The following is a 57,671-nucleotide window of genomic DNA, read 5'->3' on the forward strand; positions in this document are numbered from 1 at the left end:
TGTTGTATTTTATCTATTAAAGACGGTCCTTTCTCTTCTTGTTTCTCATTATCTTGTGAAGAAAAGCTTTGGTTGTTATTCATCAATAGTCCCCTTTCAAGTATATAAATTTAGTATGAACGGAGGCTCTAGTCTTCATTCTTAAATAACCGGACCTATAACGAGAAAAAATAAAGGTGTTTTCTAAAAATATTACTTTTAGAAAACACCTTCTAAATTATTATTTGATATTAGATTTCCATAATAATCGGTAAGATCATAGGTCTTCTTTTTGTCGCTTCATATAAATGTGAATTTAAAGATTCACGAATATCTTGCTTCAGACTTGACCAATCAAAGTTACTTGAATTAACATTTTTTTCTACAGCTTCTCTTACAATACCAACTGCATTTTCAATTAATTTTTCAGACTCTCTTACATATACAAAGCCTCTTGTAATAATTTCTGGACCAGAAACAATTGACTTCGTCGCTTTATCCAGTGTAACTACAACAATTAGTATTCCATCTTGTGAAAGAAGACGACGATCTCGAAGAACAATGTTTCCAACATCTCCAATACCAATCCCATCTATCAGTATATTTCCTGCAGTAACTTTACTTGAAATCCTCGCTTTTCCATTTGATATCTCAGCCACGTCGCCATTTTCAGCGATAATAATATTTTCATCTGGAATACCACTTTCTTTTGCTAATTTACTATGAGCAATTAACATACGATATTCACCATGAATTGGCATGATAAATTTTGGTTTTAATAAATTCATCATCATTTTTAATTCATCTTGACTCCCATGACCTGGAACGTAAACAGTACGCTTTCCACCAATCACATTTACTCCAGCGCGGTACAATAAATCTATGGCTTTTGAAAGCGAAAGCTCACCACCTCGAACTGGGGAAGCTGCTATCATCACTGCGTCTTTTTCTTTTATAGTAATTTGTTTATGATTTCGTTTAGCCATTCTTTCTAATGCTGAGATTGGCTCTCCTTTAGCTCCTGCTGTCAATATAACGATTTGGCTATCATCATATTGGTTTGCCTCAGCTATCGGAATAACAATGTCATCTTCTACGATAATATTGCCAGTCTGGATACACAATTCGTATATTTGTTTCATTTCATTTCCAACAATGGCAACTTTTCTTTTGCTTTTACTCGCAGCATTCACAGTATGTTGAATCGTATTAATATTAGTTGCAAATGAGGCAATGATTACTTTTCCTTCAATCGCTTGAAAAACATCAATCATTTCCTTTTCAACCAAAAACTCTGAAGCTGTATAGCCTGGCTTTTCTGCGCCAGTACTATCTGATAATAATAAAAGAACGCCTTCTTCACCAATTCTGGCCATTTTTCCGATATCTGCCGCGTATAACTTAGAAGCTGCTTGATCAAATTTAAAATCTCCAGTATAGACAATGCATCCTTCCTCTGTATGCAAGCAAACACCAAGTGAACCAGGAATACTATGATTTGTTTTAAAGAAAGATATCATAACATCTTGGAAATGCAATTCACTTTCATTTGTTACTTCTACAAAATCAACTTTTCCTTTATACTTGTTTTCTTTTAATCTTAATTTAATTAATTCTATACTTAATTGTGTCCCATAAATAGGAACATTCACGTAATTTAAAATATACGGTAATGCACCTATATGATCTTCATGGCCATGACTAATAAAAATCCCCTGAATTTTTTCTTTGTTCTCTAATAAATATGTTACATCAGGAATTACTACATCTATTCCTAGCATCTCATCTTCTGGAAACATCAAACCTGCATCCAAAACAAAAATTTGATTATAAACTTCTATTGCATACATGTTTTTTCCGAGTTCTCCTTGTCCACCAAGAGAGACAACTTTAATATTACTAATCTGTTTATTTTTCACGTGTTTTCCTCCTAATATAAAACCGCTCCGTACAATCGAAATTATGTCTATTATACAGTATGTAAAATTTATATATCAACCATTTAATAATGTGAACAAATTTACTAATTATGAAATTCTTAAAATTCATGCATAGTTTATCATAAAAAAACATGTTCAACTTTTTTCAGTATATCTCGTTATATTTACGAAATACTCACGAAAAACTACTGAAACAGATTCTTTTATTAATATAAAATATTACAATAATTTTTTCCCATTCTGCTCTATCTTCCACACTAGCTGTGCAAACTTTGTAGCCTATTAAAAAAGCGTGAAAATAAGTTGAATTTTGTTACAGGATGCTCGCTTTCCGTGAGCGAGAGATAAGTATCCCCAGCACATACATAGTACCTGTGGAATGAATTTTAACTATCTCACTACAGTCCTTAGCTACGCTTCAATCCACTGCCTTTTTATCTCACTAATTTTATACACCTTATGTATGATGAATCACCAATCTTCTAGAAAACAGCCTGAACAAAATACGAAAAAAAGTAGATCGTCAAAAGTAATACTCTTGACGATCTACCTTAATTGACTGTGTTCATTTTCAATTGTTGATTACAACTTCAATCCGTCTGCTTTTCCACATGAGTCTCAAGGATTTCCGCCTATTCATCTCTATTAAAATCAAAATTGAATCTTACTTATGAATAATACTGCTTAATACTTCTCTCTCTTCTGATGTTAAAGGTACCAAAGGTAAACGAACAGACCCTACATCAATTCCTTTCATCTGCAATGCTGTTTTTACTGGAGCTGGGCTTGGTGCCATAAACATTGCATTCATGATTGGAACTACTTTTTGGTGCAGATGAGCTGCTTTCGTTAAATCCCCCATATAAAAGGCCTCTATCATCTCTTGCATCTCATTACCAATGATATGGGAAGCTACTGAAACTACTCCTGTAGCTCCAATAGATAGCATCGGAAGGGTTAAATAATCATCACCACTATAAAGCATAAAATCATCAGCTGTACGAGATATAATTTCTGTTGCAGAAGCAAAATCACTTGTTGCTTCTTTAATGGCTACAATATTTGGAATCTCTGATAGCTTCACTACTGTATCAGGGTGGATTTTAACAACAGATCTTCCTGGAATATTGTATAGCATGACTGGTAATGTCGTACTTTCAGCAATTGCTTTAAAATGCTCATATAAACCAGCTTGATTAGGCTTATTATAATAAGGTGCCACCGCTAAAATGGCATCTACTCCTATTTTCTCTGCTTTTTTTGTTAATTCGATTGACCCATACGTATTGTTACTTCCAGTTCCCGCTATGATAGGAATACGCTTGTCAGCCACTTTTACAACATGTTGAAAAAGCGCTAATTTTTCTTCAGTTGAAAGAGTTGGAGATTCCCCAGTTGTACCAGATACAACAATAGAATCTGTTCCATTTTCAATTAAATAGTTGACTAACTTTGTTATTTTTACAAAATCAATATTCCCTTTATGGTCAAATGGCGTTACCATTGCCGTTGAAACTTTTCCGAAAGAAATCATACTTTCACTCCTAATTTTTGTTGTTGAGAGTGTTTTCTCTTATAAATGGGCTTCATCATATTCAACATGAAGTTCAAATGCATCATGTAATGCATTTACTGCTTCTGCTAAATGTTCCTCTCTTACTAATACCCAGATAGTCGTATGACTATCTGCAGCTTGCAAAATGCTAATACCTTTTTCGGATAATGCTGTTACGATTTTTGCAGTAACGCCTGGTACACCAGCAATTCCTGCACCAACAACTGAAACTTTTGCACAATTTCTAACAATCATTGGTTCATAACCGATATTTTCAAGAACAGAAATCGCTCGATCTGTCATTTCCTCATTTACCGTATAAACAACACCATTTGGCGAAATGTTGATAAAATCAACACTTATGGATGCATTCGCCATTGCTTGAAATACGTCTGTTTGCAAATTATATTGATCTTTTTTTGCATTTACACGAATTTGTGAAATTTTATTTAAATGAGCAATCCCTGTTACTAAACGGTCGCTTATATCACTACCTCGCGATTCTCGATGTACTGAGGTAACAAGTGTACCCAATCCATCACTATATGTTGAGCGAATTCGAATAGGTACTTTGGCTGCCATAGCTATTTCAACAGCACGAGGATGAATCACCTTAGCTCCTTGATAGGCCATATTACAAACTTCATTGTAGGTAACAACTGATAGTGCCCTTGCATTTTCGGCAATACGAGGGTCAGCTGTCATAATACCTTCTACATCTGTAAAGATATCAACCCATTGTGCTTGCAGGGCAGCTCCAATAGCAGCAGCTGACGTATCACTACCACCTCTTCCTATCGTTGTGATATCTCCATTTCTCGTAACACCTTGGAAACCTGCAACGACTACAACGTCATAATCCTCAAGCTCTTTTACAATTCTATCACATTTCATGTCGATAATTTTTGCATTTGTATGATCATTATTCGTACGGAAACCAGCTTGAGCACCTGTATATGCAGTTGCATTAATTCCATGTTGAAGGAGCATATTTGCAAAAACGACAGAAGATATTGTTTCACCCACAGATAGCAATAAATCCTGCTCTCTTTTTGAAATTTTACTCTTAGAACCATCTACTAAAGATAATAAAGTATCTGTTGCATAAGGATCACCTTTTCTACCCATTGCTGATACAACAACTACTACTTTATAGCCATCCTTAACTGCTTTTTCAATATGTTTTCTAGCATGTGCACGGCTTTCTTCATCCTTTACTGATGTACCGCCAAACTTCTGTACGATTATATCCATTGTTACACCTCAAATGAACTCAGCCTTTCATGGAAAAGAAAGGCTGAGTCTAATAATTATAGATATAGTTATTTTAATGAAACTAATTCTAGTTTTATAAGACTTTCAGCAATTTGAACAGAATTCCAAGCTGCTCCTTTTAAAAGATTATCAGAAACCACCCACATATGGAAGCCTTTATCCTCATCTAAATCTTTTCTAATTCTTCCAACAAATACGTCATTTTTCCCTACGCAAGCTGCTGGCATTGGATATAGCTGTTCTTCTGGTTGATCTTGTAAAACTACACCTGGTGCATCCGCTAATAATGCTTTAATATCTGAAACTGAAACACCTGATTTATCTACTTCAATATAAAGTGATTCAGAATGACCTGTTTGAACAGGGATTCTAACACATGTAGCAGCTACAGGCAATTCAGGTAGATGCATAATTTTCTTCGTTTCATTAATCATTTTCATTTCTTCATAGGTAAAACCATTATCTTGGAACTTGTCAATTTGCGGAATCGCATTAAAAGCAATTTGATAATGTTTCTCGTCAGATTTTACTGGTAAAATTTGCGGATTTATTTCTTCAGCATTTAAAATTTGTTGAGTTTGCTGTTCTAATTCTTCAATCGCAGCTGCGCCCGAACCTGAAACTGCTTGATAAGTTGACACTAAAACTTTGTTTAAGCCATAAGCTTGACGAAGTGGCTCTAGAGCAACGACCATTTGAATTGTAGAACAGTTAGGGTTAGCAATAATACCATTATGTTTTTTCAGGTCTTCTTCATTAACTTCTGGTACTACTAATGGAACATTTTCATCCATTCTAAATGCACTTGTATTATCTACAACAATTGCTCCGCGCTTAGCGGCTTCAGGTGCTAATTGTAAAGAAACACTTCCTCCTGCACTGAATAAAGCGATATCAACTCCCTCAAAAGATTCTGGTTTTGCCTCTTGAACTGTATATTCTGAACCCTTAAATTCAATTTTACTTCCAGCAGAGCGTGAAGAAGATAAAAGAGTTAATTGCTTTATTGGAAAATTTCTTTTCTCTAATGTTTTCAACATTTGTTGTCCAACTGCTCCAGTTGCTCCTACTACTGCTACATGTAATCCTTTAATCTCTTTCACCAATCCATACCCCATTTCTATCCTTTTAGCAATCATTTTTATTTAATATAAGTAGAAATAAAATTGATTCCTGCTTATATAACTACTTTGAATATACACTATATACGTTTGATTTTAACATATTAAAACATAAAAGAAAGAAAAGAATTTTCTTTCTTTTATTTCTTACATCATGCTATTCTTTATATATTATTAGGATTGACGGAATTTTTCAATAATTACCGGCTGGATTTGTTCACGATTAAGTGCCGCCTCAATTGTTTCTTTTATTAAAGACATTTGTGCAACCATAGATTTGGGTTTATTTTGAGGATCATCTTGCCCATATGGAATAAAATATATATCTTTTGCTGCCATTAACTTCATTAAATTAACTCCATTTAATCCTAATGCATCATTAGTAGATATACCTAATACCACTGGACGATAATTTCTTAATGTTGCTTTAGCCGCCATTAATACAGGTGAATCCGTTAAGGCATTGGCAAACTTACTCATAGAATTACCTGTTAAAGGAGCAATTACCATACAGTCTAGTGGCATCTTAGGACCTAACGGTTCTGCCTTCACAATACTATCAACAATAGGGTGACCCGTAATAGAAACAAAGCGTTCTACCCACTCTTCGCCCTTACCAAATCGAGTATTCGTATTCGTTACAGTATGAGTTACTATAGGAATAACTTCTGCTCCTTCATTCACGAGTTTTTCAATCTCGGGAAAAACAATATCATAAGTACAATGAGATCCTGTTACACCAAATCCAATTCTTTTTCCTTGTAAACTCATTTGTCTTTCCCCTTTCGTATCTTGTAATCCTCTTGCAGTAATTGAGAAAGTACATTCGCTAGTATTTTTCCCGCTGTTTTTGGTGCAACAATCCCAGGTAAACCAGGAGCTAACAATGCTTTTATTCCCCTTTTTTCAGCATATCGAAAATCCGTACCACCCGGTTTTGATGCTAGATCAATAATTAACGTGTGAGCTGGCATACCCGCAATCACCTTTGCTGTTATAATTTGAATAGGAATCGTATTAATACAAATATCAGCATCATTTACTGCATCTGTTAAATACTCTAAATAAAATGGCTCTAGTCCCATTTCTGTTATTCTTGCAATATGTTCACTTTTTCTAGCTCCAACTTTCACTTTTGCACCTAAAGATTGAAACGCGCGAGCGACACTCATTCCTGTTCTTCCAAGCCCTAAAACAACAACACGACTACCATGTATCGTGAAATCTGTATGTTGTATGGCCATCATGATTGTTCCTTCAACTGTTGGTATACTGTTATAGATTGCAACATCATTTCTTTCAAATAATTGAACTAATTTACGGTTTGTCTTTTTCGTGATCGAATCTAAATATTTATTACTAATCCCTGAATATATAACGCAATGAGGCATAGTTTTAGATAAAACCTCGCTTGTCAAAACAACCGTCTCATTCGAAAAAATCGTTTCGATTTTTCCTTCTGAATTCGTACCAGGTACAGGTAAAATAATGGCATCAATTTCTGAAAAATCTATTTCATCTAATTTTTCCTTTACCGCACCAGAAAAAGCATGATCAAGCTGTTCAAAACCAATTAATGATATTTTGGCATCTTGCTCAATTAAATTTTTTATGACCTCAAGCTGTCTAGCATCCCCGCCAATTACAGCAATTTGCATACCTGTAAGCACAACCTATCACCTACTTTGAAAGCAATTTTAATCGTAACATTTCAATACTTAAAGTTTTCATAATCAAATCAAGCTTTATAGGAAGTATCCTCTATCTTAATAAGAAGATAATGTCCTTAATGAGAGTTGCTCACTCAATCTACAAAGCTTTTCAGACATAAAAACATAATTCATTTTTTCTATCTCATATTATGAATCGTTTGGGTAATAGGTGAATGCCAATTAAGAAAAGCGTTTGTCCTTTAATTTCATTATAAAAATCATCTATAAAGAATGTGTCCATTTGTGACTTCATCCAATGGAATAGATACATAGCTCTATATCCTCATTTGCGGATGTTGAAAATTATCTTAACCCGATACAATAAAAAAACGTCCCTTAATGAGACGTTTATTCTTACTCTTCTATTCGCCTTTATTTTCATACTGTGAATCAGGGATATCAATGATAATCATATCCGCCCCAATCTTTTTTATATGTCGCCATGGAACTCTTGTTTCATTGCCATTCCGCTTAAATCCAAACCATTTCACTGATGGAATGATAAGTGCCAATATTTGTCCGTGTTCATTAATTTCTAAATCAGTCTGACCTAATACACCTAATCGTTCTGCACGTTTTACATCAACGATTTCCTTACCACTTAATTCACTTAATCTCATCAATGCAGTCACCTCTTTATTTTGTCCTATTCTATACATATAAGACAAATCAACAACTTAGAAGTAATTCTTGAATAAAAAGACTGTTTTCCCATTGTTTGTTTCCTATGAACAAGTGGCTCATATAAGTAAAGTTGGATTCTGCTTCAAGATGTTCACTTTCCTCTTTAATCTACCTTTATATGCTGGTCTGGCTTTATCCACTAAAAAACTAAGATCTTTTTTGGTAAATAGCTCTTCCCTTTTTTTGTCTTTCATTAAAGAAAGAATTGGAATATAAGAAAAAGGGTGTTCCCAATAACTTTCTTTTTGAGACACCCTTTTGCATTTATTCTCCTTGAGGACTAATATAAGCCATAGCGAATTCATCTTTGAAGACTTTATTAGTAATTTCAGCAACTGTTTCTTCAGATACCGCATCAATCAATTCTACAATTTCATCTAATGATCGATGCATTCCAAGCATTAGTTCATTTTTACCATTTCGACTCATACGACTATTCGTACTTTCTAAACTAAGCATTAGATTTCCTTTTAATTGTTCTTTGCTGTTTTTTAATTCTTTAGAAGTGATTCCTTCTGCTTTAAAAGTAGCAATTGTATTCTGAATCGTTTCAAATAGGATATCCATTTGATTTGCTCCAGTACCACCGTAGATTGTTACAAGACCGCTATCTTGATAACCTGAATGATACGAATAAACAGAATATGCTAATCCTCTTTGCTCACGGACCTCTTGGAACAAACGACTGCTCATACTTCCACCAAGTATATTGTTCATAACAATTAGGCTATAAGCATCAGGATGTCCTATTGGCAAACCTTCATAACCTAAGCATAAATGTGCTTGTTCGGTATCTTTTTTACGGTTTAATCTATTCGTATGAAATAATGGTTTATCTTGTTCTTTACTTCTATTTTTACCACGCTCAAAATTTCCGAAAAGCTTTTCCACTTCTTTAATAAAGCTTTCATCAACATTTCCAGCAATACTGATAACAAGACGATCTGGCGTATACATATCATGAACATATTGCTTTAATGTATCACTAGTAAAAGTAGATAATGTTTGTTCCGTACCTAAAATTGGATAGGCTAGAGGATTTTTTTCATAAACTGCTTTACTTAGTAAATCATGAACAATATCATCTGGTGTGTCTTCATACATTTTAATTTCTTCAAACACTACATTTTTTTCTTTATTTAACTCTTCTGAATCAAAAGTTGAGTTAAAGTACATATCCCCTAAAACATCAAGTGCATACTTTGCATGATTGTCTAGCACTTTTGCATAGTAACAAGTATATTCTTTTGAAGTAAAGGCGTTTACTTGTCCACCAATGCTATCAAAGCTCTCTGCGATCTCTTTTGCACTTCTTGTTGTCGTTCCTTTAAAAAACATATGCTCAAGAAAATGTGAAACACCATTATTTGTTTCATTTTCATTTACAGAACCTGCTTTAATCCATAATCCAATAGCTACTGATCGTACTGTTGGAATATTTTCTAATACAATTCTTACTCCATTTTGGCATGTGTATTTTTTTATCAAAATAGTTCCTCCCTATTTCTTGATGCTTTATTCAGAGTCTTAGTCCAAACTAACATACTTTACTATGTATCACATATTACTGCATGATTCTTTCTTCACTTAATGCTTCCGAAACGGTTGTAATATGAAGCTTCTTATTTTTCATATTAACGATTAATGTTTCTAAAGATTTCGTCGTAGATTCGGTAGGATGCATTAGCACAAATGCTCCATTATGAATTTTATGTAATACTCTTTCGGTTAAAACACTTGGTGAAGGCTTCTGCCAATCAATCGTATCTACACTCCACATTATTGTATCCATTTTAAACTCGTCGGCAATTGAAATCGTCTCATCTCGAAACGCACCACTTGGTGGGGCAAACAGTTTACACTGTACTCCTGTAACAGCTTTAATAATATCATTTGTTTGTTGGATTTCTTTTCGTATTAATGATGCCGACAATGTCTTCATATTCGGATGAGAATATGAATGGTTTCCAATTTCATGACCTGATTCTTCAATCATTTTTGCCAATTCTGGATTATTCTTTGTCCATTTTCCCTCAAGAAAAAAAGTTGCCTTCACTTGATGTTTTTTTAATATCGATAGCATTTGTGGGATATACTCATTTCCCCATGCAACATTTATTAAAAAGGAAACGACTGGTTTCTCAGGATGTGCACGATAGATGGGGGCAGCTTGTAACTGATCTATATGAAGCTTAGGTGGTATTTGTTTAAAAATTAATTTTTTTTCATCAAATTTACCATCTTTTCTCATTACTTTATATGAAGAATGTATATCTACTTTTAAGCCATTATAACCAGGTACAGTTTTCCACACTGAATCTATCATAGCATCTTTTGGCTCAACTTCATATTTCTTCGCCTTTTCTTGAATTTCTTCGTAAAGTAGATCTTGGTTCTTTGTAACTGTTACTGCTTCACTTTTTAATTTAGTTACATATTGATTGATATTCGGAGACTGCACCATTATCCATGATACCGTTCCAATAGTGCATATCGCAATAATATGTTTGAAATTTTTCCGCATTTTCTATTTCCTCCATTTATAAAACTGAATGCTTTTGTTATAGCATTTGTCATTTTTCCTTATACAAAACATGCTTTGTACAGTTTTATGAATATTTTGGAGTGTATAGAAGTAAATCTCAGTAACAAAGAATATATTATTTTTTCTTAGTAAAAGATTCATTTACTATATAAAGTAAAAATAAACTGATAGCAAATAAAGCTTCCGTTGAATTAGAAACCGAAATCGTCTCCATCTTTTCATCGAGTATATGAACAATAAAAAACACACCTTGAAATTCTAACAAAGCCTCAATGATAAACGCTTGTTTTACTGTTAAACCAATATGTATGAAAAATGATTTAACAACAAAAAGAATGCCTTCATATATCGTGCTAATAACTAGTAATAGTAGCAAAAACACTATCACATTTTGAAATGAAGAATAATAAAATCCGAAAAAAGAAAGAAAACCCAAGTATATTACACCAATGAAACATATAGCTAAAACAAATAAAATCACTAAAAGTACAATGCATCCAATCTTTCCAAGTTTATTTTCGGGTAAAAGCGGTTCTTTTAAATTTTTCTCAGGCATATTCAAATCACTCTCCCTAGACTTGAACAAAATACCATAATTATAGTATTTAGTCTTTCCCTTAAAAAGAAACTGCTCTCTTATTTCTTACACATAATGTTATGAGAGATAAAAGAGAAAAAGACTATTCCAGACCCCATAGTATTGTCAAAACTCTGTAACTTATGGCTTATATAATTGAGACTCAGGGTATCATTTGTCTATTCCTATCACCACAAAAAATAGCATATGGCTATAGCCATATGCTTACTTAAAGCAAGATTATCTCATTTGCTCTGCTTCTTTTTGCTCTTTAAGAACTGCTTTACGAGAAAGATTCACTCTTCCTTGCTTGTCCACTTCTGTTACTTTTACAAGGATTTCATCTCCAAGTGATACAACATCTTCAGTTTTACCAACACGTTCCTCTGCAAGTTCAGAAATGTGTACTAAACCGTCTTTTCCACTAAAAATTTCAACAAATGCACCAAATTTTTCAATGCGTTTTACTTTACCTAAATATGTTCTTCCTACTTCTACTTCACGAACAAGATCTTCAATGATTTGTTTTGCTCTTTGATTGCCATCTTCATCAGTAGATGCAATGAAAATTGTACCATCTTGTTCAATATCAATTTTAACGCCTGTTTCTTCGATAATTTTATTAATTTGCTTACCGCTCGGTCCAATAACATCACGAATTTTATCTGGGTTAATTGACATCATCAAGATTTTTGGAGCATATTTCGATAATGCTGTTCTTGGCTTATCAAGCGTTTTTAGCATAGATTCTAAAATATGCATTCTACCAGCTTTTGCTTGTTGAAGTGCCTCTTCTAAAATCTCTCTTGAAAGACCGTCTATTTTAATATCCATTTGAAGTGCTGTTACACCTTTTGCTGTACCAGCAACTTTAAAGTCCATATCTCCAAGGTGATCTTCCATACCTTGAATATCTGTAAGAATTGTGTAATGCTCATCTTTCTTAACAAGCCCCATTGCAATACCAGCTACAGGTGCTTTAATTGGTACACCAGCATCCATCATGGCAAGTGTACTCGCACAAATACTTGCTTGAGAAGTTGAACCATTTGATTCAAGTACTTCAGATACCAGACGTACTGTATAAGGAAATTCTTTTTCAGAAGGAATAACAGGTTCTAAAGCTCTTTCTCCTAATGCACCATGTCCAATTTCTCGTCGACCAGGTCCACGTTGGAATCCAGTTTCACCTACACTAAAGTGAGGGAAGTTATAATGATGCATAAAGCGTTTAGATTCTTCTACTCCCAATCCATCAAGAATTTGCACATCGCCTAGGGCACCTAATGTACAAATTGATAGAGCTTGAGTTTGTCCTCGTGTAAATAATCCTGAACCATGAGTACGCGGAAGAAGTCCTGTTTCTGAAGATAGCGGACGAATCTCATCTGGTTTTCTTCCATCTGGACGTACTTTTTCTTCCGTAATTAAACGTCTCACTTCATTCTTCACAAGCTTACCTAAGATTTCTTTTACTTGCTTAACCGTTTCTTCTTCTGCTTCTTGCTCTTCATAATGAGCAACAACTCGAGCCTTCACTTCATTAATAGCATCTTCACGAGCATGTTTTTCTTGAACTTGAACAGCCTTATTAATATCTTCCTCGCACATTGCTGTTACTTCCGCTAAAAGATCAGCGTCTAATTCATATAAAACAATTTCACGATTTTCTTTTCCTACTTCAGCCATAATTTCTTCTTGGAACGCGATAAGCTTTTTGATTTCTTCATGACCGAACATAATAGCTTCAAGCATTACTTCTTCAGGTACTTCATTAGCTCCTGCTTCAACCATATTGATTGCATCTTTTGTACCAGCAACAGTTAAATTAATATCGCTTTTTTCCATTTGTTCAACAGTTGGATTAATAATGAATTCATTATCAATTCTACCAACTACTACACCAGCAATAGGTCCCTCAAAAGGAATATCAGATACACATAATGCTAAAGATGATCCGAACATCGCAGCCATCTCAGAAGAACAATCTTGATCAACACTCATAACCGTACTAACAACTTGTACTTCATTACGGAATCCATCAGCAAATAATGGACGAATTGGGCGATCAATTAATCGGCTCGCTAATACAGCTTTCTCACTTGGACGTCCTTCACGTTTGATGAAGCCTCCAGGAATTTTACCTACCGCATATAATCTTTCTTCATAGTTTACTGTTAAAGGAAAAAAGTCTACTGATTTTGCATCCTTAGAAGCAGTTGCAGCAGTAAGTACAGCCGTATCGCCATAACGGATAAGTGCTGCTCCACTAGCTTGTTTTGCTAATTGTCCAATTTCAACTGATAGCTGACGACCAGCCCAATCTATGGAAAATATTTTTTTCGTTTGATCCATAATGTTAAAAACCCCTCTCTACAATCTATATACGAGAATTAATAAATTTATTTAATTAAACATCTAATTCATGTATGTAAAAGCTCAAAATATAATTCACACTAATTTTATTATGCACGAAAAAATGCATCATTAACAGTATAAAAAGAAATATGTATACTATTTTTAAAAACTTATTTCGTATTGTTTAATAATCTTGTTCATGAAGCCTAGCATCGCTCATAATCTGACTTCCTAAACAATCATAGGATTTGAAGCGATAATTAAACTTTCGTATTAAAATTTATAATAAACTTTCTTCACTTACAAGAAAAAAGACGGGAAAAATCCCGCTTTTTTTAAATGGGTAATCCCCATCTTTTTTAAAGGAATGACATTACCTTTAAAAATTATCGACGTAAGCCAAGTTTGTTAATTAGTTCGCGGTAACGAGCAACATCCTTGTTACGTAGGTAAGTTTGTAGGTTACGACGCTTACCAACCATTTTTAATAGACCACGACGAGAGTGGTGATCTTTTTTATGAGTACGTAAGTGCTCATTTAAAGCGTTGATTTCTGCAGTTAAAACTGCGATTTGAACTTCAGGAGATCCTGTATCGTTCGCATGAGTTTTGTATTCTGCGATAATTTCGTTTTTGCGTTCTTGTGAGATTGCCATTAATCTTTCACCTCTTAATTTTTTTAAAATCCCCATTTGCTGAGCATAGCGTCGGTGACTCGACTAGCCAAGCATAGGTTCATTTTTCATACGTTTTATATATTACTCTGATTTTGAATAAAAAGCAAGTCTATTAAGCATTCATTTCAAAATAGTTTTGTGCTTCTAACTTATCTTTAGATATTTGTGCTATAAGTTCATCTAAAGAAGCGAATTTTTTTTCACTACGCAATCTAAGATGCCATTCAATCGAGATTCTCTCATCATAAATAACAGAATCAAAATCAAAAATATGGACTTCTATAGATGGCTTATCTGGTTGTTCATTGTGAAATGTAGGTTTGTAACCAATATTACAAATCCCATTATATGTTTTGTCGTTTATCTTTACCTTAACTGCATAAACACCTGTTGAAGGAATAATATATTCATCATCTAAAAGTGTATTTGCTGTTGGAAAACCTAATTGTCTACCACGTTTTTCCCCATGAATAACAATACCTCTTGATACATAATAGCGACCTGTCAATAATCTAAAATCCTCAACAGCGCCTTGATGTAAACTTGATCTAATTCTCGATGAACTGATTTTCTCATTTTGCAGGCTCACTTTAGGAATAATAGTTTGCCCAAATATACCTCTTGAATGGAATGGTAAGGTTTCCATCGTTCCTTTTCCTAATCTTCCATAAGAATAATCAAAACCAGCTGTTACATGTTTAACATGTAACGAAATCAAGTACTGATCAACGAATTGTTGAGGAAGAAGTGAAGCAAATTCTTCTGTAAAATTAGCAACAAATAAATAGTCTACTCCTAATTCTTCAACTAATTTTATTTTATCCTCCAAAGGAGAAATGTAATGAACCTTCTGATCACTTCTAAGAACAGCGAGTGGATGTGGATAAAAAGTCATAACGGCTGATTTCCATCCATTAGCTTTTGCAATATCTATCGCTGTATGTATCACTTTTTGATGTCCCCCATGCACACCATCAAAAAAGCCAAGAGCGATGGATAATGGAGGGAAATCATCTTGCTGATATGTATGAGGATAATCTAGTTTGATTACTTTCAATTCCTTCTCCTCTTTCTAAAAAAGCTGTTCTCTCTTTCATGTTAAACTTGTACGTAATACCTTTACAGGTTTAATTACATTCTTTTTGTTTTCCGGTATTTTATAAATAGCTATAGCAATATTATTATACATTAAAACAAAAGGCTCTTCTAGTTCAAGGTTTTTATTTCCAGGATTAGCCAACGCCAGGCCATTTACCACTTTTCTTGCTTGATCATAACGCAAATCTATTTTCGGTAAATGTGTTAAACCATATTCTAAAGGCTTCAGTAGTTCCATTTGGCGATTCTCTTCTGCATACTGCTCAATTTGCTCAAATGTATAACAATCTTCTAGCGTAAAGCTTGACGATTGAATTCGAACTAAATGAGACATATGAGCTGGATATCCTAATTCTTCTCCAATCATAACAGCAAGTGTCCGAATATATGTACCTTTTGAACAACTTACTCTAAAACGAAATGAAACGTTTTCCCCTGAAAATTCATTTCGATCATCAAGTAATGTCATGCTATAAATCTTTACATTTCTTTTTGGACGTTCAACTTCTATCCCTGCACGAGCATATTCGTAAAGTTTTTTCCCATTTACCTTTACAGCCGAATACATAGGTGGAGTTTGAACAAGCTCACCTTCGAATTTATGAAGAACCTGCAAAATTTCTGCTCTAGTGAAACGTTTAGTACCTTTCACTTCATCAACGAGTTCACCACTACTATCTTCTGTCGTTGTTGAGAAACCAATTGTAACTTCGCCTTCATAACTTTTTCCGGCATCTGTAATATATTCAGCTATTTTGGTCGCTCTTCCAACACAAATTGGCAAAACTCCCGTAACATCTGGATCTAATGTACCCGTATGGCCCACTTTTTTTGTTTTTAATAATTTTCTTAATTTGAAAACGCAATCATGTGAGGTCATGCCTTTTGGTTTGAGTAAAGGTAGAATTCCTTCCATATTAAACACTCCAAATATGAGAATAAAAGGCTGACTTCATATGATATCCTCATATATGAGAATAGGAAATCACATGTTTGAAGTCAGCCTATTTGTTAATATCAAAATATATAATTTTAGAACTGAATATTGTCTAGCTTCAACGTCTTCTTTAAGACTTAGAACGTTCTGCTTTTCTTAATTCACTTCTAGCATGTAGAAATTCTTCTTACATGTAGTTTACTCTTCGTTTTTCTGATCGTCTTGATCTGCATGTATTTGGTGAATTAAATTTTCAATGCGATGACCGTATTCAAGCGATTCATCCCATTCAAAAGTAATTTCAGGCGTTATACGTAAACGGATTCTCTTGCCAATTTCAGAACGAATAAATCCCTTTGCTTTTGCAAGACCGATTAATGTATTTTCCTTTTGTTCTTCATTTCCAAGCACTGATACATAGACAGTAGCTTGTTGAAGATCTCCTGTAACACGAACATCCGTTACAGTTACAAAACCGATTCTTGGATCTTTTAACTTACGTCCAATAATTTCGGTTAATTCTTTTTTCATTTGTTCACCAACACGATTTGCACGAAGGCTCATATTATCACCTCGTTTTTGTTAAAACCATTGAAAATCTGTAATAGTACGTTCAATCTCAGGAAACGAATCAACAAATTTCAATGCTCTTTGTAACTCTTTTTCTGTAGCTACTTGTGAGGCAGACACCGCCACTATAGCAATCTTTGTCCTTTGCCATAAATCTTGGTAATCAACCTCAGCAACAGCAATATTATACTTTTGCATAAGTCTTGAAAGTATACGTTGCAAGACTGCTCTTTTTTCTTTTAAAGAGTGTGCATCATAAATAATTGCTTCAAATTCTACACAACCGATCATTTACGTTCGATTTCTTCCATTACGAACGCTTCAATTACGTCGCCTTCTTTAATGTCATTGTAGTTTTTAATTGTAATACCACACTCATAACCTTGAGCAACTTCTTTAGCATCGTCTTTGAAACGTTTTAATGCATCAATTTCTCCTTCAAAGATTACTACTCCTTGACGAATTAATCGGATGCTACTATCACGTGTGATTTTTCCATCCGTAACATATGAACCAGCAATTGTTCCTACTTTAGAAACTTTAAATGTAGTACGAACTTCTGCTTGTCCGATTACTTTCTCTTCGTACTCAGGATCAAGCATACCTTTCATTGCTGACTCAATTTCTTCTATTACTTTATAAATGATACTGTATAAACGAACATCTACTTGTTCAGATTCTGCAGCACGTTTAGCATTTACATCTGGACGTACATTAAATCCGATAACAATCGCGTTAGACGCTGTTGCTAACATAATATCGTATTCCGTAATAGCACCTACACCGCTATGAATAATTTTAACTTTAACACCTTCAACATCGATCTTTTGAAGAGATGCTGCAAGTGCTTCAGCCGAACCTTGAACATCTGCTTTTACAATAAGGTTAATTTCTTTCATTTCACCTTGTTTCATTTGTTCAAATAAATTATCAAGTGTAACAACGGCTTTTTCATTACGTTGGGATTGAACCTGTTGTTGTGAACGAGCTTCCCCAACTTGACGCGCAGTTTTCTCATCTTTAAATACAACAAATAAATCTCCAGCTTGTGGAACTTCATTCAAACCTGTAATTTCAACAGGTGTTGATGGACCTGCCTCTTTTACACGACGGCCCATATCATTAACCATCGCACGTACACGACCAAATGTTGTACCTACAACAATTGGATCTCCAACTCTTAAAGTACCATTCTGTACAAGCAATGTTGCTACTGCTCCACGGCCTTTATCAAGCTGCGCTTCAATTACAGAACCTGTTGCAAGCTTTTTCGAATTTGCTTTTAATTCTTCAACTTCACTTACAAGTAGAATCATTTCAAGCAACTCATCAATTCCTTCACCTTTTTTCGCTGACATTGGAACGAAGATTGTATCCCCACCCCAAGCTTCAGGTACAAGACCATGTTCAGTTAATTCTTGCATAACACGATCAGGGTTAGCCGCTTCTTTATCCATTTTATTAACAGCAATAATAATAGGAACCTCTGCAGCTTTAGCATGATTAATAGCCTCAACTGTTTGTGGCATTACACCATCATCCGCTGCTACAACGATGATTGCAATATCCGTAACCTTAGCACCACGAGCACGCATTGTTGTAAAAGCAGCGTGACCAGGAGTATCAAGGAAAGTGATTTTTTTATCGTTTACATCAACTTGGTATGCCCCAATATGTTGCGTAATTCCACCAGCTTCGCCTTCAGTTACCTTTGTATTACGAATTGAATCAAGCAATGTTGTTTTACCGTGGTCAACGTGACCCATGATTGTTACAACAGCTGGACGTTCTTCATTATTTTCAGTAGCTTCTTCTTCACTTGCAGTATAAGCTTCTAAATCTGTCATATCGATTTTGATTTCTTCTTCTACTTCTACACCATAATCTGTACAAATCAATTCGATTGCATCTTTATCTAAGCTTTGGTTAATTGTTGCCATAATACCTAGCAAGAATAATTTTTTTATGATTTCAGAAGGCTCACGATGAAGTTTTTTTGCTAACTCGCCAACAGTTAATGACTCAGAAAATGTAATTTTAGCTGGTAGCTCTTTCTCTTTTCTTGGAGTGTGCATTTGTGGCGCTTTGTTACCATTATTATTTTGCTTTTTATTATTTTTGTTTTGTTTTTTCCCTTTATTAAAAGGTGTTTGTCCTCCACCAGGCTTTTTATTTCCACCAACAGGAGGTTTCTTCTTAATTTTTTGTTTTGATACACTGTTTTCAACATGACGATCTTCATATTTATTTTCCACTATATTATCATCTGCTTTAACTTGTTGATTTTTAGCTACATTATTATTTGATTTTTTTTCTTCCTTTTTAGGTTGGAAGGCTTGATCTAGTTTTTGTACAGTCGGATCTTCAATTGTTGCCATATGATTGGATACCTCTATATTCATTTCTTTTAGCTTTTGAATTATTTCTTTACTTGATACGTTATGTTTTTTCGCGTATTCATACACACGTACTTTTGACATACGTTTCACCCCCGTATAAATTAATGCAACAACGTCTTCAGTTTTTCAGCAAACCCCTCATCAAGTACTGCTAATACGACACGATGGTCTTTACCAATTGCATGTCCTAGCTGCTCTCTACTTTCTACTCTTGCTAGAGGCACGTTATAATAGCTGCATTTATCGGTTATCTTCTTTTCGGTATTAGAGGAAGCATCTTTAGACAAAAGAACCAATTTTGCCTTACCATTCCGAACTTCTTTAACAACAAGTTCTTCTCCTGATATCACTTTTCTTGCTCTATTAGCTAAACCTAACAGTGACGACCAACGTGGCTGATTCATTTGTTTATAGCTTCTCCTTTTCGACTAATCGAAGTAATTCTTCATAAAGACTTGGATCTATTGCCGCGTCTAACTGTCGAGCTAATACATCTTTTTTCTGGGCTGTGAGAATAGCTTCTTTATTTAGAGAAATGTATGCTCCGCGACCTGATTTCTTTCCGGTTGGATCGATTGATACTTCTCCTTCTTTAGAACGTACAATTCGTATCATTTCTTTTTTAGGCTTCATTTCACCAGAAGCAATACATTTACGTAAAGGTATTTTTTTTCGAGTTGACATCTGAAATCACCTCAATTAATCGATCTCTTCTTCGTCATATAAATCATCATAACTTGAGTCAATACTAGCTTGGCTTAATAAAGCCTCTTCTTCATGAACTGGGTAAATCCCAGCTTCTCTTGCATCTGTTTCACTCTTAATATCAATTTTCCAATTTGTCAGTTTGGCAGCTAATCGCGCATTTTGACCTCTTTTTCCAATTGCTAGTGATAATTGATAATCAGGAACAACGACAGTTGTTGCTTTTTCTTCTTTATTCACAATTACTTCCAAAACTTTAGAAGGACTAAGAGCATTAGCAACAAACTCTACGGGATCTTCTGACCATTTTACAATATCAATTTTTTCACCTTTTAATTCATTCACGATTACTTGAACACGTTGGCCTTTTTGACCAACACAAGCACCTACTGGATCTACGTTTGGCTCATCTGTGTGTACAGAGATTTTTGAACGATCACCAGCTTCACGAGCTACTGACTTAATTTCCACAGTACCATCAAATATTTCTGGTACTTCCGTTTCAAACAAACGTTTTAATAATCCAGGATGAGTTCTAGATACAAAAACTTGAGGACCTTTTGAAGTCTTCTCTACTTTCGTTATAAAAACTTTGATACGATCATGTGGTTTATATTGTTCATTAGGCATTTGCTCGCTTACAGGTAATAAAGCTTCTATTTTGCCTAAGCTAACATAAATGTAACGTGTATCTACTCGTTGAACAATTCCATTCATGATGTCTTCTTCACGATCGATAAATTCAGAGTAAATAATTCCTCTTTCAGCTTCACGTACACGTTGAGTTACAACTTGTTTTGCTGTTTGAGCGGCAATTCGCCCAAAATCTTTTGGAGTTACCTCTAACTCAACAACATCTTCCACTGCATAGTTTGGATTAATTCTTCTTGCATCTTCTAAAGAGATTTCTAGGCGAGAATCAAATACTTGATCTACTACATCTTTACGAGCAAGTACTCTCATTGTTCCTGTTCCAAGGTTCAAATCCACTCTCACGTTCTGTGCTTGGTTGAAGTTTCTTTTATAAGCAGAAACAAGCGCTGCTTCAATTGCTTCAACTATAACATCTCTTGAGATACCTTTTTCTTTTTCTAAAAGAACTAGCGCATCCACTAATTCACTGCTCATTACTTAATCCCCCTTAATCGGCGTTTTCTTATTATTTATGAAAAAACTACAGCTAATCTTGCTTTAGCAATCTTTTCAGTTGGAATAACAATTTCTTTTGTTCTTGTCTTAATCTTAATAGACAAAGTTACTTCTTTCTCATTATACTCAAGTAGCTTTCCTTCAAATTCCTTACTACCTTCTATTGGTTCATATGTTTTAATATTGACATGTTTACCAACAGCTTTGAGAAAATCTTGCTCTTTTTTCAATGGTCTTTCAGCACCTGGTGAAGAAACCTCTAAAAAGTAGTTTTGTGTTATTGGATCTACTTCATCTAGTTTCACACTAAGTTTTTCACTTACAACACCACATTCTTCAATATCGACTCCAGTTTCCTTATCTATAAAAACACGTAAAAACCAATCTTTACCTTCTTTTACATATTCAACGTCAACTAGTTCTAATTTTTCTTCTTCCAAAATATCGACTAAAAGTTCTTCGACAATTTCGGTAACTTTTTTGCTCATAATATCCCTCCTATTCAATTGAAGTATCTTTTTACTGTCTCTATTGGGAATAAAGACATAGAGACAAGACCTTTACCTAACTTGTAAAGTATCTTAGGGTAGCATTATGGTCTTGGGTTTGCTCTAACTAATACCAGTATTTACTTAAATGAGATTAGTTTCACAATATGTAAAAAGAACATACTACTCTTTATGTTTTCACAGAAAGGTTGTTCATACTCTTAAGATCTTCATCATGGCAAAAATGTATGAATACAATAGGAAAGAGTGGGTTTCCCCACTCTTGGCATGTGTCTCTTCATCAGTAATTCTATTTAAAATATAACACAATATTTAGCTTTGTGCAAATGAAGGTCGTGATTCGCCATATGAATAGACAAATTTTCACAGAACTTTAAGAAAAGCGTCTTGATTAGCCCTGACCGGCATAAGACGATTCAACTAGAAGGTTAATCTATAACCTTCTAGTTGATTTGGCTTATAACCTTGAAGGACCGGCGCTTGCGCTAGACAATAAACGAGGTCTAAAATTATATACATTTTTATCTTTTAGAACAAGGAAAGTTGATTTTGATCAGGTAATGAATCCAAACATCCTTGCTTATCCAAGTAATCTAAAATTGTTTTAGAAACCTTACCACGTTTTTGTAAATCTTCTTTAGAAAGGAATTCCCCTTCATCTCTTGAATTAACAATATTAATGGCAACGTTTGTACCTAATCCTGGTACTGAATTAAATGGTGGTATAAGCGTATTACCTTCGATGATAAATTCCGATGCCTGCGATTTATATAAATCAACTTTTTGGAACGAATATCCACGCTCACACATTTCTAATGCAAGTTCAAGTACAGTTAACGTATTTTTCTCTTTAGGGGAAGCTTCTAAGCCTTTAGCGTTTATTTCCTCAATAACGGCTCTAATCGCCATCGATCCCCTAGACATAGCCTCAATATCAAAATCATCTGCACGTACTGTAAAATACGCAGCATAGTACAACAAAGGATGGTGAACCTTAAAGTAGGCAATACGAACAGCCATCAATACATATGCAGCAGCATGGGCTTTTGGGAACATGTATTTGATCTTTTTACAAGAGTCGATATACCATTCAGGCACTTCGTTTTTTCTCATTTCTGCTTCAAACTCTTCAGATAAACCTTTACCCTTACGTACAGATTCCATAATTTTAAAAGCCAGAGATGGGTCAAGGCCCTGATAAATTAAATAAACCATAATATCATCACGACAACCTATAACTTCACTCAGATTACAAATATTATTATGAATCAGTTCTTGGGCATTTCCTAACCAAACATCCGTACCATGTGATAATCCTGAGATTTGGACAAGTTCAGAAAAAGTAGTCGGTTTAGTATCTTCTAGCATCTGTCTTACAAATCGTGTACCGAATTCAGGAATACCTAAGGTTCCTGTTTTACACATAATTTGTTCCTCTGTTACACCAAGTGATTCTGTTCCACTAAATATCTTCATGACTTCTGGATCATCCGTTGGAATCGTTTTAGGATCTATTCCACTTAAATCCTGAAGCATACGAATAACGGTCGGATCATCGTGTCCAAGTATATCTAGTTTTAGGACATTATCATGGATGGAATGGAAATCGAAATGTGTCGTTTTCCACTCAGCCGTTTGGCTATCAGCAGGGAACTGAATAGGAGAAAAATCAAAGATATCCATATAATCTGGTACAACGATAATACCACCTGGATGTTGTCCAGTCGTACGCTTAACTCCGGTACAACCAGCTACCAATCGATCTACTTCTGCAGAGCGAATATGGAGATTATTATCACTTGCATAACCTTTAACATATCCATAAGCCGTCTTTTCAGCTACCGTTCCAATTGTTCCTGCACGGTAAACGTAATCTTCACCAAATAGTACTTTTGTATAATTATGAGCTTGTGGTTGATACTCACCAGAAAAGTTCAAATCGATATCAGGTACTTTGTCTCCTTTAAAACCAAGGAAAGTTTCAAAGGGGATATCATGCCCATCTTTCTTAAAAGGTGTTGTACATTTAGGACAATCTTTATCAGGCAAATCAAACCCTGAACCTACTGATCCATCATCAAAGAACTCTGAATGCTTACAATTCGGACATACATAATGCGGAGGCAATGGATTAACCTCAGTTATTTCCGTCATCGTTGCAACAAACGATGACCCTACCGAACCACGGGAACCTACTAGATAGCCATCGTCCAATGACTTTTTAACTAGCTTATGAGATATCAAATAGATTACGGCAAATCCATGCCCTATAATACTTTTCAACTCTTTTTCAAGTCTTGCCTCTACAATCTCTGGAAGCTGATCACCATAAATCTTCCTAGCCATAGCATAAGACATTTGACGCATCTCATCCTCAGCACCTTCAATTTTAGGTGTATATAGATCGTCTTTGATTGGTTTAATAACATCAATCATATCTGCTATTTTATTGGTATTTGTAATAACAATTTCCTCAGCAACCTCTTTTCCTAAAAAAGAAAAGCAAGAAAGCATTTCATCTGTTGTACGGAAATGGACATTTGGTAACTTATGTCTATTTAGCGGATTCGCGCCACCTTGAGAACCTACTAGTATTTTTCGATATATTTTATCATTTGGATGTAAATAATGAACATTTCCTGTTGCTACTACTGGCTTTCCGAGCTTTTTCCCAAGCTTAACGATATTTAAAATAATTCCTTCTAATGATTTTTGATCGCGAACATATTCCATTTCAATTAAATGGGCATATACTTCAGGAGGCATTACTTCTAGATAATCGTAGAACTCAGCAATCTTTTCTACCTCTTCCGGACTTTTTTGCATCATTCCTTCAAATACTTCACCTTTATCACAAGCTGAACCTACGATGATTCCTTCTCGATATTTCTGAAGTAATGATCGTGGAATTCTAGGAACACGATAGAAATAGTTAATATGTGCAAATGAAACTAATTTAAATAAGTTTTTCAATCCCAAATCATTTTGCGCTAATAGAATACAGTGATATGGTCTTGAACGTTGATAAGCCTTACCTTCACCCATATGCTCATTGAACTCATCATGGTAAACAATGCCTTTTTCTGTAGCATCTTTTAGCATTTTAATCAATAAATGACCTGTAGCTTCAGCATCATAAATAGCACGGTGATGTTGCGTTAAATTAATATCGAATTTTTTTGCTAATGTATTAAGACGATGATTTTTTAATTGAGGATATAGAAAACGTCCAAGCTCTAATGTATCAATGACAGGATTAGACGCTTTTTCAAAACCAATTTTTTTGTATCCTACATTTAAAAAACCCATATCAAAGCTTGCATTATGGGCAACAAGAATAGCATCCTCTGTCCAATCTTTGAAACGTTTTAATACTTCAGAGACTTCTGGTGCATTCCGTACCATATCATCAGTTATTCCAGTTAAATCAATAGTCGTAGCGGATAATGGATGATGTGGGTTAGCAAATGATTCAAACGTATCAATTATCTCACCGTTACGAACCTTAACTGCTGCCAATTCTATGATTGTATCGTAAACAGCAGAGAGACCTGTCGTTTCTACGTCAAATACTACATACGTATCATCTTCTAGTAAACGATGAGCAGGATTATACGCGATAGGTACACCATCATCTACTAAGTTAGCTTCTAATCCATATAATATTTTAATATCATTTTTCTTCCCAGCCCCATATGCTTCTGGAAAGGATTGTACAACTGCATGATCGGTAATAGCAACTGCTTTATGACCCCATTTCTTAGCTTGCGACACTAAGTCGGAAACAGAACTAACTGCATCCATTTGACTCATTGGAGTATGAAGATGAAGCTCAACTCTTTTGTCATCAGCCTTATCTATTCTCTGAGGTGCTTTCATTTCATTTAGATCATTTGCCATCATAACTAAATCACGTACAAATGTATCATTTTGAATACTACCTTGCGCCCTCATCCACATACCTTTTTTAACAGATGACAGTATTGCGGCATCCTCTTTATCACGAGAAAACATTTTTACTTGAATAGAGCTTGTATAGTCTGTCATTTTCAAAGTAAGTAACGTTCTTCCACTTCTAAGTTCTTTTGTTTCAGCAAAAAATACGTATCCTTCAACTGCTATTCTTCTTTCTTCATCAACAATTTCTTCCATTCGTTTAAAATCAGCATCATCTTTAATGGTATAACCAATCTTAATCGGTCCTTCATGTTGAGGTGCTGCTGAAGTATCACTATCTTTTTTCTGCATTTCAACCACAGCTGCTTGCGCTTTCTCTTGGTCTTCTTTTTGCTTAGCCTTAAGAAATTCAGTGTATTCTTCAGTTGAAGCTGAAATCTCGGTATCTAAAGTTAATTTTGGAAATCCATAGGATTCATACACGGATGATATAAGAGTAGAATATTTATTTTTAAGTTGACCCGCTTCTGCTTCATTTCGCGCTTTGACAACTAATTTATTCCCTATTACTTTTGGGATTTGTTCATTTAACAAGGAAAGGAGTGCTGGTGATACGCCATCTAGCTCAGAAAGACAACTCGTCCAATAATCCTTAATCATGTCTTCTGTAACCTGAGGATTTCTTACCGACATCGTATATGTTACTTCAGCGATATGAGAAAATGTTTTGATAAGGCGTGTTCCAAAAGTTGTTTGTACATTATTTGGAATAATATTATCCAACAAAAATTGAAAATGCCATTTTTTTTCAGATCGTTCAATAAATAGCTTCGTAATTTCTGCATTAGCAAAATACTTAACTAATGCATCTTCTGTAAGCTGTAATTGTTGGAGTAAGAGTTGAAATTTCTCTCTTCCGTTATTCGGATTCTGTTCCAACTTCCTAACCTCCTTCATTTTTATTTCCTTAAAACCATGCTTCTACAACGGAAACTCTCATTTCATAATGTAAAAACACTAAGTGCGAGATAAACCTTCGAGAAAAGTCGTGGCTAATTTAATTAATCACCAGTTAAATGTCTTACTTACGACTGTTTCACTATATAACCAGACGTTATTATACCACATTCAAATGAAATTAGAAAAACCCTACTGACCCTTTACTTTTGTCAAAAACATTCACATGAAGAAAGCTACTTTTCACACGTAGTATTAGGGTTTCATTTTGTTGATTTCGTTTTTTCAGAAGACAAATATCCGATTCCAATACACAAAAGAGACTGATCCGTTTTACATTTATCTACTTAACGGATCAGTCATATAATCATACTATTCTATTCCAGTAACAACAAAGTATTATGCTAAAATATTTGCGATTACTTCAGATAATTCATCTACGTGAACTTCTACAGATTCACCTGTTTTACGGTTCTTCACTTCAACAACTGACTCTTCAGCTCTTTTCCCAACAGTTACACGGACAGGTAACCCCATTAAATCTGAATCATTAAATTTAACGCCTGGACGTTCTTGACGATCATCTAATAAAACATCGTAACCTTGTTTTTTCAATGAATCATAAAGTTCTAGAGCTAAAGTTGCTTGAGCTTCATTTTTCACATTTACAGGAATAACATGAACATGGAAAGGAGTTAGTTGTTTCGGCCATACTAAACCTTTCTCATCATTATATTGTTCAGCAGCTGCAGACAATGTTCTAGAAACTCCAATTCCATAACAACCCATTATCATAGGCTGACTTCGTCCATTTTCGTCTAAGAAGTTAGCTCCCATAGCTTCACTATATCTTGTACCTAGTTTAAAGACATGTCCAACCTCAATACCTTTTGCAAATTTAATGATTCCTTTACCATCTGGAGAAGCATCTCCTTCTTGAATAAAGCGAATATCTGTATATTGATCTACTTTAAAATCACGACCAGGGTTTACATTAATAAAATGCATACCTTCTTCATTAGCTCCACAAACCCCATTAACGATGCTAGCTACAGCATTGTCTGCAATTATTTCAAGATTTGTCACACCTACAGGTCCTAAAGATCCAATTGCACAACCTAAAGCCACTTGTGTTTCCTCAGGTGAAGCTAATTCTACTACTGATGCTTCAAATAGGTTTTTCAGTTTAATATCATTTACTTCATGATCGCCACGAACAAGAACAACGACATGTTTTTCGTCAATTTTGAAAAGTAGTGTTTTGATACAAGAAGTAGCATCTACATTTAAGAAAGATGTAATATCTTCAATGCTCTTTTGACTTGGAGTAGATACTTTTTCAAGTTCTTTTAATGCTTCAGAACTTTTTTCGTACGTAGCCATTACAGGAGCCATTTCGATATTAGCTGCGTAATCTGATGTATCACTATAAGCTATTGTATCCTCACCAATTTCAGAAAGAACCATAAATTCATGAGTGTCCTTACCACCCATTGCACCACTATCTGCAATTACGGCACGGAAATTCAAACCACATCTTGTGAATACATTTTGATACGCTTGAAATAAATCATTATATACTTCGTCTAAGCTTTCTGGAGTACTATGGAAAGAATAAGCATCTTTCATAACAAATTCTCTTCCTCGTAATAATCCAAAACGCGGTCTCTTTTCGTCACGGAATTTAGTTTGAATTTGATATAAAGTCAATGGGAGCTTTTTGTATGATGACAATTCGTCTCTCACTAAGCTTGTCACAACCTCTTCATGTGTTGGTCCTAAAGCAAACTCACGATTATGACGATCTTTCATACGCATTAATTCAGGTCCATATGAAAACCAGCGACCAGATTCTTGCCATAATTCAGCTTGTTGTAAAGAAGGCATTAAGATTTCATTTGCACCTGTAGCATCCATTTCTTCTCGTACAATTTCTTCGATTTTCTTTAACACTTTTTTACCAAGTGGTAAATAGCTATATACACCACTTGCTGTTTGACGAATATAACCTGCTCTTAACAGTAAACGATGGCTTGTAACTTCTGCATCTGCAGGTACTTCTCTTAAAGTAGGAATAAACATTTTTGATTGTTTCATCTTTAAACACCTCATTAGCTACATCTAAACTTAAATTTATAGTAGACTTTCCTCATTTATTTATTTCTTTAAAAAAAGAAGAAGCAAAGCTTAACAGTGCCTTTGCCCCTAGCTTTTTTTATTTTATCATACTACCGTTATTATTGAAGGAAAAAACGTTGAATATCATTCCATGTCACAACAAGCATGAGCAACATGAGTAGGGCAAAGCCAATAAAATGTACCATGCCTTCTTTTTGACGATCAAGAGGTTTTCCTCTTACTGCTTCAACTGCGAAGAATAATAATCTTCCACCATCCATTGCTGGTATTGGTAATAGGTTCATAATCCCAAGATTAATACTTAATACCCCAGCCCATTTCATCAATGTTAGTATACCAGATTTCGCCACTTCTTCCGTTGTCACATAAATACCTACTGGTCCTGAAAGCATATCAATCGAAAATTGACCTGTTACTAATTGACCTAGCATGTAAAAAATTTGTTTAATCCAAAAATAGGTTTCGGTAAATCCATATGTAAAAATCTGACCAATTGACTTCTCCATAGGTTGATAAACGCCAATGACACCGATTTTTTTCATATTTCCGTTTTGATCTTCTCGTTCGATTTCTTTTGGTGTAACAGGAAATTCTAATGTTTTCCCATCTCTTTCAACGACAAATTGAATTTCTTCACCAGGATGTTTCTGTATTTCTTCCTGAACATCCGTCCAAGAAGAAACCTCGGCTCCATCAATCGATTGAATTTCATCTCCAGCTTTTAAACCAGCTGCAATTGCCGCACCATCCTCCGTAAGCTTACCTAAGCGGGCATCATCAACAGCTACACCTTGAATTCCAGCAATCACTGCAAATATAACAATTGCAAAAATAAAATTCATCATAGGACCAGCAAAAATAGCCATAGCTCTTTGACCTAATGTCTTAGAAGCAAATTGACGATTATATGGTGCAATTTGATTTTCTATACCATCTTGTACAATAACTGCCTCTGGATGAATCTCAAAGGACTGAATGATTTGATCTTCTTCTTCTTCATAGCCTCTTAAAGTAAGTCTATGTTCTAAATCAATGTCTTCGACTTCTATCACTTTTATGTCACGATATTTGTCTTTATTATTTAAAATAATTTTATTGACTTTACCTTCAGAATCGAATTTTAAACCAATTCGATATCCCGGTTTTATTTCAATTGATTCTGGGTCTTCACCTGCCATTCGAACAAATCCACCAATTGGAAGTAAACGAATGGTATAAACCGTTTCATTCTTTTTAAAAGAAAAGATTTTAGGTCCAAAACCAATAGCGAATTCTCTACAGAGAATACCAGCTCTTTTAGCAAAAATTAAATGTCCTAATTCATGAACGAAAACGAGAGCTCCAAATATAATGATAAATGAAACAACTGTTTGTATTGTTTGCACGTATCCACCACCTCTATTTTACGAATAACTGAATTTGATTCCTAGTTTCGCTATCGACTTGTTGAATTGTTTCTAAATCCGGATTGACCAAGACTGTATGCTTAGCCATAGCAGTATAGATTAAGCTTTCAATTTCTAAAAATGATATTTTTCCTTGTAAGAACATAGCTACAGCAACCTCATTAGCCGCATTAAGAACTGTCGGCATAGTTCCTCCTGTTTTTCCAGCCTCATATGCATATTGCAAGCACGGGAAGCGTTCAAAACTCATTTTTTTGAAATGCAGTGTAGCAATTTTCGCCAGATCCAAACGTTCTTTTGTAGCATTCTTTAATCGATCTGGATACATTAATGCATAAGAAATCGGTCCTCTCATATCAGGTGTTCCAAGCTGACCCATTATACTTCCATCGTGAAACTCGATCATAGAGTGAATAATGCTCTCTTTATGCATTAATACTGAAATTTTATCATAATCCATATTGAATAACCAATGTGCCTCAATAACCTCAAGACCTTTATTCATCATTGTAGCTGAATCTATTGTTATTTTAGCACCCATTGACCAATTTGGGTGATTTAGTGCTTGCTCAACTGTTACTTCTTTAAGTTGTTCCCTTGTATAGTCTCGAAAACTTCCACCAGATGCTGTAATGATTAATCGTTCAATATTTTTCTCTTGTTCACCTTGCAACGCTTGAAAAATAGCAGAATGTTCACTATCAACCGGAAAAATTCGAACACCATTTTCTTTGGCAGCTGCCATGACAATATGTCCAGCTGTTACCAATGTTTCTTTGTTAGCAAGAGCAATATCTTTCTTTGCTTGAATAGCTTTAAGTGTTGGATATAATCCTACACTCCCAATGACAGCCGTAACAACTATTTCACTACTTGGATATACAGCTACCTCTACTAATCCATCATCTCCATATGTAAATGAAGTAGATGGATACACTGATTTTAACTCCTCATAATCTTCTTTATTTTTAACCGAAACAAGTGAAGGAGAAAATTCTTCAATAAACTGTTTAGTTAATAGTATGTTTGATCCTGCTGAAAAAGCTACTACTTCAAATAGATCACGATTATTTCTGACAACATCTAAAGTTTGTGTACCAATCGAACCTGTTGCCCCTAAAATACTAATTTTCTTCATCATTTAATCCCCCATTCATTGCTTGTCAGTTAGTAATCATCTTAAATTAAGTGGATTAAGTGAAGAATAGGAAAAACAAAAAGCCAGCTGTCTGTACGATCTAAAATCCCTCCATGACCTGGTAGCAAGTTTCCTGAATCTTTCACACCATAATGACGCTTAAATGCAGATTGTACTAAATCACCTAGCTGACCAAAAATAGCAATTACCACACTCATAAGCAGTAGTTTAACTAAATTTTCATCAATCGACGTGAATATTGAAAATAATAATGCTACTAATAACGCTGCACAAACTCCACCTAAAGCACCTTCAATTGTCTTATTCGGACTAATCTCTGGCCAAAGCTTATTCTTTCCTATAGCTCTTCCGATGAAATATGCCCCTGAATCTGTTGCCCATAACGTGAACAATACAAAGAAGACATAAAATAATCCATCTGCTCTCGTTTCCATTATGTAGTAAAAGCCCATCGCTACATATAAAACAGATATAAGCACAAAACCAACGTCATCAAATGTAAAACGATTTTTTGAAGTAACAGTGTATATTAATAATAATACTGCGCCAATCATGAAAGTAGTCGTTTTAGTTATGCTGAAATCTTCCAAAATAGAGGAGTAGACAGTTGGAATTAGTAATATCCATAGCATTAAAAATCCAATGATACTTGATGGCGATATCGCAGATATTTTATGCATTTTAAATAATTCATGTAACCCTATTGTTGCCATTAAAAACATCAATATAACGAATGGAAAATTACCATATACTACAATCGGTAAAAAGACTGCAGCCGCTATAACAGCTGTAATAATTCGTTGCTTCATAATTTATTAAATCCTCACCTTCCATTAGTACCGTTCTAATCCTTGATTGATTTCAAAGTAGAAAGTTTTCCTAACTAATCGATAACTATTTGTCCTATTAAACAAAAGATGAATCACACTTTTATTCATAATATAGAGCTAAAAAACACAATTCATTTATGTAATGTTCGGCCAGAAATGATCTATCGGCCAAACTATCATACTCTATTATAGACCACCATATCTTCTAGAACGAGTTTGATACACTTCAATTGCCTTTAGAAAATCTTTCTCAGTAAAATCAGGCCATAGTACATCAGTAAAATAAAATTCTGTATAAGCTAATTGCCATAGCATAAAATTACTTAATCTTATTTCACCACTTGTTCGGATTAACAAGTCGGGATCTTTCAATTGATTTGACATTAAATAGGATGAAAATAACTCTTCCGTAATTTGCTCTTCAGATGTTTCTCCACTCTTTACATCGCTTACTAATTTTTGAATACCCAATACCATCTCTGCTCGACTTCCGTAGTTAAAAGCTAAATTTAATATTAAACCATCATTATTAATGGTATCAAGCATTGCCTGCTTTACAGCTTTTTTGGTATGGGGAGGAAGGTTCTCTACATCGCCCATAATTGTAACTTTTACATTTTCTGAAATTAATTCAGGCAAAAAGGTATCTAGAAATTCAACTGGTAGCTTCATTAAATAATCTACTTCTTTTAATGGTCTTTTCCAGTTTTCAGTTGAGAATGCATATAAAGTTAACGTCTTCACCCCTAAATGATTAGCGATTTTCGTCATATTACGAACTACATTCATTCCTTCTTTATGACCTGCTATACGAGGAAGTGCACGCTTTTTCGCCCAGCGTCCATTACCATCCATAATAATGGCAATATGTTCGGGTATTTCAGCTTGCATTATACGTTCCATGCTAATATCGTTTATATTAACAGAAGCATCTTTTTTAAACCAACGCTTCCAAATTGCTTTCATATCTAAGTCCTCCAATAGGTTCCTTCTAGTAAAGTTTAATGAATCCACTTAATAATATCAGAAAATCAGAAAATATCCTATCGGTAATATGAAATCCATATGTATTGTTTAACATAAATTATGATAAAATAACTATTTTAATCTATTTCTAATATTGCGATTTTTAGAAAAAACTTCACCATTTTATTTACAAATGAAAAATAACTTTTTCATTTGTAAGAAATAAAGTTGTTTCACGATATAAGACAAACTTCTTTATTTTGTTTAGCTGACTATTAACAGTCGCTTATTGTTACAAAAAAAGGAGTGTCCCAAAAGCAATGCTTTCGTAGACACCCCCCTGCTGCACTTTTATTCCGCTTTTATCGGTAATAAATTTTCCCTTTAAACGAAACTTGAAGTTTATAGAAAAAGCCGGCTTTTTACAAAACCTCATGTTTATCTTTTATACTGACATGATTTCTTTTTCTTTTTCCTTCGCTACATCATCGATCTTTACGATATGAGCATCCGTAATTTTTTGAATATCATCTGAATAACCACGTAGCTCATCCTCAGTGATTTCGTTATTTTTCTCTAGTTTTTTAAGATCATCATTTCCATCACGACGGATATTTCGAACAGCCACTTTTGATTCTTCAGCTTCTTTTTTTACAAGCTTAACTAATTCCTTACGGCGTTCTTCTGTTAAAGCTGGGATTGCTATACGAATGATTGAACCATCATTGGATGGATTTAATCCAAGATCTGATTTCAAGATAGCTTTTTCAATTTCACCTAACACTGTTTTATCATAAGGTTGAATAACTAAAAGACGAGCTTCAGGAACTGAAATTCCAGCCAGCTGATTAATAGGAGTTGGAGCTCCATAATAATCTACAGTCACTTTATCTAGAATAGAAGCATTTGCTCTTCCAGCTCGAATTGTTGCTAATTCTCTTGACAGTGATTGCACTGCTTTATCCATACGTTCTTTAGTAGAAGCGATTACTTGCTTTGCCATATTATTTCCCCCTAACTGTTGTTCCAATTGTTTCACCCATTACAGCACGTTTGATATTTCCTTGCTCCATAATAGAGAAAACAATTAGTGGAATGTCATTATCCATACATAAAGAAGATGCAGTTGTATCCATAACTTCTAAACCTTCTTTTAAAACATCTAAATATGATAATTGATCATATTTAATTGCATTATCATCTTTACGAGGGTCCGCATTATACACGCCATCAACATTATTTTTAGCCATTAGAATAACATCGGCTTCAATTTCTGCTGCTCTTAATGCCGCAGTTGTATCGGTAGAGAAGTATGGATTACCAGTACCTGCCGCGAATATCACAACACGTTTCTTTTCTAAGTGACGTACTGCTCTTCTTCTGATATAAGGTTCTGCTACTTGTCTCATTTCTATTGAAGTTTGAACGCGAGTTTCAATACCCAAGTTTTCTAAACTGTCTTGTAATGCTAGAGAGTTCATAACTGTTGCTAACATACCCATATAGTCTGCTGTCGTACGATCCATGCCCATTTCGCTGCCAATTTTACCTCTCCAAATATTTCCGCCACCAACGACTACAGCAACTTCCACATCTAGTTCAGCAATTTCTTTCACTTGCTCAGCAATAGACTTAATAATAGCTGGATTAATACCAAAACCTTCTTCTCCAGCTAATGCTTCTCCACTTAATTTCAATACAACTCGATTATATTTAGCGCTACTCATGAGAACCTCCAACTTTCAATCTCCTTAACATAGCATGAAAAGGAACTTATATTATAGACTTCTTTTCTTCAAAAAATAGGGAACACAATGTGTCCCCTATTAAATCGCCAATAATAAGAAAAGTATGCAAACCAGGTTTAGATAATAATCCAAATCCCATGTTACAATTTCTTATTTAAAAACAAACTATAGATTAGCCTTTTTTAACTTGGCTCATTACTTCTTCTGCAAAGTTATCTTCACGTTTTTCAATTCCTTCTCCTACTTCAAAACGAGTGAAGCTAGTTAGCTTACCACCAGTAGTAGCGATGAATTGACCAACTTTTTGATCTGGATTTTTAACGAAAGCTTGGTCTAATACGCAAATTTCTTCGAAGAATTTACCAAGACGACCTTCAACCATTTTTGCAACGATTTTTTCAGGCTTACCTTCGTTTAGAGCTTGTTCAGTTAATACTTTACGCTCTCTTTCAATTTCTTCTTCAGTAACTGCATCACGAGAAATGTAAAGAGGTTTTAATGCAGCGATATGCATAGCAACATCTTTAGCTGCAGCTTCGTCAGTAGATCCTTCAAGAACAGTTAGAACTCCGATACGTCCACCCATGTGTAAGTATCCACCAAATGCATCAGCATCTGATTTAGTAGCAATTGCAAAGCGACGTAAAGTTAATTTTTCACCAATTTTAGCGATTGCTTCATTGATGTGTGCTTCAACAGTTGCACCATTATCCATAGTTTGAGCTAGAGCTTCTTCTACAGATGCAGGTTTTTTAGCTAGAAGATGAGCAGCAAGTTCTTTTACCAAAACTTGGAACCCTTCGTTTTTAGCAACGAAGTCAGTTTCAGAGTTTACTTCTAAGATAACTGCTTCATTTCCTTCAACTTGAATATAAGTTAAACCTTCAGCAGCGATACGGTCACCTTTTTTAGCAGCTTTAGCGATACCTTTTTCACGAAGGTAGTCGATTGCAGCTTCCATGTTACCATCAGTTTCAGTTAGTGCTTTTTTGCAGTCCATCATTCCAGCACCAGTTTTTTCACGAAGTTCTTTTACCATTTGAGCAGTAATAGCCATTATGGAGGGCCTCCTTTATAATTATGTACGTCTAAGCCTTAAAATAGGTTCATGTACAGTTGGATTTTTGGAAGTCATATCTACAATAATGTAGAGGATTCATTCCTTTTCATTTTACCAATATATGATGTAATCATATATTTTGCTTAAGTTACTTTCCTTAAAAAAAGGTGATAAAAGGCATTATCCTCTTATCACCTTTTTGTTAGCTATACTTAAGCTTGTTCCTCAGCAACAGGTGCTTCAGAAAGGTCTTCACCTTGTTTAACTTCAAGAATTGCATCAGCAATTTTAGCAGTTAATAATTTAACAGCACGAATCGCATCATCGTTAGCAGGAATTACATAATCAATTTCATCTGGATCACAGTTAGTATCAACGATACCTACTAATGGGATGTTTAATTTATGTGCTTCTGCAACAGCAATACGCTCTTTACGAGGGTCGATTACGAAAATTGCATCAGGAAGACCCTTCATGTCTTTAATTCCGCCTAGGAATTTTTCTAAACGTTCTTGCTCTTTTTTAAGTTGGATAACTTCTTTTTTAGGAAGAACTTCGAAAGTTCCGTTTTCTTCCATTTTTTCGATATCTTTAAGACGTGCAATACGCTTTTGGATTGTTTCAAAGTTTGTTAAAGTACCACCTAACCAACGTTGGTTTACATAGTATTGACCAGCGCGGATTGCTTCTTCTTTAACTGAATCTTGAGCTTGTTTTTTAGTACCAACGAAAAGAACAGTACCACCGTTAGCAGCTACTTCTTTAACGAAGTTATAAGCTTCTTCGATTTTTCTTACTGTTTTTTGTAGGTCAATGATATAAATACCATTACGCTCCATGAAGATATATTTCTTCATTTTTGGGTTCCAACGACGAGTTTGGTGTCCGAAATGTACACCAGCTTCAAGCAATTGTTTCATTGAAATTACTGACATGTTTGTTTCCTCCTAGGTTTTATTTTCCTCCGTTCAACTCATCTTCATTCAAAAACTGTTTCCAGCACCTATCGAATGAATCCTTGAACGTGTGTATTAACACCATGAAATAATATAGCATAGCCTTCTATGATAATCAAGAGATTTTATGAATGAAATTTTAGTAAAAGTTCAATTTCCGTTTTTCCCTTTTTTAACTTTTTAGCAATTTCCTCTACATTATAGCCATCCTTTTTCAATTGTAATACCTGATCTTCAACTTTTTCTTCTTTTTGTCGATTATGCAACGTTAATTGTTCTTGAAATGTGTTTTTAAATGATTTATCAGCGAATTGGTCGCTGTTAACTTTCAACTCTTGATTTCTATTACTCATTTCTATGCGATCTTGAACTCCCTCAGCAGTTGCAATTAAGCTACTTTCTCTTTTTTCTTCCTGCATTGTATTTGCTTTATACGCTGAAGTAGCCCATTTTTTAGAAGGCTTTACAACAATTTTTTTATTTTCTTGATTGGAATTTTCAACATAGTGTTTGCCATCTGTTACATCCTGAATGGAAGGCTTTTCTCTTTCTTGTTTACTAGGCTGAAGCACTTTATCCCGGTCTTTTAAATATGTAAAAGCAGATAGAATTTTCTCATTTTCTTCCTTCATTTCAAGTATATACGCATGTAATGTATCATCAAGCTCCATTTGTAGCTTCTCAATCTTTTTTTCGGTTTCTACAAACCTATTTTGTCTTAAATATAATGTAATTATGGTAATAATACTGATGCAATGTAAAATTAAACTGATGATAATAATAGCTGTTATCATATGTACCTCTATCCAGAAAAGTCAATTGTGTTTCCTTTATAAGGATGTACCACTTTTACTATCTTTTCTTCTTGTTTATTCTCTTTATGATTGTTTCCATTCATATCCTTACCTTGTGAGTTTCCTTCGTATGGAGATTCCTCATCTTCCTTAAGGTGCAGCTTATCCTTTTGTTCATATTTCATTACTGACTTTTCTTGTTTTTCAACTTCCTTTTGCATTTCATGTGCTGCTAAATCATGAGCAATTTGGCTTCTTTGTTGGATTTGTTCTTGCATTTTCCCAGCATCTTGCGTCCTTGGAAGAGCAACTTGCATTTCAATTGCCTTTAAACTCATTAGTATCCCCCTTATCCCTTATAAAGGAATAGAAACAATCTCACCGTGATCCATATATATTTTCACAGAACGCATATTATTTTGAATAGGTTTCGAATATTTTCCAAAGTATATTTGGGTATTCGGAAATATTTCACCCGTTGCTTTTAAATAAGGAATTTCATTTTTTGAACTTTCTTCTCTAATATCATTCAATTGCTCTTGTAATTCAGCTAACTTTTCATTAAGAGAATTAACAGTTATATTCTGTTTATCCAATAATAAACTTTCTTGACTTGTTAGTGTACCATTAGCAATTAACCTGTTATTCAATCGCGTAGATAATGTTTTTAATTTATGTAAAGATTCTTCTATTTCGTTCATTTGCTTTATTATCTTATTTTCTTCATCCATATGATTATTCGGTTGACCAATAAAAAGCAAAGTTTGCATATAATGATAATTTCCAATATCAGCAGCTTCTACATGTTTGAATGCTGTTATTTTTCCTCCTATAATATGACCTTTTCGACATATTACACTCCCACTACATTCAATTTGACTGTGCAAAATGGAAGAATCCACCACTATCTCTTGGCCAGCCTTACAATTAGCTTGATTCAAATAGCTTGATTGTATGCCAACGCCCGCTTCTACATAACCACGATTTGCTCCTGCTATACCTCCAGAAATAGCGATTGAACCACCAGCAATCAATTCAGCACCTTCAACAAGTCCATCTACTCTAATATCTCCACCAGCTTTAATTGTATATCCTGATGGAACATTGCCATGAATAATAACATTACCTATAAAATCAATATTACCTGTTTTCAAGTCCAAATCACCGTCTACTTCAAAAACAGGAAACACATTAATCGTATTGGGTTTTATTGATATTTGTCCATCAATGGTAGCGAAAACATTATTTAAATGATAGATGACATTTTTTCCTGGTCGTAAAGTTAATGGTCGACCATTTTTAGCTGGGATTGGTATACCGTATACACTTTTACCTGGAATTCCAATTGTTGGTTGGACTATTTCAGCAAGAAGTTGACCACTCTTGACAGAATTAATTTTCATAACATTTTTTAGGTTAAAAGCTTTGTTTCCCACATCTGACTCTGGTTCTTTTTCTACAACAGCTTTATTAATCAAATATCCACTAGTCCCATTTTGCGGAAGAATCCCTTCCGCAACTACGATGGGATAATCCATTTCTAAAGGGTGACTAATAATGCATTCTATAGCCTCTGCTTTCAATCCAAAAACGATTTTTCTCTCGCGTAAAAAATCCAGAAAATCTTCTTTACTAATCTGAAAATCTGTTGGAATATCATCTCTTAGTGAAACTGTAGCTTCAAGCTGATCTTTTGAAACAAAAACTTCAAAGAATGAGTTCATTCGATTTGCCCCCTCATATAATAAAGACGCAAACGCCTATTATACTTTTCTTATGAATGATATCAAAATCCTAAAAATAAATTTTACCATTGATTAAAAGCGAATCATTATGATCTTCATATTCAAAGTGAACATTTCTACTATATAAGGAACTATAGTAAAAGAATCCAGACAGTTGAATAAATCAATCTAACCTTTTTTATATGAACTAAATAATTTTTGTTAATGTATTTCTCAATTTAAATATTGCCTTCGAATGAATTTGCGAGATTCTTGAAGTTGACAAACACATAATTTGTCCTATTTCTGTCAGAGTTAATTCCTCTTTATAAAAAAGCTGAAGCACAAGCTGTTCGTTCTCGTTTAAAGTAGAAATTACTTTTGCTAACTCTTCATATAACTCTTCACGAATAAGACTTTCCTCAGGGGATATAGATTTATCATCCTTAAAATAAAACCCTGCGCCTTCTTTATCTTCATGCTCGATAGGATTTTCATCAACAGAAATGATAGTTGCAAAAAAATTCTCATTCAAAGTAGCAACAACTTCATTCGGCGAAATATTTAATTCCAAAGCTATTTCTTCTGGTGTTACATTTCTCATTTTGATTTGTTCTAATTTTTCAATAACATTTTCAATTTTCTTTGTTTTTTCTCTTGCGCTTCTTGGTAGCCAATCTTCTTTTCTTAACCCATCTAATATCGTTCCTCTAATTCGAAAAGAAGCATATGTATCAAACTTTAAATCTCTATTAGGATCAAATCTCTCTATCGCATTAAAAAGACCCATCATCCCTAAACTCCGCAAATCATCTCTACTTACATTCTTAGGTAAGCCAACTGCAATACGCTGTACATGATAAGAAACGAGAGGCATATATTTTTTCGCTAAAAAATCTCCTGCTTGTGAATCTTTCGTTTCAATCCATTGTTGCCACTGCTGCATTTCTTCCTCATACGTTACTTGAGACATATTCGTCCTCCTTACCACCCAAGTTGAATTTTCACTAAGAATTTCAAAGTAATACTAAAGGTCGTGATTCTATTATCAATATGACATAACATTTTCATGAAATTTCAAAAAAAGCCAACAATCTATGTAACATTATTGACTGCTAATCTTTTAACAGTTCTTTCACATAAGTGGTAACAGTCTCAATTTTTTCTTCTTGCAATATGTCATTACTAGGTTGTTTAATCTCGTTCTCTTCTTCATCTTGATGAAATTTCTTATATATAATAGAATCATTATCTACATTCTCATCTTTTATAGCTAAGGAAAATAACCATCAAAAAATATAAGTGAAAATATAAAAGATTATAAATGCAAATAACGATTGTAGTAAATTTTCTATTATGTTTCTTGTCGATAAAGATGTAGTAAAAAATAAAATAAATCCAATTAATCCAAATATAATGTTGATTTTATATGAACCTACCATTATATTTCTTTCACTCCTTTATTAACTGTTCTAATTAATAAAAGACCTGTCTTCGGATTAAATTCAATCGTTCTACCATTATTTCCTCCGCAATCTTCAGCAACGAGTTCAATACCAAGTTGGTTCAAAACTCTTTTCACAGCCTCTACATTACGGGGACCAATCCTCATTAAATCACTACCCGTTGAAAACTGGAACATTTGTGCCCCACCAGCTATTTTAGCTTTTAAAGAGCATGGCATAACTCCTTCTTTTACTAGTTGATCCGCTAAGACCTTTATACCTGTATCTGCATATTTTGCTGTATTTAATTGTCCCTCTTTTGCAAGAACTGAATCTGGAAGCATAACGTGTACCATTCCTGCAATTTCTTTACGTAAATCATACAAAACAACCCCAACACAAGATCCTAACCCAGCTGTTCTTATAACACTTGGAGTACGAACAATATTCATATCCGCAATTCCGACCTTAACAATTTTTATGCTATCAAGCATCTATTGGAATCCCCAAAGCAGAAAAAATCGTTTGAAAAGATTGCGGGTCAGGTAATAAAAAGAAGTGTCCAGTTACACTGTTAATATCATAATCATTCTCACTTAATTCTGTCTCTATTACGATGGCATAATCACTAACTTGAGATAATTCTAATAATCCGAAACTTATTACTGCACCAGCCATTTCAATAGATAATGCTGGAACAGACGGATATAAATTCAACTTTGTGAAATCGGATAAGGAAGATAGATAAGATCCCGATAAAATATTGCCAACCTCTTGAAGTGCTGAAAGTGCAAGCTCCGACAAAGGTGGTCTATCAAAGCAAAAATCTGTATCTCCAGTCATTTGGATTATGTAATCTGTTGCTTGTTCAAGCGATAATACAAAGAACATACTGCCAGGAGCATCGCCTTCAATTCTTAAAAACACACAAGCTACAACATTATCTGCACCACCAGTTAGTTCTATCATTTCATCAAATGAAACGATTCTAACATTGGGTACATTCATTTCTATTTTTTTATTTAATAATGTTGATAAAGCTGTAGCGGCATGACCAGCACCTATATTTCCTATTTCCTTAAGAATATCAAGATGTATTGTTCGAATATCCTTAATAAAAGACATAATTACAAATCATCTCCACGTCGCTCAGATAGTCCTTCGGGATTTAATACTTTTTCTAGATCAATTAATATTAGAAGCCTTTTGTCCACTTTAGCAACGCCAGTTATAAACTCAGCTTCCTCTGTTCCTACAACTTCTGGCTGAGGTTCGATATCTTCACTCTTTATATCAATTACATCATTAGCTGCATCCACAATTAATCCTACTTCTAAATCTTCAATTGTTACAATTATGATTCTTGTTTGTTCTGCATATTCAATTTCTTCTAATTCAAAACGGGTTCGTAAATCAATAATAGGCGTTACAACACCTCTTAAATTTATTACTCCTTTAATAAAATTGACTGTATTCGGCACTCGTGTAATATGTTCAATTTTCTCTATTGCTCGCACATGATTGACTGAAATTGCATATTCTTTTTCTTTTAATTGAAATACAATTACTTTCATATCGGATACTCCAATTGATTGAGTCATTTTAACTCTCCCCTCACATGAGATGTACTATTAATTTTGAATAGCACATTATTTAATTAACGCATTACAATCAATAATTAAGGCTACCTGTCCATCACCTAAAATGGTCGCACCTGAAATTGCAAATACAGAAGTCAAATAATTCCCTAACGATTTAAGAACAATTTCTTGCTGACCAATAAACGAATCTACTATTAGGCCAGCCATTTTATCACCTTTTCTTACAATAACAACAGATAGGTATTCTTCCTCTTGGTGAGTAACTGGAACATCAAAAATTGTGCTTAAATCTAATAAAGGTACAACTTTTCCTCTGAAATCAATCACTCTTTGATTATGAGCATTTAACACATCTGCTTTCTTAACGATTGCTGTTTCTATAATAGAAGAAAGTGGTATAGCAAATTTCTCTTGTTGAATTTCAACTAGCATAACGGAAATAATAGATAGTGTTAAAGGTAATTGGATTGAAAAAATGCTCCCTTGTCCTTCTTTTGAATCAATTGATATTGACCCACCTAATGATTCAATTGTATTTTTAACTACATCAAGACCAACTCCACGCCCTGATACGTCTGAAATTTTATCTGCAGTAGAAAAACCAGATGCTAATATTAGTTCATACACTTGACGATCACTTAGAGTTGCCGCTGCTACTTCTGTAACAATTCCTTTTTCAATTGCCTTCTTTAATACTTTTTGACGACTAATGCCAGCACCATCATCTTCAATTTCAATAAAGACGTGATTTCCACTATGGTACGCTTTTAATATAACCGTACCCTCTTCTTTTTTCTCGTTTTTCAAACGAACTTCCGGAGTCTCTATGCCATGATCCAGGGCATTTCTAAGAAGATGCACAAGTGGATCACCTATTTCATCGATTACTGTACGATCTAATTCAGTTTCAGCACCAATAATCTGTAAGTTGATTTTTTTATTAAGATCTCTAGCCAATTGTCTTACCATTCTTGGAAAACGATTAAATACAGTTTCAACTGGTACCATCCGCATGTTTAGAATAATATTTTGCAAATCACCAGAAATTCTAGACATCCTTTCCACTGTTTCATGTAGTTCTTGATTGTCTAAATCCTTTGAAATTTGCTCTAATCTACCACGATCAATGACTAATTCTTCAAACAAATTCATTAAAATATCAAGCCGTTCAATGTTAACACGAATCGTTTTATTTAGATTAGCCGTTTTAGCTCCCTGCTTTGAAGTTGAAGACACTTCTTTTTTAGTTTCTTGCTCAGCTGGCTTTTGATCAATCTCTTCCTCAAGAATAACTTCCTGATTATCTTCTGAATTTTGGTCTGCATTTTTTATAGCTTCTAATGAAATTGGATTCATGATGACATTTTGTATTTCTGATATTTTCATAATATGTTGTTGAATCACATCGACTGATTCTTTAGTAATAAAAGTTAATGTGAATTCTGAATCAAACTTTTCTTCTTCTAACTGTTCCGCAGGTGGATAAGATTTAATCACTTCACCTAGCTTCTCTAATACTTCAAAAACCATGAACACTCTAGCGGCTTTTAACACACAATCTTCTCTTATGTAAACTGTTATTTCATAGCTTGAAAAACCTTGTTCCTGCGATTGTTCAAGTACCGTAATGTCAAATTCATCATATGTACTTTTAAAGCTTTGAGCTTCATTTTCTTTCGCAACAGACGCTGAAACTTCTTCAGCTGCGGTTTTTACTATTGGAGATTCTCCCTTTTCAATTGCAAGTAATTTATTTACAACTTCAGACACGTCTCTTTTTCCATCTCCACCAGAAGCAATATTCATTACCATCTCTTCCAAATGATCCGTTGCATCGAATACAACATCTAATACTTCTGAAGAAACTGAAAGTTTATGATTTCTAATTGCATCAAGAACATTTTCCATTTTATGAGTAAGATTTGCTAAATCCTCATAGCCCATAGTAGCTGACATTCCTTTAAGCGTATGAGCAGATCTGAAAATCTCATTAACGATTTTCAAATCCTCAGGGTTTTTCTCCAACTCTAATAACTGTTCGTTACAGGTTTGTAAGTGTTCCTTACTCTCTTCAATGAACACTTCTAAATATTGATTCATATCCATATAGCAGCACCCCTCAATGTTTAGCAATATTTATTAATTGCATGTGCGATATTTTCAACATCTTCCACAACGTCAACCAAATTTGTAGCAATAGCGGCCTTTGGCATGCCAAAAACAATTGAACTCGCTTCTGATTCAGCAATACACACTACTTTTTGCTTACTCTTTAAAGCAATCAGACCTTTTGAACCATCATTCCCCATTCCTGTCATAATGACAGCAATTGTAGAATAGTCACTTAATTTGCTTATGGATTCAAACATTACATCAACAGATGGACGATGACCGTTTCTTACGTCACTGTGATCTAAATGAATCGCTAACTGGTTTCCACTTCTTAACACTTTCAAATGAAAACCACCTGGAGCAATATAAGCTGTTCCATTTTGGATAATTTCACCATCTTCAGCTTCTTTTACAGAAATTTCACATAAATGATCTAAGCGATTAGCCAATGATTTAGTGAAGCCAGCAGGCATATGCTGAACAATTAATATTGGCAAACCAAAAGTACCAGGTATATTTGTAAGCACAGACTGCAAAGCCCTTGGCCCACCAGTAGAAGTACCAATTGCAACAATTTTTTTTGATTTTTTTAAAGCTTGCACAGGTGATAAAGACTCATTTTTGTATTCCATATTTTTCTTTGTTGGTTCCATTTTACTATAAATTGTGTTATTTAACAGTGTTGCTTTGTTAATTAATGTAGATTTTTGCAATAATTTAATATCTGTTTTACCTGCAGCTACTATTTTCTCAATTAATTCTTCTTTAATTTTGTGAAGATCTAGAGAAATAGTCCCTGATGGTTTAGCAACAAAATCAAACGCGCCTTTTTGCATAGCAAAAAAGGTATTTTCTGCGCCTTGTTTTGTCGAACTCGAAAGCATAATAACTGGAACCGGACATTCCTTCATAATTATTTGTAACGCTTCTAGCCCATTTAATATTGGCATTTCAATATCCATTGTAACTACGTCAGGCTTCCATACTTTAATTTTGTCAATTGCATCCTTACCATTTCTCGCAATACCCAGAACTTCAATTCGATGATCTTCTTCAATAAAACTTGTTATGAGTTTTCTCATAAATGCTGAATCTTCTACAATAAGAACTTTAATTTTTTCCATAGGATTAGCCCCCTATCCTTTAATGAAAAAATGTTTCAATTTATTAATAAAATGATTTTTCTTTGCAAAAGACTGTTGAAGAAAAGTGTTGCTTAAATAATTGGCTGTTAATTGATGCATAGCAATACTTATATCTGCCTTAGGACTATTCACCATAAAAGGTGATTGTGTTACTACTGCTTTGAAAACTGCTTTACTATCAGGTAGAAAGCCTAAAGGGACAATTTCTTTCTTAATAAATTTTCTCAAAGTAGTTTGTAAACGAGATATAGTTTCATTTCCCTGTTTATTCGTATTTACCCTATTACAAACAAGAATAATCGGAAGTCCACCATTCTGAAAATGCAAATATTTTATGATGGAATAGGCGTCCATTATAGACGTTGGTTCCGGTGTTGTAATAGTAATAATCTCATCTACACACATGATAAACTTTGTAGACTCTGGAGATATTCCAGCTCCTAAATCAAAAATAATATAATCATAGTCTAAAACAAGATTAGACAATTCACTCATAAACCGATCAAACTGCAGAGTACTCATCGAAAAAAGATTAGTTAATCCAGTACCACCACTTATGTAAGATATATTTTCTGGACCTTTGGTAATAATAGTCTCCAAAGTAGTATTCTTCTGAAAAAAATCTACAATAGAATAAGTAGCTGTATTTCCTAATAAAATGTCGATATTCCCCATACCGATGTCCATATCAAAAAGTAATACTTTCTTTCCTTTTTGAGCTAAAGAAATAGCAAAGTTTAAAGAAAAATTAGACTTACCCACTCCACCCTTTCCACTTATAATCGCTATAGTTTTTGCTTGATGATTTATTCGCTCTTTTTTTAATTGAATCCTTAGTTGTTCAGCTTGATCATTCATAACTATTTTCTCCAAGAATCGCTTGAATGATCCTACCAGGTGTAGCTTTTATCATATCATCCGGTACATTTTGGCCATTTGTGATAAAGGCAGTTTGGACTTTATAACGTTCCATCATGTTGTACATCGCACCATAACTCGATGTTTCATCCATTTTTGTGAAAATGAAATGGGAAATAGGAATTAATGAAAACTGTTCATATATATCTTCCATATCTCGTTGTTTACTAGTTAAAGATAATACGAGATAGGTTTCCATATCAGCGTCAAAGGAAATAATCTTTTGAAGTTCTTCAACATACTCTTTATTTCGAAAATTTCGTCCTGCAGTATCAATAAACACTAAATCATAATGAGCAAACCGAGTAGCAGCTTGCTTAAAATCTTCTACATTATAAGCAACTTCGATAGGAACATTTAATATTTTGGCATATGTTTTCAATTGATCAATCGCTGCTATACGATAAGTATCAGTAGTAATAAAAGCTATTTTTTTCTGATACTTTAATGCATTTTCAGCAGCTAATTTAGCCAAGGTGGTTGTCTTGCCCACTCCTGTTGGTCCTACTACATTCACAAATTTTTTCTGAAACAATGATGTTGATTCTACTTTTAATTTAGAAAGTAAAAAATCCTTCGTTATCTTCACACATTCGTCATAAGACTTTTGCTCTGCACGTTCAGCAAAAACAGCTTCAAGATCTGAAATAATACCTTTTGAAATTTCCTGCTGTTCGAGAAGCTGAACGACTTTCTGCTCAACTTCACTTAAATTGGCCTGATTATTGATATTTAAACCTCTAATAATTTTTTTAATTCTGTAATTTCTTTTAAAACTTCCCGCTGTGTTTGATCCTCTTCTTTTGTGAATTTTGAAGGATTTAATGACTCTATATTCCTATTATTTTGAAAAGCTGTCGTTTTAGGTTTCTCCTTTTTAATAGGCATTTGTTCCATTCCTGTTTGCGGATCTATGGCAGCTATTACTTCGATATTACGTTTTTTAAAAAAGCCTAGAAACCCACCAGTGTAAAATACTTTCGAATTTAAAATAACAGCATCGTTTCCTAGTTCCGCTCGAACTTGCTTCATCGCTTCATTCATTGTTGCTGCTTGATATTTTTTTATTTTCATTAGCTAACGTTCACCACACCTACACTTTGAATTTCTACTTCTGCTTCTAATTCGTTATATGACAAAATTGGTACTTGAGGAAAATACCTTTCTGTTAATTGTCTGACATACATTCTAACCGCCGGAGAGCATAAGACAACAGGTGCTTGCTCCATAACAGCTACCTCTTCTAATTTAGTAGCTAATGATGTCAGTATTTCTTGTGTATCGTTTGGATCCATCGATAAAAAATTACCATGTTCTGTTTGTTGTACACTATCAGCTATCATTTTTTCTACTTTTCCAGAAACCGTTATCACCTTTAATGAACTTTCTCCATTTAAATATTGCTGAGTAATTTGTCTAGCTAAATTCTGACGAACATATTCAGTTAAAAGATCTGTATCAGAAGACAACTTTCCATAATCCGCCAAAGTTTCGAAAATTACCGGTAAATTCCGAATAGAAATTTTTTCTTTTAATAATTTAGCTAATACTTTTTGAATTTCTCCAACAGACAATGGATTTGGTGTTACTTCTTCTACTAAAATCGGAGATGTTTCATTTAAATGATCAATTAGTTGTTTTGTTTCCTGTCTACCGATCAGTATATGCGCATTCGCTTTAATCACTTCTGTTATATGAGTTGATACAACACTTGGAGGATCGACTACAGTATATCCTAACATTTCTGCTTGTTCTTTCATCTCTTCAGTAATCCACTTTGCTGGAAGCCCAAAAGATGGTTCAATCGTGTCTATTCCTTCAATTTGATCATCATCAGTACCTGGACTCATTGCTAAATAATGATCTAATAGAAGCTCACCTCTAGCTAACTCATTCCCTTTAATTTTCAAGCGATATTCATTTGGGTTTAATTGAATATTATCTCGAATTCTCACTACAGGTATAACCAAACCCATTTCAATTGCTAATTGTCTACGAATCATCACAACCCGATCTAATAAGTCTCCACCTTGGTTCGTGTCAGCGAGTGGTATTAATCCATATCCAAACTCAAACTCAATTGGATCTACACTTAATAAATTCACAACACTATCAGGACTCTTCATTTCATCTGTCTGCAATTCTTCCTCAATAGTTTGAAGCTCTTCTTCATCTTGAACTGGTGTACGACTAATCATATAACCACCACCAATTAATAGTGCAGCGATTGGTAAAGTATAAATATTACTAATTGGTGTTAATAAGCCTAATAAAGCAATTGTTCCGCCAGTAACATACATCATTTTGGGATAAGCAAATAATTGTGACGTGATATCTGATCCAAGATTTCCGTTTGATGCTGCTCTTGTTACTGTAATACCAGTTGCTGTTGAAATTAAAAGAGCTGGTACTTGTGTTACGATCCCATCACCAACTGTTAAAAGTGTAAAATGTGTTGCAGCTTCTCCAAAACTTAAATCCAGCTGCGTTACACCAATAATGATCCCAAAAATTAAGTTGATTAATACAATAATAATCCCAGCAATAGCATCTCCTTTTACAAACTTACTGGCACCATCCATTGATCCATAAAAATCCGCTTCTCTTCCAATCTTTTCACGACGTTCTCTTGCTTCTTTTTCAGAAATTAAACCTGCATTCATATCTGCATCTATACTCATCTGTTTCCCAGGCATTGCATCTAGTGTAAATCGAGCAGCTACCTCGGAAACACGTTCAGAACCTTTAGTAATAACAATAAATTGAATGATTACCAAAATCAGAAACACTACCATGCCGACAAGGACATTCCCACCTACTACAAATGTACCAAATGTTTCTACAACTCCACCTGCTTCTCCATGAGTTAAAATAGAACGTGTTGTAGACACATTTAGTCCCAAACGAAATAACGTTAATAGTAATAATAACGAAGGAAAAATAGAAAACTCTAATGGCTCTTTCATGTTCATCGTAGTTAGTAGTACAGTAAGCGCAAGAGAAATATTACATAGAATGAGAATACTTAATAACCATGTAGGTAACGGAATAATTAACATGGCTACAATCATTATGACACTTATTAAAACAGACAAATCTCTTGCTGACATAAAATTCTCTCCTAACAACCTAGTAATTAGTAAAACTAGCTTTAAATTTTTCCTTTAGTTTTATAAACAAAGGCAAGAATCTCAGCCACCGCTTTAAAAAACTCTTCTGGGATTACTTGTCCAATTTCTGTTTGGTCATATAACGCTCTAGCTAATGGGCGATTTTCTACTGTTATCACATTATTTTCTTTCGCAACATATTTTATTTTCTGGGCAATAAAATCGACACCCTTTGCAACAACATATGGTGCATCACTTTTACTTTCATCATATTTAATAGCTATGGCAAAATGGGTAGGGTTCGTTATGACTACATCGGCATGAGGAACTTCAGCCATCATTCTTTGCATAGCCATCTCACGCTGTCTTTGCTTAATTTTCGATTTAATAAGCGGGTCTCCTTCAGTGTTTTTATACTCATCTTTAATATCCTGTTTCGACATTCGAATACTTTTTTCAAAATCATATTTTTGATAAAAATAATCAAGTATTGCAATAATAAATAATACCAAAGAAGAAAAGAAGCCTACTTTAACTGTAATATCAGCCAATGTTGCTAAAGCTGCACCTACTGATTTCTGCGAGAGAATTAGGATTTCGTCCAATCTAGACCATATAACCAAAAACGCTACAAAACCTACTAAAGATATTTTTAAAATTGACTTAAACAATTCAACAATTGCTCTCAATGAAAAAATTCTCTTGAAACCAGAAATTGGATTGATCTTATTTAATTTAAACTGAATTGTTTCTGTGGAAAACAAAACACCAACTTGCATATAATTCGCAATAACTCCACCAACCATTGTGGCAAGCATAATAGGCAAAAGAAAGGTTGCTGCTTTCTCAGCCATTGTAATAAAAATTATATGTATATTTTTTTCAGATAATGGTAAAAGCATATATTGTTCAAATGTCATTGTATAAATTTCCAAAGCAATGTTTTTTAAATAGCCACCTAAAAGTGTTAATACTCCAAAGCTAGCAAACAAGACAAAAGCTGTATTAATATCCTGACTTTTTGCTACTTGCCCTTTTTTTCTGGCATCTTGTCTTTTTTTAGGAGTTGCTTTTTCTGTCTTTTCACCCGAAAAAAATTGTAAATCAAGCGAAAGCCATTCCATCTATGCTCCTCCCATCCATTCCATTAGCCCTCTCATTGTTACAAGCGTATATTCAAACAAATGACCAACTACTGTCATCATAACTGCCATGACAATGAGGAGCACAACAAAGCTAACAGCTATTTTTATTGGAATCCCTACCACGAAAATATTTAGTTGTGGAACGGTACGAGCAAGTATCCCTAAAGCTACGTCAACAATAAATAAACTTCCAACAACTGGAACGGACATTTGAAAAGCTATAACAAAAGCTTGATTAAAACTTTTTATAATAAATTCTAACAAACCTTCTTTTCCAAAATTCACAAACAACTGATCGATCGGTATAAATTGATAGCTATTAAAGATTCCATCCAATAATAAATGATGACCATTTGTAGCTAACAAAAACAATAAAGCAAATGTATATAAATATTGACCAACCAAAGGACTTTGAACACCTGTTTGAGGGTCAATAACGTTTGCAATAGCAAATCCCATCTGAAAATCAATGAATCCTCCTGCTATTTGAATAGCAGTTAATATCATAAAAGCTGTAAAACCTATCATTAATCCAACTAATGCTTCTTTAAGAATTAAAATGAAATATGTATAGTCGAAGTCAAGAGTTGGAATATCAATGGTATAATACATAATCCAAGCCAAAAAAAAGCTTAAACCAATGCGATGCATGGCTGGAACTGTTTTATACGAAAATATCGGCATCGTTACAAAAAAAGAAGTAACTCGTACTAAAATTAATAGAAAACCTGCAAAGGATGGAACTAAATTTTCCATATTATTAACCAACAAACCTATTTAAATTTGAAAATATTTCAGTTGCATACGACACCATCCGTGATAGCATCCAAGGGCCGAAGAAAATTAAACCTATTAGTACAGCCACAATCTTTGGAACAAAAGCTAAAGTTTGTTCCTGAATTTGGGTTGTTGCTTGAAAAATACTAACTAGTAGACCGACACCCAACGCCAACAATAGTAAGGGAGCACTAATAATGATAATCGTATAAACTCCTTTTTCTGCTACATTAATTACAAATTCTGGACTCATATTTTTTCACCAACTAAAAACTTTGTAGTAAAGATTTTACAACTAAATACCAACCATCAACTAAAACAAATAATAATATTTTAAAAGGTAACGAAATCATAACAGGCGGCAACATCATCATCCCCATGGACATTAATACACTCGCCACAATCATATCAATCACTAGAAAAGGTATAAAAATCATAAATCCAATTTGAAAAGCTGTTTTCATTTCACTAATTGCAAAAGCTGGTACAAGTGCAGTTAATGGAATGTCTTTAATGCTCTCAGGCCTTTCCATCTCAGCATATGAAAGAAATAATTCTAAATCTTTTTGCCTTGTATGTTTACTCATAAACTCTTTAAAAGGAAGGGAACCTGCTTCATACGCTTGTTCTAAGTTTATTTCTTCTTTAAATAAAGGCGTTAGTGCCTTATCATTCACCTCTTGAAATGTCGGAGCCATTATGAAAAATGTCATAAATAATGCTATTCCTATTAATACTTGTGTGGGAGGCATCTGTTGTGTTGCTAGCGATGTTCTCACAAACCCTAAAACAATTATAATTCTAGTAAAACAAGTCATTAGGATTAGTATGCTAGGCGCTAATGATAATACTGTAAAGACTATTAACATTTTTACTGACGTCGAGACATTAGAAGGATCGCTGCTATTAAAAAACTCCATCACTTCATTCATTGTCAGATTTCACCTTCTTCTGTACTTCATCGCTCAGTTTTTTTCGACTATTAGACATTTCCTCAAGCTGCTTTTTAAAATGTGTCATAAATGTACTATTATCGCTTTGCTTTTCACCATATTTATTTAGTGTTTTAGAAAATTTAGCAGTAACTGATGTTGTTTCAGTCTGACCATTGAAACTTTCCATTAATGAAGCGATTTCATCTTCATTCTCTATTTCTCCGAGTAGTTGAACATCATCCCCAACACCAACAATATACACGGAATTACCAATCTTCACGAGCTGAATAGACTTATTGTTTCCTAAGTTTGTTCCACCTAAGTTTTTAATATAGCTTCCTTTCTGATAAGCTCTACTCTTTTTATTAATAAACTTCAGTAGAAAATATAGAAGAGCTAGAACAAAAATAAACGCAGCAATCATACGAATAAAATCCATAAATGAAAAAGTTGATGAGGTTGATTCAGTTGAAGTCAATGATGATTGCTCGTCTTGTTTTGCTTGTTTTTTCTCATCTTCTTTACTTTGTTGTTCGGTATCCTTAATTTCTTTGTTTTTATTTCCAATAACTTCATTTACCATTGCATCTGAATTTTCCGCATAACCAACACTACACAATGAAAAAATCAGAAATATAGTTAAACAACTTGCCTTACACAGCTTTGATAGTAACGTCAATAGTACCTACACCTTCTTACTGCAAAAAAATAATATTTGAAAAGTTAGCCTCTCAAAAGTGATAAAAATCACTTTTGAGTCAGCCACTTACTAAATTTCAACTAACTTAATGCTTTGTTAATAGCTTCTAAAACACGATCTGCCTGAAATGGTTTTACAATAAAGTCTCTTGCTCCAGCCTGAATAGCATCAATTACCATTGCTTGTTGACCCATAGCTGAACACATGATAATTTTTGCTGCTGGATTGATTTTTTTAATTTCCTTTAATGCCGTTATTCCATCCATTTCTGGCATAGTAATGTCCATTGTAACTAAATCAGGTTGTATTTCTTTATATTTTTCAACGGCTTGCATTCCATCTGCTGCTTCACCAACAATATCAAATCCATTTTTCGATAAAATATCCTTTATCATCATTCTCATAAATGCAGCGTCGTCTACAATTAAAATCTTATGTGCCATTAAAAACTTACCTCCAAATATTAACGTAATTTTTTCAATCGATCGCTTTGACTCAAAATATCGGTTACACGAACACCAAAGTTTTCATCAATAACAACAACTTCGCCTTTTGCAATTAAACGATTATTAACAAGAATGTCAACTGGTTCACCTGCTAATTTATCTAGTTCAATAATAGATCCACTAGCCAATTCTAAGATTTCTTTTATAGAGCGATCTGTTCTTCCTAATTCAACAGTCACTTGTAAAGGTATATCAAGTAACATATCTAAATTTTTCGCCTCTGATTCTTGTAAATGATAAGGTTCAAAGCTTGAAAAATTCGCTGGTTGAACATTAACAGACTGACTTGGCTGCGTAAATTGAGTACCAAAATATTGTGGTCCATTATTTGGTGCTTGTGTTTGCATTGGTATTGGTTGCTGTTGATACATCATTTGTTGCTGTTGTTGTAATTGTTGTTGCTGCTGTTCTATGAAACTTTCTTGTAGTGGAATATTAGCTTGTCCGAAACCACTTTCATAATCATTCGTTTGAACGGAACGATCTTGAACTACATCAACTGTTTTCTTCTCTTCAATTTTTGAGTCAGAAGTTGATGCATTCATCAGCTCGTTAACTAGTTCCTTCGAAAACTTAACTGGTAGAAGTTGCATAATATTTGAATCAATTAAGTTTCCAATTTTCAATCGAAAAGATATTTTCACCAAATAATTATCAGGTGGAATGACTTCTTCTCCTTCTCCTGTTTGTATATTTAATAAATCAATGCTAGGAGGAGAAATATCTACCTTTTTTCTAAATACAGTTGACATTGATGTAGCCGCAGACCCCATCATTTGATTCATTGCTTCCTGTACAGCACTTAATTGAATATCACCTAATAATTCTGGAGGATTCAACCCATCGCCACCAAGCATTAAATCTGCGATAATAGCTGCATCAGTTTGTTTAATAACTAGTAAATTCACTCCAGAGAAGCCATCTGTATATGTTACTTGGATAGCTACATATGGATGTGAAAATTCACGTTGAAGATCCTCACGATCCACTAAAGATAATGTAGGTGTCGTAATTTCGACTTTTTGACTTAATAAAGTCGACAAAGCCGTTGCTGAACTTCCAAAAGAAATATTGCCAATTTCCCCTAAAGTATCTTGTTCCATAATACTTAAATAATCATCAATAAGAGGAGGGGTGTCTACTCCATGGTCATCATCTTCATCTGTACCTTTTAATAATGCGTCAATTTCATCTTGAGATAACATATCTTCACTTATCATCATTCTCTTCTCCCCCCTTAACAGTATCTAAAATTTGAATGGCCATTTTTTTACCAACCTTACCAGGTTGACCAACAAATTTAGGAATATCTCCTACTTTTATTGTAAAAGGCTGATTCAAATGAGTATTCAATTCTATAACATCGCCTAAATCTAATGATAGAAAATCTTGAATGGATATTTCTGTAGAGCCTAATTCGGCTACCATTGGAATACTTGCACTTTTCACTCTTTGTTCTAATAACACTATTTCTTGCTGTGATCTTTCTTTTTTGATTGTTTGCATCCATAAATGGACAGAAAGCTTAGGAATAATAGGTTCTAAAACGACATGCGGTATGCATATATTCATCATTCCAGATGCTTCACCAATTTGCGTGTTAAAAGATATGACAATAACCGTTTCATTTGGAGATGCCATTTGTAAAAATTGTGGATTAACTTCAAATTCCGTTAATGTTGGTTCTATTTCTGCTATAGTAGACCATGCTTCTTGCAAATTTTCAAAGCTTCGTTCAAACAAATTAGACATAATTTTCGTTTCAATTTCCGTTAAACTATCAACCTTATTTACACTAGCTCCCCTACCTCCCAACACACGATCCATCATCGCATAAGCAATATTAGGGTTAACTTCCATGACAATTCTACCATCTAACGGTGGGACTTCGAATACGTTCAAAATTGTCATTTTCGGTATAGATCGGATAAATTCTTCATAAGGTATTTGATCAACGGATGCAACTGAAATTTGTACATAAGTTCGAAGTTGGGCAGAAAAAAATGTCGTTAATAAACGAGCAAAATTTTCATGAATTCGCGTTAAACTTCTAATTTGATCTTTTGAAAAACGCAAAGCTCTTTTAAAATCATAAACTTTAACTCTCTTCTCTGTATCTTCTTTCTTTAATTCATCTGCATCCATTTCACCTGTCGATAAAGCTGACAGTAAAGCATCAATTTCATTTTGTGATAAAATTTCACCAGACAAGCATAGTCACCCCCATTTATCACTTATATATAGTTAGCACTGCAAATTACTCTATTGGATAATACTGGAGGTAATATATACCTTTTCTATTTTTCCGTCTTGCATAATGCTGTTAAATCTTGATTTTAGTTTTCCTTGCAATTTTTCTTGTCCTTGTTTTCCTTGAATTTGTTCAGCTTTAAGTTCTGAAAGCTCCGAGATAATAATATTATTTACTTGAAAATTTCTCTTTTCTAATTCTTTTTTAGCTGAGTTACTATCTGTTTGAATCATAAAAGCTATTTTTATGAATCCGTCATCAGCAAGATTTGTTGTAATTTCAGGTACTTCCACAGAAGCTTTAATAATGTGATCAATTGAATTATCATTACTATTACTAAAAGCAAAACTACCATCAGATTTTAACACAATAACTAAGGCAATGACTCCCACTAAAGTGATTGACACTAACATAATAAGCATTATGCTTAATAACTTATTCTTCTTCATCTAATCCCACCACCATTTCCTCGCGACTAAGTATCCTAATAGATTTATAATAAGTATGTATTGCTTGCAAGATTTCTTTCTGTGACTCACGAACGATATATTTTTTACCGTTTGTCAGTGTGATTGTTGTATCCGGATTACTTTCCACTAATTCAATATATAAAGCATTAATACAATAACTTTTTCCATTTAATCGAGTTACTTCTATCATAAGATGGAGAGCTGAGAAAAGGATTCCCAGCTCCTCCCCTCCCTTATCTTATCTTTTTAAATTAACTAGTTCTTGCAAGATTTCATCAGATGTTGTAATAATACGAGTATTTGCTTGAAATCCACGTTGTGCAACAATCATCTCTGTAAATTCTTCCGATAAATCAACGTTGGACATTTCCAGCATAGATGATTCGATAGTTCCTAGACTTGCTCTAGCTTCCTCAGAAACATCTGCTTCTCCTGAATTGGTTGTACTCTTATATAAGTTATTGCCTACTTTTTGAAGCCCACCAGTATTTGCAAATTTAGCTAGCCCAATTTTTTGGTCAGTGTTTAAAGTTACTCCGTCTTCTTCTAAATAAGTTACAGTTCCATCTGTACCTATAGAAAGATCTTTAGCTGTTATTGGTATATTAATCTTATTAAAATCCGAAGTTAATACATATAATCCATCAGCTGTTACCAAGTCACCATTATTATCTAAATAAAAATTACCTGCACGAGTATAACTAGCATTATCTCCACCTTCAGCCCCAACAATAAAGTATCCATCTCCCGAAATTGCTAAATCTAGCGTTCTCCCAGTAGATTGTAAGTTACCACCTGTATGGACTGTGTCAATGGCAGATAATTGAGAACCTAATCCAACTTGTTTTGGATTGACGCCTCCACGAGATCCATCATCTCTTGGCCCTGTAGCTCCGCTCATATTTTGACTAATCATGTCCTTAAATACAACACGTCCTTTCTTAAAACCAAAAGTATTAACATTAGCAATATTATTACCTATTACATCTAATTTAGTTTGAAAGTTTCTTAATCCACTAATTCCAGAGTACATCGAACGTAGCATAATTTATCTCCTTTCATTATGGAACGCCTCAATCATTCGGCGCTCCAAGGCCTCCTATAAAGGTCCAGCCTTTAATCTATTAATA

Annotated in this window: 55 protein-coding genes and 1 pseudogene (2 of these 56 cut by a window edge); all 56 read right to left on the minus strand. The window is 34.1% G+C overall.

Translation table 11 applies throughout. The features are described 5' to 3' along the window. Nucleotides 1-83, minus strand: partial view of a ClpP family protease gene (locus tag BN349_RS10410; RefSeq protein ID WP_019242247.1) — the 5' portion only. The gene continues 658 nt to the left of window position 1, outside the view; only the first 83 of its 741 coding nucleotides appear in the window; its start codon is at nucleotides 81-83; its stop codon lies off the left edge, out of view. 147 nt (nucleotides 84-230) lie between these two features. Further along, nucleotides 231-1,898: a ribonuclease J gene (locus tag BN349_RS10415; protein WP_019242248.1), complete on the minus strand. Its 1,668-nt coding sequence runs from the start codon at nucleotides 1,896-1,898 to the stop codon at nucleotides 231-233. A 685-nt stretch (nucleotides 1,899-2,583) separates the two neighbouring features. Further along, complete coding sequence (gene dapA, locus BN349_RS10420; protein WP_019242249.1) at nucleotides 2,584-3,453, minus strand: 4-hydroxy-tetrahydrodipicolinate synthase; 870 nt, start codon at nucleotides 3,451-3,453, stop codon at nucleotides 2,584-2,586. Nucleotides 3,454-3,492: 39 nt separating this feature from the next. Continuing rightward, nucleotides 3,493-4,728: an aspartate kinase gene (gene dapG, locus BN349_RS10425; protein ID WP_019242250.1), complete on the minus strand. Its 1,236-nt coding sequence runs from the start codon at nucleotides 4,726-4,728 to the stop codon at nucleotides 3,493-3,495. Between the two features lie 68 nt (nucleotides 4,729-4,796). Continuing rightward, nucleotides 4,797-5,867, minus strand: a complete 1,071-nt coding sequence (gene asd, locus BN349_RS10430; protein WP_019242251.1) for an aspartate-semialdehyde dehydrogenase — start codon at nucleotides 5,865-5,867, stop codon at nucleotides 4,797-4,799. Nucleotides 5,868-6,044: 177 nt separating this feature from the next. After that, the gene (locus BN349_RS10435) at nucleotides 6,045-6,641 is read right to left on the minus strand and encodes a dipicolinate synthase subunit B (RefSeq protein ID WP_019242252.1); all 597 of its coding nucleotides are present in this window, start codon (nucleotides 6,639-6,641) and stop codon (nucleotides 6,045-6,047) included. Then, nucleotides 6,638-7,540: a dipicolinic acid synthetase subunit A gene (gene dpaA / locus BN349_RS10440; protein ID WP_019242253.1), complete on the minus strand. Its 903-nt coding sequence runs from the start codon at nucleotides 7,538-7,540 to the stop codon at nucleotides 6,638-6,640. Before dpaA ends, BN349_RS10435 begins: the two co-directional genes overlap by 4 nt. A 404-nt stretch (nucleotides 7,541-7,944) precedes the next feature. Beyond that, nucleotides 7,945-8,202 (minus strand): YlmC/YmxH family sporulation protein, encoded by a 258-nt coding sequence (locus tag BN349_RS10445; RefSeq protein WP_019242255.1) that lies wholly within the window; start codon nucleotides 8,200-8,202, stop codon nucleotides 7,945-7,947. 328 nt (nucleotides 8,203-8,530) lie between these two features. After that, a complete protein-coding gene (locus BN349_RS10455; protein ID WP_019242257.1) occupies nucleotides 8,531-9,754 on the minus strand; it encodes a M16 family metallopeptidase in 1,224 nt (407 codons plus the stop codon). 76 nt (nucleotides 9,755-9,830) lie between these two features. After that, nucleotides 9,831-10,790, minus strand: a complete 960-nt coding sequence (locus BN349_RS10460) for a polysaccharide deacetylase family protein (protein ID WP_019242258.1) — start codon at nucleotides 10,788-10,790, stop codon at nucleotides 9,831-9,833. Between the two features lie 136 nt (nucleotides 10,791-10,926). Then, nucleotides 10,927-11,367 (minus strand): YrvL family regulatory protein, encoded by a 441-nt coding sequence (locus tag BN349_RS10465; protein ID WP_019242259.1) that lies wholly within the window; start codon nucleotides 11,365-11,367, stop codon nucleotides 10,927-10,929. Between the two features lie 261 nt (nucleotides 11,368-11,628). Next, nucleotides 11,629-13,743, minus strand: coding sequence for a polyribonucleotide nucleotidyltransferase (gene pnp, locus BN349_RS10470; RefSeq protein ID WP_019242260.1), 2,115 nt, complete (start codon nucleotides 13,741-13,743; stop codon nucleotides 11,629-11,631). Nucleotides 13,744-14,132: 389 nt separating this feature from the next. Beyond that, nucleotides 14,133-14,402, minus strand: coding sequence for a 30S ribosomal protein S15 (gene rpsO, locus BN349_RS10475; protein ID WP_019242261.1), 270 nt, complete (start codon nucleotides 14,400-14,402; stop codon nucleotides 14,133-14,135). Between the two features lie 133 nt (nucleotides 14,403-14,535). Continuing rightward, on the minus strand, nucleotides 14,536-15,480 hold the full coding sequence (ribF, locus tag BN349_RS10480) for a bifunctional riboflavin kinase/FAD synthetase (RefSeq protein WP_019242262.1): 945 nt from the start codon (nucleotides 15,478-15,480) through the stop codon (nucleotides 14,536-14,538). 36 nt (nucleotides 15,481-15,516) lie between these two features. Next, nucleotides 15,517-16,437, minus strand: coding sequence for a tRNA pseudouridine(55) synthase TruB (truB, locus tag BN349_RS10485; RefSeq protein WP_019242263.1), 921 nt, complete (start codon nucleotides 16,435-16,437; stop codon nucleotides 15,517-15,519). Nucleotides 16,438-16,656: 219 nt separating this feature from the next. Then, nucleotides 16,657-17,022: a 30S ribosome-binding factor RbfA gene (gene rbfA / locus BN349_RS10490; RefSeq protein ID WP_019242264.1), complete on the minus strand. Its 366-nt coding sequence runs from the start codon at nucleotides 17,020-17,022 to the stop codon at nucleotides 16,657-16,659. Nucleotides 17,023-17,040: 18 nt separating this feature from the next. Then, nucleotides 17,041-17,319 (minus strand): DUF503 domain-containing protein, encoded by a 279-nt coding sequence (locus BN349_RS10495; protein ID WP_019242265.1) that lies wholly within the window; start codon nucleotides 17,317-17,319, stop codon nucleotides 17,041-17,043. Then, nucleotides 17,316-19,508, minus strand: a complete 2,193-nt coding sequence (infB, locus tag BN349_RS10500; RefSeq protein ID WP_019242266.1) for a translation initiation factor IF-2 — start codon at nucleotides 19,506-19,508, stop codon at nucleotides 17,316-17,318. Before infB ends, BN349_RS10495 begins: the two co-directional genes overlap by 4 nt. Nucleotides 19,509-19,528: 20 nt before the next feature. Further along, nucleotides 19,529-19,831: a YlxQ family RNA-binding protein gene (locus BN349_RS10505; protein ID WP_019242267.1), complete on the minus strand. Its 303-nt coding sequence runs from the start codon at nucleotides 19,829-19,831 to the stop codon at nucleotides 19,529-19,531. A 4-nt stretch (nucleotides 19,832-19,835) separates the two neighbouring features. Continuing rightward, nucleotides 19,836-20,111 carry an RNase P modulator RnpM gene (rnpM, locus tag BN349_RS10510; RefSeq protein ID WP_019242268.1) on the minus strand — a complete coding sequence of 92 codons (276 nt, stop codon included), beginning with the start codon at nucleotides 20,109-20,111 and terminating at the stop codon, nucleotides 19,836-19,838. A gap of 15 nt (nucleotides 20,112-20,126) precedes the next feature. Beyond that, nucleotides 20,127-21,260 carry a transcription termination factor NusA gene (gene nusA / locus BN349_RS23805; protein ID WP_019242269.1) on the minus strand — a complete coding sequence of 378 codons (1,134 nt, stop codon included), beginning with the start codon at nucleotides 21,258-21,260 and terminating at the stop codon, nucleotides 20,127-20,129. A gap of 35 nt (nucleotides 21,261-21,295) precedes the next feature. After that, nucleotides 21,296-21,769 (minus strand): ribosome maturation factor RimP, encoded by a 474-nt coding sequence (rimP, locus tag BN349_RS10520; protein WP_019242270.1) that lies wholly within the window; start codon nucleotides 21,767-21,769, stop codon nucleotides 21,296-21,298. A 549-nt stretch (nucleotides 21,770-22,318) separates the two neighbouring features. Then, nucleotides 22,319-26,626 (minus strand): PolC-type DNA polymerase III, encoded by a 4,308-nt coding sequence (locus BN349_RS10525; protein WP_019242271.1) that lies wholly within the window; start codon nucleotides 26,624-26,626, stop codon nucleotides 22,319-22,321. A 417-nt stretch (nucleotides 26,627-27,043) separates the two neighbouring features. Then, nucleotides 27,044-28,741: a proline--tRNA ligase gene (locus tag BN349_RS10530; protein WP_019242272.1), complete on the minus strand. Its 1,698-nt coding sequence runs from the start codon at nucleotides 28,739-28,741 to the stop codon at nucleotides 27,044-27,046. A 140-nt stretch (nucleotides 28,742-28,881) separates the two neighbouring features. Further along, nucleotides 28,882-30,159 carry an RIP metalloprotease RseP gene (gene rseP / locus BN349_RS10535; protein WP_026089272.1) on the minus strand — a complete coding sequence of 426 codons (1,278 nt, stop codon included), beginning with the start codon at nucleotides 30,157-30,159 and terminating at the stop codon, nucleotides 28,882-28,884. Nucleotides 30,160-30,181: 22 nt separating this feature from the next. Then, nucleotides 30,182-31,327 (minus strand): 1-deoxy-D-xylulose-5-phosphate reductoisomerase, encoded by a 1,146-nt coding sequence (dxr, locus tag BN349_RS10540; RefSeq protein WP_019242274.1) that lies wholly within the window; start codon nucleotides 31,325-31,327, stop codon nucleotides 30,182-30,184. Between the two features lie 41 nt (nucleotides 31,328-31,368). Beyond that, nucleotides 31,369-32,157, minus strand: coding sequence for a phosphatidate cytidylyltransferase (locus BN349_RS10545; RefSeq protein WP_019242275.1), 789 nt, complete (start codon nucleotides 32,155-32,157; stop codon nucleotides 31,369-31,371). A gap of 207 nt (nucleotides 32,158-32,364) precedes the next feature. Then, entirely contained in the window at nucleotides 32,365-33,144 is a 780-nt protein-coding gene (locus BN349_RS10550) for an isoprenyl transferase (protein WP_019242276.1), read from the minus strand. A 445-nt stretch (nucleotides 33,145-33,589) separates the two neighbouring features. After that, nucleotides 33,590-34,147 carry a ribosome recycling factor gene (gene frr, locus BN349_RS10555; RefSeq protein ID WP_019242277.1) on the minus strand — a complete coding sequence of 186 codons (558 nt, stop codon included), beginning with the start codon at nucleotides 34,145-34,147 and terminating at the stop codon, nucleotides 33,590-33,592. Between the two features lies 1 nt (nucleotide 34,148). Further along, nucleotides 34,149-34,871: a UMP kinase gene (gene pyrH, locus BN349_RS10560; protein ID WP_019242278.1), complete on the minus strand. Its 723-nt coding sequence runs from the start codon at nucleotides 34,869-34,871 to the stop codon at nucleotides 34,149-34,151. A 193-nt stretch (nucleotides 34,872-35,064) separates the two neighbouring features. Continuing rightward, nucleotides 35,065-35,949, minus strand: coding sequence for a translation elongation factor Ts (tsf, locus tag BN349_RS10565; protein ID WP_019242279.1), 885 nt, complete (start codon nucleotides 35,947-35,949; stop codon nucleotides 35,065-35,067). 215 nt (nucleotides 35,950-36,164) lie between these two features. Beyond that, nucleotides 36,165-36,887, minus strand: a complete 723-nt coding sequence (gene rpsB / locus BN349_RS10570) for a 30S ribosomal protein S2 (protein ID WP_019242280.1) — start codon at nucleotides 36,885-36,887, stop codon at nucleotides 36,165-36,167. A gap of 146 nt (nucleotides 36,888-37,033) precedes the next feature. Beyond that, complete coding sequence (locus tag BN349_RS10575) at nucleotides 37,034-37,702, minus strand: hypothetical protein (RefSeq protein WP_019242281.1); 669 nt, start codon at nucleotides 37,700-37,702, stop codon at nucleotides 37,034-37,036. Nucleotides 37,703-37,710: 8 nt separating this feature from the next. After that, nucleotides 37,711-38,040, minus strand: a complete 330-nt coding sequence (locus tag BN349_RS10580) for a hypothetical protein (protein ID WP_019242282.1) — start codon at nucleotides 38,038-38,040, stop codon at nucleotides 37,711-37,713. 18 nt (nucleotides 38,041-38,058) lie between these two features. After that, entirely contained in the window at nucleotides 38,059-39,426 is a 1,368-nt protein-coding gene (locus BN349_RS10585) for a FapA family protein (protein WP_019242283.1), read from the minus strand. A gap of 208 nt (nucleotides 39,427-39,634) precedes the next feature. After that, complete coding sequence (locus BN349_RS10590) at nucleotides 39,635-40,399, minus strand: FliA/WhiG family RNA polymerase sigma factor (protein ID WP_019242284.1); 765 nt, start codon at nucleotides 40,397-40,399, stop codon at nucleotides 39,635-39,637. 468 nt (nucleotides 40,400-40,867) lie between these two features. Further along, nucleotides 40,868-41,365, minus strand: coding sequence for a chemotaxis protein CheD (locus BN349_RS10600; protein ID WP_019242286.1), 498 nt, complete (start codon nucleotides 41,363-41,365; stop codon nucleotides 40,868-40,870). Further along, a complete protein-coding gene (locus BN349_RS10605) occupies nucleotides 41,358-41,996 on the minus strand; it encodes a chemotaxis protein CheC (RefSeq protein ID WP_019242287.1) in 639 nt (212 codons plus the stop codon). Before BN349_RS10605 ends, BN349_RS10600 begins: the two co-directional genes overlap by 8 nt. A gap of 2 nt (nucleotides 41,997-41,998) precedes the next feature. Beyond that, nucleotides 41,999-42,472, minus strand: a complete 474-nt coding sequence (locus BN349_RS10610) for a chemotaxis protein CheW (protein WP_019242288.1) — start codon at nucleotides 42,470-42,472, stop codon at nucleotides 41,999-42,001. Between the two features lie 48 nt (nucleotides 42,473-42,520). Then, entirely contained in the window at nucleotides 42,521-44,578 is a 2,058-nt protein-coding gene (locus BN349_RS10615) for a chemotaxis protein CheA (RefSeq protein ID WP_019242289.1), read from the minus strand. Nucleotides 44,579-44,598: 20 nt separating this feature from the next. Beyond that, nucleotides 44,599-45,708 carry a protein-glutamate methylesterase/protein-glutamine glutaminase gene (locus BN349_RS10620; RefSeq protein WP_019242290.1) on the minus strand — a complete coding sequence of 370 codons (1,110 nt, stop codon included), beginning with the start codon at nucleotides 45,706-45,708 and terminating at the stop codon, nucleotides 44,599-44,601. A 12-nt stretch (nucleotides 45,709-45,720) separates the two neighbouring features. Next, nucleotides 45,721-46,587, minus strand: coding sequence for a MinD/ParA family protein (locus BN349_RS10625; protein ID WP_019242291.1), 867 nt, complete (start codon nucleotides 46,585-46,587; stop codon nucleotides 45,721-45,723). Beyond that, nucleotides 46,580-47,721: pseudogene (gene flhF / locus BN349_RS23810) on the minus strand (flagellar biosynthesis protein FlhF). The gene BN349_RS10625 and the pseudogene flhF overlap by 8 nt, the downstream one beginning before the upstream one ends. Further along, nucleotides 47,721-49,757, minus strand: coding sequence for a flagellar biosynthesis protein FlhA (gene flhA / locus BN349_RS10635; RefSeq protein WP_019242292.1), 2,037 nt, complete (start codon nucleotides 49,755-49,757; stop codon nucleotides 47,721-47,723). The pseudogene flhF and the gene flhA overlap by 1 nt, the downstream one beginning before the upstream one ends. A 41-nt stretch (nucleotides 49,758-49,798) precedes the next feature. Continuing rightward, nucleotides 49,799-50,881 carry a flagellar biosynthesis protein FlhB gene (gene flhB, locus BN349_RS10640; protein WP_019242293.1) on the minus strand — a complete coding sequence of 361 codons (1,083 nt, stop codon included), beginning with the start codon at nucleotides 50,879-50,881 and terminating at the stop codon, nucleotides 49,799-49,801. Then, nucleotides 50,882-51,658, minus strand: coding sequence for a flagellar biosynthetic protein FliR (gene fliR, locus BN349_RS10645; protein WP_019242294.1), 777 nt, complete (start codon nucleotides 51,656-51,658; stop codon nucleotides 50,882-50,884). A gap of 4 nt (nucleotides 51,659-51,662) precedes the next feature. Next, nucleotides 51,663-51,932, minus strand: a complete 270-nt coding sequence (fliQ, locus tag BN349_RS10650; protein WP_019242295.1) for a flagellar biosynthesis protein FliQ — start codon at nucleotides 51,930-51,932, stop codon at nucleotides 51,663-51,665. A 13-nt stretch (nucleotides 51,933-51,945) separates the two neighbouring features. Next, nucleotides 51,946-52,611 carry a flagellar type III secretion system pore protein FliP gene (gene fliP / locus BN349_RS10655; RefSeq protein WP_019242296.1) on the minus strand — a complete coding sequence of 222 codons (666 nt, stop codon included), beginning with the start codon at nucleotides 52,609-52,611 and terminating at the stop codon, nucleotides 51,946-51,948. Then, nucleotides 52,604-53,293 (minus strand): flagellar biosynthetic protein FliO, encoded by a 690-nt coding sequence (locus tag BN349_RS23815; RefSeq protein ID WP_019242297.1) that lies wholly within the window; start codon nucleotides 53,291-53,293, stop codon nucleotides 52,604-52,606. Before BN349_RS23815 ends, fliP begins: the two co-directional genes overlap by 8 nt. Before the next feature lie 101 nt (nucleotides 53,294-53,394). Continuing rightward, nucleotides 53,395-53,757, minus strand: a complete 363-nt coding sequence (locus BN349_RS10665) for a response regulator (RefSeq protein ID WP_019242298.1) — start codon at nucleotides 53,755-53,757, stop codon at nucleotides 53,395-53,397. Between the two features lie 20 nt (nucleotides 53,758-53,777). Further along, nucleotides 53,778-55,040 carry a flagellar motor switch phosphatase FliY gene (fliY, locus tag BN349_RS10670; protein WP_026089273.1) on the minus strand — a complete coding sequence of 421 codons (1,263 nt, stop codon included), beginning with the start codon at nucleotides 55,038-55,040 and terminating at the stop codon, nucleotides 53,778-53,780. After that, nucleotides 55,030-56,031, minus strand: a complete 1,002-nt coding sequence (fliM, locus tag BN349_RS10675; protein ID WP_019242300.1) for a flagellar motor switch protein FliM — start codon at nucleotides 56,029-56,031, stop codon at nucleotides 55,030-55,032. The genes fliY and fliM overlap by 11 nt, the downstream gene beginning before the upstream one ends. A 51-nt stretch (nucleotides 56,032-56,082) precedes the next feature. After that, on the minus strand, nucleotides 56,083-56,520 hold the full coding sequence (fliL, locus tag BN349_RS10680; RefSeq protein ID WP_019242301.1) for a flagellar basal body-associated protein FliL: 438 nt from the start codon (nucleotides 56,518-56,520) through the stop codon (nucleotides 56,083-56,085). Then, nucleotides 56,507-56,731 carry a flagellar FlbD family protein gene (locus BN349_RS10685; RefSeq protein ID WP_019242302.1) on the minus strand — a complete coding sequence of 75 codons (225 nt, stop codon included), beginning with the start codon at nucleotides 56,729-56,731 and terminating at the stop codon, nucleotides 56,507-56,509. Before BN349_RS10685 ends, fliL begins: the two co-directional genes overlap by 14 nt. Before the next feature lie 48 nt (nucleotides 56,732-56,779). Continuing rightward, nucleotides 56,780-57,586 (minus strand): flagellar basal body rod protein FlgG, encoded by an 807-nt coding sequence (gene flgG / locus BN349_RS10690; RefSeq protein ID WP_019242303.1) that lies wholly within the window; start codon nucleotides 57,584-57,586, stop codon nucleotides 56,780-56,782. A 71-nt stretch (nucleotides 57,587-57,657) separates the two neighbouring features. Continuing rightward, nucleotides 57,658-57,671 carry the 3' end of a TIGR02530 family flagellar biosynthesis protein gene (locus tag BN349_RS10695; protein ID WP_019242304.1) on the minus strand. 379 nt of this gene lie beyond the right edge of the window, so 14 of the gene's 393 nt are visible here — the last part of the coding sequence; its start codon lies off the right edge, out of view; the stop codon is at nucleotides 57,658-57,660.

Source organism: Bacillus sp. AP8 (assembly GCF_000321185.1).
Lineage (GTDB): Bacteria > Bacillota > Bacilli > Bacillales > DSM-1321 > Bacillus_AD > Bacillus_AD massilioanorexius.

Excerpts from the sequence above, each read along its gene's own strand:
- infB (WP_019242266.1), bottom strand. The coding sequence starts at position 19,508 with ATGTCAAAAGTACGTGTGTATGAATACGCGAAAAAACATAACGTATCA.
- fliP (WP_019242296.1), bottom strand. The coding sequence starts at position 52,611 with ATGAATGAAGTGATGGAGTTTTTTAATAGCAGCGATCCTTCTAATGTC.
- fliL (WP_019242301.1), bottom strand. The coding sequence starts at position 56,520 with ATGAAGAAGAATAAGTTATTAAGCATAATGCTTATTATGTTAGTGTCA.
- BN349_RS10615 (WP_019242289.1), bottom strand. The coding sequence starts at position 44,578 with ATGGATATGAATCAATATTTAGAAGTGTTCATTGAAGAGAGTAAGGAA.
- BN349_RS10600 (WP_019242286.1), bottom strand. The coding sequence starts at position 41,365 with ATGCTTGATAGCATAAAAATTGTTAAGGTCGGAATTGCGGATATGAAT.
- frr (WP_019242277.1), bottom strand. The coding sequence starts at position 34,147 with ATGGCAAAGCAAGTAATCGCTTCTACTAAAGAACGTATGGATAAAGCA.
- BN349_RS10685 (WP_019242302.1), bottom strand. The coding sequence starts at position 56,731 with ATGATAGAAGTAACTCGATTAAATGGAAAAAGTTATTGTATTAATGCT.
- BN349_RS10575 (WP_019242281.1), bottom strand. The coding sequence starts at position 37,702 with ATGATAACAGCTATTATTATCATCAGTTTAATTTTACATTGCATCAGT.
- rimP (WP_019242270.1), bottom strand. The coding sequence starts at position 21,769 with ATGAGCAAAAAAGTTACCGAAATTGTCGAAGAACTTTTAGTCGATATT.
- BN349_RS10590 (WP_019242284.1), bottom strand. The coding sequence starts at position 40,399 with ATGTCTCAAGTAACGTATGAGGAAGAAATGCAGCAGTGGCAACAATGG.
- BN349_RS10605 (WP_019242287.1), bottom strand. The coding sequence starts at position 41,996 with ATGTCTTTTATTAAGGATATTCGAACAATACATCTTGATATTCTTAAG.
- rnpM (WP_019242268.1), bottom strand. The coding sequence starts at position 20,111 with ATGTCAACTCGAAAAAAAATACCTTTACGTAAATGTATTGCTTCTGGT.
- nusA (WP_019242269.1), bottom strand. The coding sequence starts at position 21,260 with ATGAGCAGTGAATTAGTGGATGCGCTAGTTCTTTTAGAAAAAGAAAAA.
- rbfA (WP_019242264.1), bottom strand. The coding sequence starts at position 17,022 with ATGAGCCTTCGTGCAAATCGTGTTGGTGAACAAATGAAAAAAGAATTA.
- BN349_RS10505 (WP_019242267.1), bottom strand. The coding sequence starts at position 19,831 with ATGAATCAGCCACGTTGGTCGTCACTGTTAGGTTTAGCTAATAGAGCA.
- BN349_RS10625 (WP_019242291.1), bottom strand. The coding sequence starts at position 46,587 with ATGAATGATCAAGCTGAACAACTAAGGATTCAATTAAAAAAAGAGCGA.
- BN349_RS10445 (WP_019242255.1), bottom strand. The coding sequence starts at position 8,202 with ATGAGATTAAGTGAATTAAGTGGTAAGGAAATCGTTGATGTAAAACGT.
- asd (WP_019242251.1), bottom strand. The coding sequence starts at position 5,867 with ATGGGGTATGGATTGGTGAAAGAGATTAAAGGATTACATGTAGCAGTA.
- BN349_RS10550 (WP_019242276.1), bottom strand. The coding sequence starts at position 33,144 with ATGAAAGCAATTTGGAAGCGTTGGTTTAAAAAAGATGCTTCTGTTAAT.
- flhB (WP_019242293.1), bottom strand. The coding sequence starts at position 50,881 with ATGGAATGGCTTTCGCTTGATTTACAATTTTTTTCGGGTGAAAAGACA.
- fliY (WP_026089273.1), bottom strand. The coding sequence starts at position 55,040 with ATGATAAGTGAAGATATGTTATCTCAAGATGAAATTGACGCATTATTA.
- BN349_RS10620 (WP_019242290.1), bottom strand. The coding sequence starts at position 45,708 with ATGGAAAAAATTAAAGTTCTTATTGTAGAAGATTCAGCATTTATGAGA.
- rpsO (WP_019242261.1), bottom strand. The coding sequence starts at position 14,402 with ATGGCAATCTCACAAGAACGCAAAAACGAAATTATCGCAGAATACAAA.
- BN349_RS10435 (WP_019242252.1), bottom strand. The coding sequence starts at position 6,641 with ATGAGTTTACAAGGAAAAAGAATTGGATTTGGTGTAACAGGATCTCAT.
- flgG (WP_019242303.1), bottom strand. The coding sequence starts at position 57,586 with ATGCTACGTTCGATGTACTCTGGAATTAGTGGATTAAGAAACTTTCAA.
- dapA (WP_019242249.1), bottom strand. The coding sequence starts at position 3,453 with ATGATTTCTTTCGGAAAAGTTTCAACGGCAATGGTAACGCCATTTGAC.
- BN349_RS10665 (WP_019242298.1), bottom strand. The coding sequence starts at position 53,757 with ATGGCACATAAGATTTTAATTGTAGACGACGCTGCATTTATGAGAATG.
- tsf (WP_019242279.1), bottom strand. The coding sequence starts at position 35,949 with ATGGCTATTACTGCTCAAATGGTAAAAGAACTTCGTGAAAAAACTGGT.
- rpsB (WP_019242280.1), bottom strand. The coding sequence starts at position 36,887 with ATGTCAGTAATTTCAATGAAACAATTGCTTGAAGCTGGTGTACATTTC.
- BN349_RS10495 (WP_019242265.1), bottom strand. The coding sequence starts at position 17,319 with ATGATCGGTTGTGTAGAATTTGAAGCAATTATTTATGATGCACACTCT.
- dxr (WP_019242274.1), bottom strand. The coding sequence starts at position 31,327 with ATGAAGAAAATTAGTATTTTAGGGGCAACAGGTTCGATTGGTACACAA.
- flhA (WP_019242292.1), bottom strand. The coding sequence starts at position 49,757 with ATGTCAGCAAGAGATTTGTCTGTTTTAATAAGTGTCATAATGATTGTA.
- pyrH (WP_019242278.1), bottom strand. The coding sequence starts at position 34,871 with ATGAGTAGCGCTAAATATAATCGAGTTGTATTGAAATTAAGTGGAGAA.
- BN349_RS10545 (WP_019242275.1), bottom strand. The coding sequence starts at position 32,157 with ATGAAGCAACGAATTATTACAGCTGTTATAGCGGCTGCAGTCTTTTTA.
- fliR (WP_019242294.1), bottom strand. The coding sequence starts at position 51,658 with ATGGAAAATTTAGTTCCATCCTTTGCAGGTTTTCTATTAATTTTAGTA.
- BN349_RS10460 (WP_019242258.1), bottom strand. The coding sequence starts at position 10,790 with ATGCGGAAAAATTTCAAACATATTATTGCGATATGCACTATTGGAACG.
- fliQ (WP_019242295.1), bottom strand. The coding sequence starts at position 51,932 with ATGAGTCCAGAATTTGTAATTAATGTAGCAGAAAAAGGAGTTTATACG.
- dapG (WP_019242250.1), bottom strand. The coding sequence starts at position 4,728 with ATGGATATAATCGTACAGAAGTTTGGCGGTACATCAGTAAAGGATGAA.
- truB (WP_019242263.1), bottom strand. The coding sequence starts at position 16,437 with ATGGAAGGAATTCTACCTTTACTCAAACCAAAAGGCATGACCTCACAT.
- BN349_RS10530 (WP_019242272.1), bottom strand. The coding sequence starts at position 28,741 with ATGAAACAATCAAAAATGTTTATTCCTACTTTAAGAGAAGTACCTGCA.
- BN349_RS10610 (WP_019242288.1), bottom strand. The coding sequence starts at position 42,472 with ATGACTCAATCAATTGGAGTATCCGATATGAAAGTAATTGTATTTCAA.
- BN349_RS10580 (WP_019242282.1), bottom strand. The coding sequence starts at position 38,040 with ATGAGTTTAAAGGCAATTGAAATGCAAGTTGCTCTTCCAAGGACGCAA.
- pnp (WP_019242260.1), bottom strand. The coding sequence starts at position 13,743 with ATGGATCAAACGAAAAAAATATTTTCCATAGATTGGGCTGGTCGTCAG.
- BN349_RS10585 (WP_019242283.1), bottom strand. The coding sequence starts at position 39,426 with ATGAACTCATTCTTTGAAGTTTTTGTTTCAAAAGATCAGCTTGAAGCT.
- BN349_RS10465 (WP_019242259.1), bottom strand. The coding sequence starts at position 11,367 with ATGCCTGAGAAAAATTTAAAAGAACCGCTTTTACCCGAAAATAAACTT.